Source organism: Burkholderia sp. SR8 (assembly GCF_052851275.1).
This window is the reverse complement of the sequence record NZ_JAULUC010000024.1, coordinates 1-56,757: the sequence shown is the minus strand read 5'-3', so window position 1 is coordinate 56,757 and position 56,757 is coordinate 1. Positions and strand designations below refer to the sequence as shown.

General features: G+C 66.0%; 55 protein-coding genes, 1 tRNA gene and 1 riboswitch (1 of these 57 only partly in view). Of the genes, 50 read left to right on the top strand and 6 right to left on the bottom strand.

Going from position 1 to position 56,757, the window contains the following annotated elements; genetic code table 11:
- The 6 genes from Q3A80_RS25315 to ugpQ form a co-directional block, all read left to right on the top strand.
- On the top strand, positions 1-384 hold the 3' end of the coding sequence (locus Q3A80_RS25315; protein ID WP_446331594.1) for a deoxyguanosinetriphosphate triphosphohydrolase. Its footprint begins 825 nt before the window's first position; 384 of the gene's 1,209 nt are visible here — the last part of the coding sequence; its start codon lies beyond the left edge, outside the window; it ends in the stop codon at positions 382-384.
- A 90-nt stretch (positions 385-474) separates the two neighbouring features.
- A complete protein-coding gene (ugpB, locus tag Q3A80_RS25310) occupies positions 475-1,809 on the top strand; it encodes a sn-glycerol-3-phosphate ABC transporter substrate-binding protein UgpB (RefSeq protein WP_446331593.1) in 1,335 nt (444 codons plus the stop codon).
- Between the two features lie 98 nt (positions 1,810-1,907).
- A complete protein-coding gene (gene ugpA, locus Q3A80_RS25305; RefSeq protein WP_446331592.1) occupies positions 1,908-2,792 on the top strand; it encodes a sn-glycerol-3-phosphate ABC transporter permease UgpA in 885 nt (294 codons plus the stop codon).
- Complete coding sequence (ugpE, locus tag Q3A80_RS25300; protein WP_446331591.1) at positions 2,789-3,634, top strand: sn-glycerol-3-phosphate ABC transporter permease UgpE; 846 nt, start codon at positions 2,789-2,791, stop codon at positions 3,632-3,634. The genes ugpA and ugpE overlap by 4 nt, the downstream gene beginning before the upstream one ends.
- Positions 3,635-3,664: 30 nt before the next feature.
- Positions 3,665-4,750, top strand: coding sequence for a sn-glycerol-3-phosphate import ATP-binding protein UgpC (locus tag Q3A80_RS25295; protein ID WP_446331590.1), 1,086 nt, complete (start codon positions 3,665-3,667; stop codon positions 4,748-4,750).
- 28 nt (positions 4,751-4,778) lie between these two features.
- The gene (ugpQ, locus tag Q3A80_RS25290) at positions 4,779-5,546 is read left to right on the top strand and encodes a glycerophosphodiester phosphodiesterase (RefSeq protein WP_446331589.1); all 768 of its coding nucleotides are present in this window, start codon (positions 4,779-4,781) and stop codon (positions 5,544-5,546) included.
- A 176-nt stretch (positions 5,547-5,722) separates the two neighbouring features.
- Here ugpQ and Q3A80_RS25285 read toward each other — a convergent pair whose 3' ends face one another.
- Positions 5,723-6,454: an OmpW/AlkL family protein gene (locus Q3A80_RS25285; RefSeq protein WP_446331588.1), complete on the bottom strand. Its 732-nt coding sequence runs from the start codon at positions 6,452-6,454 to the stop codon at positions 5,723-5,725.
- A gap of 193 nt (positions 6,455-6,647) precedes the next feature.
- Between Q3A80_RS25285 and Q3A80_RS25280 the strand changes: the two genes are divergently transcribed.
- From Q3A80_RS25280 to thpR, 5 genes are all read left to right on the top strand, one after another.
- Positions 6,648-7,361, top strand: a complete 714-nt coding sequence (locus Q3A80_RS25280) for a transposase (protein ID WP_006752972.1) — start codon at positions 6,648-6,650, stop codon at positions 7,359-7,361.
- Between the two features lie 290 nt (positions 7,362-7,651).
- Positions 7,652-12,355 carry a glutamate synthase-related protein gene (locus tag Q3A80_RS25275; protein WP_446331587.1) on the top strand — a complete coding sequence of 1,568 codons (4,704 nt, stop codon included), beginning with the start codon at positions 7,652-7,654 and terminating at the stop codon, positions 12,353-12,355.
- 85 nt (positions 12,356-12,440) lie between these two features.
- Positions 12,441-13,907 carry a glutamate synthase subunit beta gene (locus Q3A80_RS25270; RefSeq protein WP_446331586.1) on the top strand — a complete coding sequence of 489 codons (1,467 nt, stop codon included), beginning with the start codon at positions 12,441-12,443 and terminating at the stop codon, positions 13,905-13,907.
- A gap of 285 nt (positions 13,908-14,192) precedes the next feature.
- Positions 14,193-15,707, top strand: a complete 1,515-nt coding sequence (locus Q3A80_RS25265) for an alanine/glycine:cation symporter family protein (RefSeq protein ID WP_446331585.1) — start codon at positions 14,193-14,195, stop codon at positions 15,705-15,707.
- Positions 15,704-16,267, top strand: a complete 564-nt coding sequence (gene thpR / locus Q3A80_RS25260; RefSeq protein WP_446331584.1) for an RNA 2',3'-cyclic phosphodiesterase — start codon at positions 15,704-15,706, stop codon at positions 16,265-16,267. The genes Q3A80_RS25265 and thpR overlap by 4 nt, the downstream gene beginning before the upstream one ends.
- A 51-nt stretch (positions 16,268-16,318) precedes the next feature.
- Here thpR and Q3A80_RS25255 read toward each other — a convergent pair whose 3' ends face one another.
- Positions 16,319-18,088 (bottom strand): ABC transporter ATP-binding protein/permease, encoded by a 1,770-nt coding sequence (locus Q3A80_RS25255; RefSeq protein ID WP_446331583.1) that lies wholly within the window; start codon positions 18,086-18,088, stop codon positions 16,319-16,321.
- 267 nt (positions 18,089-18,355) lie between these two features.
- Positions 18,356-18,479: riboswitch (TPP riboswitch) on the top strand.
- A gap of 234 nt (positions 18,480-18,713) precedes the next feature.
- On the opposite strand from Q3A80_RS25255, the gene Q3A80_RS25250 reads away from it, so the two are divergent.
- From Q3A80_RS25250 to tatC, 29 genes are all read left to right on the top strand, one after another.
- Positions 18,714-19,865, top strand: a complete 1,152-nt coding sequence (locus tag Q3A80_RS25250) for an FAD-dependent oxidoreductase (RefSeq protein ID WP_446331582.1) — start codon at positions 18,714-18,716, stop codon at positions 19,863-19,865.
- Positions 19,866-19,898: 33 nt separating this feature from the next.
- Entirely contained in the window at positions 19,899-20,096 is a 198-nt protein-coding gene (thiS, locus tag Q3A80_RS25245) for a sulfur carrier protein ThiS (protein WP_027783340.1), read from the top strand.
- A gap of 38 nt (positions 20,097-20,134) precedes the next feature.
- Positions 20,135-20,950, top strand: a complete 816-nt coding sequence (locus Q3A80_RS25240; protein WP_446331581.1) for a thiazole synthase — start codon at positions 20,135-20,137, stop codon at positions 20,948-20,950.
- A complete protein-coding gene (thiE, locus tag Q3A80_RS25235) occupies positions 20,947-22,083 on the top strand; it encodes a thiamine phosphate synthase (RefSeq protein WP_446331580.1) in 1,137 nt (378 codons plus the stop codon). Before Q3A80_RS25240 ends, thiE begins: the two co-directional genes overlap by 4 nt.
- 84 nt (positions 22,084-22,167) lie before the next feature.
- Positions 22,168-22,989 carry an ABC transporter ATP-binding protein gene (locus Q3A80_RS25230; protein WP_446331579.1) on the top strand — a complete coding sequence of 274 codons (822 nt, stop codon included), beginning with the start codon at positions 22,168-22,170 and terminating at the stop codon, positions 22,987-22,989.
- The gene (mlaE, locus tag Q3A80_RS25225; protein ID WP_446331578.1) at positions 22,986-23,753 is read left to right on the top strand and encodes a lipid asymmetry maintenance ABC transporter permease subunit MlaE; all 768 of its coding nucleotides are present in this window, start codon (positions 22,986-22,988) and stop codon (positions 23,751-23,753) included. The genes Q3A80_RS25230 and mlaE overlap by 4 nt, the downstream gene beginning before the upstream one ends.
- A 24-nt stretch (positions 23,754-23,777) precedes the next feature.
- Positions 23,778-24,353, top strand: a complete 576-nt coding sequence (gene mlaD / locus Q3A80_RS25220; protein ID WP_446331577.1) for an outer membrane lipid asymmetry maintenance protein MlaD — start codon at positions 23,778-23,780, stop codon at positions 24,351-24,353.
- Positions 24,354-24,385: 32 nt separating this feature from the next.
- Complete coding sequence (locus Q3A80_RS25215) at positions 24,386-25,348, top strand: MlaA family lipoprotein (protein WP_446331576.1); 963 nt, start codon at positions 24,386-24,388, stop codon at positions 25,346-25,348.
- A 110-nt stretch (positions 25,349-25,458) separates the two neighbouring features.
- Positions 25,459-26,088 (top strand): MlaC/ttg2D family ABC transporter substrate-binding protein, encoded by a 630-nt coding sequence (locus Q3A80_RS25210; RefSeq protein ID WP_446331575.1) that lies wholly within the window; start codon positions 25,459-25,461, stop codon positions 26,086-26,088.
- A complete protein-coding gene (locus Q3A80_RS25205) occupies positions 26,085-26,360 on the top strand; it encodes an STAS domain-containing protein (RefSeq protein ID WP_446331574.1) in 276 nt (91 codons plus the stop codon). The genes Q3A80_RS25210 and Q3A80_RS25205 overlap by 4 nt, the downstream gene beginning before the upstream one ends.
- Positions 26,361-26,552: 192 nt before the next feature.
- Positions 26,553-27,479, top strand: coding sequence for an ABC transporter ATP-binding protein (locus Q3A80_RS25200; protein ID WP_446331573.1), 927 nt, complete (start codon positions 26,553-26,555; stop codon positions 27,477-27,479).
- Positions 27,476-28,231, top strand: coding sequence for an ABC transporter permease (locus Q3A80_RS25195; RefSeq protein WP_446331572.1), 756 nt, complete (start codon positions 27,476-27,478; stop codon positions 28,229-28,231). Before Q3A80_RS25200 ends, Q3A80_RS25195 begins: the two co-directional genes overlap by 4 nt.
- A 50-nt stretch (positions 28,232-28,281) precedes the next feature.
- Positions 28,282-28,521 (top strand): BolA family protein, encoded by a 240-nt coding sequence (locus tag Q3A80_RS25190; protein ID WP_006477131.1) that lies wholly within the window; start codon positions 28,282-28,284, stop codon positions 28,519-28,521.
- A gap of 14 nt (positions 28,522-28,535) precedes the next feature.
- Positions 28,536-29,885: a UDP-N-acetylglucosamine 1-carboxyvinyltransferase gene (murA, locus tag Q3A80_RS25185; RefSeq protein ID WP_446331571.1), complete on the top strand. Its 1,350-nt coding sequence runs from the start codon at positions 28,536-28,538 to the stop codon at positions 29,883-29,885.
- Entirely contained in the window at positions 29,882-30,535 is a 654-nt protein-coding gene (hisG, locus tag Q3A80_RS25180) for an ATP phosphoribosyltransferase (RefSeq protein ID WP_006751807.1), read from the top strand. Before murA ends, hisG begins: the two co-directional genes overlap by 4 nt.
- Positions 30,536-30,559: 24 nt before the next feature.
- Complete coding sequence (hisD, locus tag Q3A80_RS25175; RefSeq protein ID WP_446331570.1) at positions 30,560-31,876, top strand: histidinol dehydrogenase; 1,317 nt, start codon at positions 30,560-30,562, stop codon at positions 31,874-31,876.
- A 119-nt stretch (positions 31,877-31,995) separates the two neighbouring features.
- Complete coding sequence (gene hisC, locus Q3A80_RS25170) at positions 31,996-33,069, top strand: histidinol-phosphate transaminase (RefSeq protein WP_446331569.1); 1,074 nt, start codon at positions 31,996-31,998, stop codon at positions 33,067-33,069.
- 65 nt (positions 33,070-33,134) lie between these two features.
- Positions 33,135-33,722, top strand: coding sequence for an imidazoleglycerol-phosphate dehydratase HisB (hisB, locus tag Q3A80_RS25165; protein ID WP_006751804.1), 588 nt, complete (start codon positions 33,135-33,137; stop codon positions 33,720-33,722).
- A 60-nt stretch (positions 33,723-33,782) separates the two neighbouring features.
- Complete coding sequence (locus Q3A80_RS25160) at positions 33,783-34,403, top strand: YchE family NAAT transporter (protein WP_322026676.1); 621 nt, start codon at positions 33,783-33,785, stop codon at positions 34,401-34,403.
- On the top strand, positions 34,400-35,041 hold the full coding sequence (gene hisH / locus Q3A80_RS25155; RefSeq protein ID WP_446331568.1) for an imidazole glycerol phosphate synthase subunit HisH: 642 nt from the start codon (positions 34,400-34,402) through the stop codon (positions 35,039-35,041). The genes Q3A80_RS25160 and hisH overlap by 4 nt, the downstream gene beginning before the upstream one ends.
- A gap of 164 nt (positions 35,042-35,205) precedes the next feature.
- Positions 35,206-35,961, top strand: a complete 756-nt coding sequence (hisA, locus tag Q3A80_RS25150) for a 1-(5-phosphoribosyl)-5-[(5-phosphoribosylamino)methylideneamino]imidazole-4-carboxamide isomerase (RefSeq protein ID WP_446331567.1) — start codon at positions 35,206-35,208, stop codon at positions 35,959-35,961.
- A gap of 108 nt (positions 35,962-36,069) precedes the next feature.
- Complete coding sequence (gene hisF, locus Q3A80_RS25145; RefSeq protein WP_446331566.1) at positions 36,070-36,843, top strand: imidazole glycerol phosphate synthase subunit HisF; 774 nt, start codon at positions 36,070-36,072, stop codon at positions 36,841-36,843.
- A complete protein-coding gene (hisI, locus tag Q3A80_RS25140; RefSeq protein WP_446331565.1) occupies positions 36,843-37,259 on the top strand; it encodes a phosphoribosyl-AMP cyclohydrolase in 417 nt (138 codons plus the stop codon). Before hisF ends, hisI begins: the two co-directional genes overlap by 1 nt.
- Complete coding sequence (locus Q3A80_RS25135) at positions 37,256-37,621, top strand: phosphoribosyl-ATP diphosphatase (protein ID WP_044845953.1); 366 nt, start codon at positions 37,256-37,258, stop codon at positions 37,619-37,621. Before hisI ends, Q3A80_RS25135 begins: the two co-directional genes overlap by 4 nt.
- Before the next feature lie 71 nt (positions 37,622-37,692).
- Positions 37,693-38,085 carry a DUF4870 family protein gene (locus Q3A80_RS25130; protein ID WP_040143134.1) on the top strand — a complete coding sequence of 131 codons (393 nt, stop codon included), beginning with the start codon at positions 37,693-37,695 and terminating at the stop codon, positions 38,083-38,085.
- A gap of 28 nt (positions 38,086-38,113) precedes the next feature.
- On the top strand, positions 38,114-38,479 hold the full coding sequence (locus Q3A80_RS25125) for a histidine triad nucleotide-binding protein (RefSeq protein ID WP_121859086.1): 366 nt from the start codon (positions 38,114-38,116) through the stop codon (positions 38,477-38,479).
- A 93-nt stretch (positions 38,480-38,572) separates the two neighbouring features.
- The gene (tatA, locus tag Q3A80_RS25120) at positions 38,573-38,803 is read left to right on the top strand and encodes a Sec-independent protein translocase subunit TatA (RefSeq protein ID WP_040143138.1); all 231 of its coding nucleotides are present in this window, start codon (positions 38,573-38,575) and stop codon (positions 38,801-38,803) included.
- A 26-nt stretch (positions 38,804-38,829) separates the two neighbouring features.
- Complete coding sequence (gene tatB / locus Q3A80_RS25115) at positions 38,830-39,363, top strand: Sec-independent protein translocase protein TatB (protein ID WP_446331564.1); 534 nt, start codon at positions 38,830-38,832, stop codon at positions 39,361-39,363.
- A gap of 41 nt (positions 39,364-39,404) precedes the next feature.
- Complete coding sequence (tatC, locus tag Q3A80_RS25110; protein ID WP_446331563.1) at positions 39,405-40,190, top strand: twin-arginine translocase subunit TatC; 786 nt, start codon at positions 39,405-39,407, stop codon at positions 40,188-40,190.
- A 220-nt stretch (positions 40,191-40,410) separates the two neighbouring features.
- Here the strand turns inward: tatC and Q3A80_RS25105 are convergent, their stop codons facing one another.
- Positions 40,411-41,616 (bottom strand): Do family serine endopeptidase, encoded by a 1,206-nt coding sequence (locus Q3A80_RS25105; protein ID WP_057924757.1) that lies wholly within the window; start codon positions 41,614-41,616, stop codon positions 40,411-40,413.
- A gap of 21 nt (positions 41,617-41,637) precedes the next feature.
- On the opposite strand from Q3A80_RS25105, the gene Q3A80_RS25100 reads away from it, so the two are divergent.
- From Q3A80_RS25100 to Q3A80_RS25070, 7 genes are all read left to right on the top strand, one after another.
- Complete coding sequence (locus tag Q3A80_RS25100; protein ID WP_446331562.1) at positions 41,638-42,384, top strand: Nif3-like dinuclear metal center hexameric protein; 747 nt, start codon at positions 41,638-41,640, stop codon at positions 42,382-42,384.
- A gap of 218 nt (positions 42,385-42,602) precedes the next feature.
- On the top strand, positions 42,603-43,223 hold the full coding sequence (petA, locus tag Q3A80_RS25095; protein WP_009691892.1) for a ubiquinol-cytochrome c reductase iron-sulfur subunit: 621 nt from the start codon (positions 42,603-42,605) through the stop codon (positions 43,221-43,223).
- Positions 43,223-44,605: a cytochrome b gene (locus Q3A80_RS25090; protein WP_446331561.1), complete on the top strand. Its 1,383-nt coding sequence runs from the start codon at positions 43,223-43,225 to the stop codon at positions 44,603-44,605. Before petA ends, Q3A80_RS25090 begins: the two co-directional genes overlap by 1 nt.
- Positions 44,606-44,626: 21 nt before the next feature.
- A complete protein-coding gene (locus tag Q3A80_RS25085) occupies positions 44,627-45,385 on the top strand; it encodes a cytochrome c1 (RefSeq protein WP_446331560.1) in 759 nt (252 codons plus the stop codon).
- Positions 45,386-45,479: 94 nt separating this feature from the next.
- A complete protein-coding gene (locus Q3A80_RS25080; RefSeq protein ID WP_006400565.1) occupies positions 45,480-46,091 on the top strand; it encodes a glutathione S-transferase N-terminal domain-containing protein in 612 nt (203 codons plus the stop codon).
- A gap of 71 nt (positions 46,092-46,162) precedes the next feature.
- On the top strand, positions 46,163-46,684 hold the full coding sequence (locus Q3A80_RS25075) for a ClpXP protease specificity-enhancing factor (protein WP_446331559.1): 522 nt from the start codon (positions 46,163-46,165) through the stop codon (positions 46,682-46,684).
- 19 nt (positions 46,685-46,703) lie between these two features.
- Positions 46,704-46,779: transfer RNA gene (locus Q3A80_RS25070), tRNA-Thr, on the top strand.
- A 109-nt stretch (positions 46,780-46,888) separates the two neighbouring features.
- On the opposite strand, the gene Q3A80_RS25065 is transcribed toward Q3A80_RS25070, so the two are convergent.
- Together Q3A80_RS25065 and Q3A80_RS25060 are read right to left on the bottom strand one after the other, a co-directional pair.
- Entirely contained in the window at positions 46,889-47,479 is a 591-nt protein-coding gene (locus Q3A80_RS25065; RefSeq protein WP_034193993.1) for a DUF4276 family protein, read from the bottom strand.
- Positions 47,476-48,681, bottom strand: coding sequence for an AAA family ATPase (locus Q3A80_RS25060; RefSeq protein ID WP_446331558.1), 1,206 nt, complete (start codon positions 48,679-48,681; stop codon positions 47,476-47,478). The genes Q3A80_RS25065 and Q3A80_RS25060 overlap by 4 nt, the downstream gene beginning before the upstream one ends.
- Before the next feature lie 558 nt (positions 48,682-49,239).
- Here Q3A80_RS25060 and Q3A80_RS25055 point away from each other — a divergent pair.
- Positions 49,240-49,443 carry a hypothetical protein gene (locus Q3A80_RS25055; RefSeq protein ID WP_446331557.1) on the top strand — a complete coding sequence of 68 codons (204 nt, stop codon included), beginning with the start codon at positions 49,240-49,242 and terminating at the stop codon, positions 49,441-49,443.
- Positions 49,444-49,531: 88 nt separating this feature from the next.
- Here Q3A80_RS25055 and Q3A80_RS25050 read toward each other — a convergent pair whose 3' ends face one another.
- Entirely contained in the window at positions 49,532-50,332 is an 801-nt protein-coding gene (locus Q3A80_RS25050; RefSeq protein WP_014722334.1) for a transporter substrate-binding domain-containing protein, read from the bottom strand.
- A 360-nt stretch (positions 50,333-50,692) separates the two neighbouring features.
- On the opposite strand from Q3A80_RS25050, the gene tssI reads away from it, so the two are divergent.
- Together tssI and Q3A80_RS25040 are read left to right on the top strand one after the other, a co-directional pair.
- Complete coding sequence (gene tssI / locus Q3A80_RS25045) at positions 50,693-53,887, top strand: type VI secretion system tip protein TssI/VgrG (RefSeq protein ID WP_446331556.1); 3,195 nt, start codon at positions 50,693-50,695, stop codon at positions 53,885-53,887.
- Positions 53,888-53,940: 53 nt separating this feature from the next.
- A partial coding sequence (locus Q3A80_RS25040) for a DUF6531 domain-containing protein (protein ID WP_446331555.1) occupies positions 53,941-56,757 on the top strand: 2,817 nt, incomplete at its 3' end.

Sequence of the window (56,757 nt, the reverse complement as noted above, 5' to 3'; positions counted from 1 at the left end):
ATCAACACGCTGATCGTCGACCTGATCGACGAGACCACGCGCAATCTCGCGCGCGTCGCGCCCGCCTCGCTCGACGACGTGCGCGCCGCGCCGCCGCTCGTCGCGCACAGCGAGGCGGTCGCCGCGCAGGCGGCCGCGCTCAAGCGTTTCCTGTTCAAGAACCTGTATCGCCACTACAAGGTGATGCGCATGGCGAACAAGGCGCAGCGCGTCGTCACGGGGCTGTTCGACGCGTTCATCGACGATCCGCGCCTGCTGCCGCCGCCGTACCAGTCGGACGACGAAGCGCAGCAGCCGCGCCTCGTCGCGCACTACATCGCCGGCATGACGGACCGCTTCGCGCTGAAGGAATATCAGCGGCTGTTCGTCATCAACGACAACTGACTGTCACAAACGATCACTAGACTTCGCCGGTTCAATGGCGACGGGAATGTTGCACACGCTGTTGGTAACGTTTTCACAGGAGAGAGGTCGATGAAGAAGAAGCCCGCGGGGACCACGGTTCGCTCGATCGCGCTTGCCGGCGCGTTGATGTTCGGTGTGCAGCATGCGGCGTTCGCCGTGACGGAAATCCAGTTCTGGCACGCGATGGAGTCGGCGCTCGGCGAGCGCGTGAACGAGATCGCCGCGCAGTTCAACGCGTCGCAGAGCGACTACAAGATCGTGCCGGTCTTCAAGGGCACCTACGACCAGGCGCTCGCGGCGGGCATCGCCGCCTATCGCAGCGGCAACGCGCCGGCGATCCTCCAGGTCTACGAAGTCGGCACCGCGACGATGATGCAGGCGAAGAAGGCCGTCGTGCCGGTCTACGACGTGTTCAAGCAGGCCGGCGTGCCGCTCGACGAAAAGGCGTTCGTGCCCACCATCGCGAGCTACTACAGCGACGCGAAGACGGGTCACCTCGTGTCGATGCCGTTCAACAGCTCGACGCCGGTGCTGTACTACAACAAGGACGCGTTCAAGAAGGCCGGCCTCGATCCGAACCAGCCGCCGAAGACGTGGGCCGACGTGCAGGCCGACGCGGAGAAGCTGCGCAAGTCCGGGATGGCGTGCGGCTTCACGACCGGCTGGCAGGGCTGGATCCAGCTCGAGAACTACAGTGCGTGGCATGCGCTGCCGTTCGCGAGCCGCAACAACGGCTTCGACGGCACCGACGCGGTGCTCGAGTTCAACAAGCCGCAGCAGATCGCCCATATCGCGTTCCTGCAGCAGATGGCGAAGGACGGCACGTTCACGTACGCGGGCCGCAAGGACGAAGCGTCGGCGAAGTTCTACAGCGGCGACTGCGGGATCCTGACGACGTCGTCGGGCGCGCTCGCGAACGTGCAGAAGTTCGCGAAGTTCAGCTACGGCACCGGCATGATGCCGTACGACGCGAACGTGAAGGGCGCGCCGCAGAACGCGATCATCGGCGGCGCGAGCCTGTGGGTGCTGGCCGGCAAGGATCCGGCGACCTACAAGGGCGTCGCGAAATTCCTCGCGTTCCTCGCGTCGCCGCCGATCGCCGCGAAGTGGCACCAGGAAACCGGCTACCTGCCGGTCACGACGGCCGCGTACGACCTCACGCGCCAGCAGGGCTTCTATGCGAAGAACCCGAGCGCGGAGACCGCGATCAAGCAGATGATGAACAAGCCGCCGCTGCCTTACACGAAGGGGCTGCGTCTGGGCAACATGCCGCAGATCCGCACGGTCGTCGACGAGGAGCTCGAGCAGGTCTGGGCGCAGAAGAAGTCGCCGAAGGATGCGCTCGATTCGGCCGCGTCGCGCGGCGACGAGCTGTTGCGCCGCTTCGAGAAGTCGGGCGGCTGAGCCCGCATCGCGTTCGTGCCGCCGGCCGCCGCGTCGCGCATGCGCGCGTGCGGGCCGGCGGCGCGGTTCCCTTTCCGTTTCGCCTCCGGACACCCGCGATGCAATCCCGTTCCCGTTTCGGCGCGAGCCTGCTGCCGTACCTGCTGATCGCGCCGCAGCTCGCGATCACCGCCGTGTTCTTCCTGTGGCCGGCCGGCGTCGCGCTGTGGCAGTCGACGCAGATGCAGGACGCGTTCGGCACGTCGAGCGAATTCGTTGGCCTCGCGAACTTCACGCACCTGTTCGCCGATCCGCTGTATCTCGACTCGTTCCGCACGACGCTGGTGTTCAGCTCGCTCGTGACGGTGAGCGGGCTCGTCGTGTCGCTGCTGCTCGCCGCGTGCGCCGACCGCGTGATCCGCGGCGCGCGCGTGTACCGCACGCTGCTGATCTGGCCGTACGCGGTCGCGCCGACGATCGCGGCCGTGCTGTGGGCGTTCCTGTTCAACCCGAGCATCGGCCTCGTCACCTATGCGCTCGCGAAGGGCGGCATCGTGTGGAACCACGCGCTGAACGGCGGCCAGGCGATGTTCCTCGTCGTGCTCGCGTCGGTGTGGAAGCAGGTGAGCTACAACTTCCTGTTCTTCTACGCGGGGCTGCAGGCGATCCCGCGCTCGCTGATCGAGGCGGCGGCGATCGACGGCGCCGGCCCGGTGCGGCGTTTCTTCAACATCGTGCTGCCGCTGCTGTCGCCGACGAGCTTCTTCCTGCTGGTCGTGAACCTCGTGTACGCGTTCTTCGACACGTTCCCGGTGATCGATGCGGCCACCGCGGGCGGTCCCGCGCAAAGCACGAAGACGCTGATCTACAAGATCTTCACGGAAGGCTTCCAGGGGCTCGACATCGGCAGCTCGGGCGCGCAGTCGGTCGTGCTGATGATCATCGTCGTCGGGCTCACGGTGATCCAGTTCCGCTTCGTCGAACGCAGGGTGCAATACGCATGATCGAAAATCGCAAGGGCTTCGACCTGTTCTGCCACGCGGTGCTGATCGCGGGCATCGTGCTGATCGTGTTCCCCGTGTACGTCGCGTTCTGCGCGGCGACGATGAACGCGCAGGAAGTGTTCACGATCCCGCTGTCGCTCGTGCCGAGCACGCATCTGCTCGAGAACATCGCGTACATCTGGGGGCACGGCAGCGGCGGCACGACGGCGCCGTTCGGCCGGCTGCTCGTCAACAGCTTCGTGATGGCGCTCGGGATCGCGGTCGGCAAGATCGCGGTGTCGATCCTGTCCGCGTACGCGATCGTCTATTTCCGCTTCCCGTTCCGCAACACGGCGTTCTGGCTGATCTTCATCACGCTGATGCTGCCCGTCGAGGTGCGGATCTTCCCGACCGTGCAGGTCGTGTCGACGCTGCACATGACGAACACCTACGCGGGGCTCACGCTGCCGCTGATCGCATCGGCGACCGCGACGTTCCTGTTCCGCCAGTTCTTCATGACGCTGCCCGACGAGCTGATGGACGCCGCGCGCATCGACGGCGCGGGGCCGCTGCGCTTTTTCCGGGACGTCGTGCTGCCGCTGTCGAAGACGAGCATCGCGGCGCTGTTCGTGATCACGTTCATCTACGGCTGGAACCAGTATCTGTGGCCGATCCTGATCACGACGGAGGCGTCGCTGTCGACGGCGGTGGTCGGCATCAAGACGATGATCGCGAGCGGCGACGCCGCGACCGAATGGCAGTACGTGATGGCGGCGACGCTGCTGGCGATGATTCCGCCGCTCGTCGTCGTGCTGGCGATGCAGCGCTGGTTCGTGCGCGGCCTCGTCGATTCCGAAAAATAACCCCCACCGCAACCGGGAGAAGGACCAAGTATGGCTGCGCTGAGCTTGAAGGGCGTCAGGAAATCCTACGACGGCAAGCAGCATGTGCTGCACGGCATCGACGTGGAGATCGCCGACGGCGAATTCATCGTGCTGGTCGGCCCGTCGGGCTGCGGCAAGTCGACGCTGCTGCGAATGATCGCGGGGCTCGAGACGGTGACGGACGGCGAGATCGCGATCGGCGAGCGCGTGGTGAACACGCTGGAGCCGAAAGATCGCGACATCGCGATGGTGTTCCAGAACTATGCGCTGTACCCGCACATGACGGTCGCGCAGAACATGGGCTACGGGCTGAAGATCCGCGGCATCGAGCGTGCGGCGATCGACGCGCGGGTGGCCGCGGCCGCGAAGATCCTCGAACTCGAGCCGCTGCTCGCGCGGCGCCCGCGCGAGCTGTCGGGCGGCCAGCGCCAGCGCGTCGCGATGGGCCGCGCAATCGTGCGCGAGCCGTCGGTGTTCCTGTTCGACGAGCCGCTGTCGAACCTCGATGCGAAGCTGCGCGTGCAGATGCGGCTCGAGATCCAGCGGCTGCATGCGCGGCTCGCGACGACGAGCGTGTACGTGACGCACGACCAGATCGAGGCGATGACGCTCGCGCAGCGCGTGATCGTGATGAACCGCGGCTACGCCGAGCAGATCGGTGCGCCGGTCGACGTGTACGAGAAGCCGGCGACGGTGTTCGTCGCGGGCTTCATCGGCTCGCCGGCGATGAACCTGATGCACGGACGGCTGTCGGAGGACGGCACGACGTTCACGGTCGCGGGCGGCGGCCCGGCGCTGCCGGTCGCCGGCGCGCCGGGCATCGGCAGCACGATCGCGACCGGCCGCGACTGGGTGCTCGGCGTGCGGCCGGAGCACATGACGCCGCAGCCGGGCGTCGCGCACGCGACGCTGCCGGTCGACTCGTGCGAACTGCTCGGTGCGGACAACCTCGCGCACGGCCGCTGGGGCAATCACGACGTCGCAGTGCGGCTGCCGCATGCGGATCGTCCGGCGCGCGGCACGGCCCTGGGCGCCGCGCTGCCTGCGCACCGGCTGCACTTCTTCGATCCCGAGACCGGCAAGCGTGCCGGCTGAACCTGACGAACGCGTGACGAGGCTCACGATGACAACCCGCTCCGACTGGCCCTATCCGCGCGTCGTCGCCCATCGCGGCGGCGGCACGCTCGCGCCGGAAAACACGCTCGCCGCACTCGACGAAGGCGCGCGGCGCGGTCACCGGATGGTCGAATTCGACGCGAAGCTGTCCGCCGACGATGTGACCTTCCTGCTGCACGACGACACGGTCGACCGCACGTCGAACGGCAGCGGCGCGGCCGCGGGCATGCGTTATGCGGCGCTGGCCGCGCTCGACGCGGGCGCGTGGTTCGACGCGCGCTTCGCGGGCGAGCGGATGCCGACGTTCGAGGCGGCGGCCGCGCGCTGTATCGCGCACGGGCTCGCCGCGAACGTCGAGATCAAGCCGTGCCCGGGCCGCGAACGCGACACCGGCCGCCGGGTGGCTGCCGACGCGGCCGCGTACTGGCACGGCGCGGCCGTGCCGCCGCTGCTGTCGTCGTTCTCGTTCGACGCGCTTGAACAGGCGCGCGCCGTCGCGCCCGCGTTGCCGCGCGGGATGCTGTACGACGCGATTCCGGATGACTGGCACGCGCAGGTCGGCGCGCTCGATTGCGTGTCGCTGCACGCCAACCACAACGCACTCGACGAACCGCTCGTGCGCGCGATCAAGGCCGCCGGGCTGCGCATCCTGGTGTACACGGTGAACGACCTCGCGCGGGCACGCGAACTCGCGCGCTGGGGCGTCGATGCCGTCTGCACGGACCGCATCGACCTGATCGCACACGATGCGCTGGACGACATCGACGTCGTCTGACGGCCATGGCCGGGCTGGCCTCCGGTGAAACCCTTGCGCGGAACGTGCCTGATGCGAAAAAACGACGCCCCGACGGGATTCCCGCCGGGGCGTTTTGCATCGTGGAGACGTTACGCCAGGAAAAATCCGCTACAAATTGCAGCAGGATTAACCATTCCCCAAATATTCGACTACGCTTAGAAGCGGTAGCCGACGTTGAGGTACGTGACGATCGGGTTGAGCGAGATATGGGCTTTCGACGTCTCGGTCAGCGTGCCGACCGGCGTGCGGCGGGCCGTCGTGAAGGTCGCGGTGACGCTGACCGGGATGTACGACAGCGACAGGCCCGCGAACCAGTGTTTCGTGAAGTTGTACGTGAAGCCGGCGTTGAAGACGGGCGCCCACTGGTTGCTGGTGGTCGCGCTGGTCGGGCCGCCGAGCACGCCGTTTTCGAACGCGCCGTTGGTGATCTTCGCGCCGGTGAACCAGACATACGTGGCGCCGATGCCGACATACGGACGGAACTTCGCGTTGGCGTCGTTGAAGTGGTAGCGAAGCAGCAGGGCTGGGCTCCACTGGTACGCACGGCCGAGTACGCCGAACTTTTCGAACTGACCCTTGCCGGTAATGTCGAACTTCGGCGGGATCCCCATGACGAGCTCGGTGGAGATGTGGTCGGTGACGAAGTAACCCGCTGCGAGCCCCAGCGTATCGGCGTCGTTGATGCCGGCGCCGGTGTTGGGAATCGACTGATTGATGGGCGTGCCGCCTACGCCGTAGACGAACAGCGGATCGCTGCTGTCCTGCGGCGAAAGGTGCAGCCAGCCGGTGCTGACGTAGAAATCACCTGCAGATTGTGCGTGTGCCGTACCGCCCGCAACTGCGAATGCGAGCGCTGCGGCCCCCGTAATGGCCAGTTTTCGTTTCATTGTGTCTCCTCCGATCAAAGGCGTGCTCATTATGACGACTGCGTTTAAAACCAAACAAGCTCGCAAGTTAGAGCTTTCTCCCTAGGATTCGCACGACCGTACGCTTCCGCGCCCCGCAGGGACAGGCATTCTACGCAGATGCGTAATTTCGGACCTCCGGGTATTTCCTAACGCGTTCAAACGGACATTCAGCATGGCACGGTTAGCACGACTCTACGTTCCCGACCAGCCGCAGCACGTGATACTGCGCGGCCTGGATCAGCAACCCGCGTTCGTCGACGACCAGGACTACGAGCTTTTCATCGATTGTCTGAAGGCCGCGGCACGCGATCACCACCTGTCGGTGCATGCCTATGTGCTGCTCCCGCGGCAGGTGCAACTTCTCGTGACGCCGAGCGACGAGGCGAGCCTGCCGAAGGCGATGCAGGCGGTCGGCCGGCGCTACGTCGCCCATTTCAACCGGCGGTACTCGCGCCGCGGCACGCTGTGGGAAGGCCGCTATCGCGCGACGGTCATCGAAGGCGAGCGCTACTTCCTGCTCGCGAGCCGCGTGGTCGAGATGAGCCCGGTGCGCGCGCAGCTGGTCGCGACGCCCGACGCCTATCGTTGGTCGAGCTACCGGCACCACGTCGGGCTCACCGTCGACAGTCTGATCACCGACCATCCGCTCTACTGGGCGCTCGGCAACACGCCGTTCGACCGTCAGCGCGCGTACAAGGAGCTGTGCGAGCAGCCGCTCGACGAGCGGCAGGCCGATCAACTCCAGCAGGCGACGCTGAAGGGATGGGTACTCGGCGGCGAGAACTACCGCGAGTGGGCGGCGCGCACCGCGAATCGCCGCGTGTCGCCGCTGCCGCGCGGACGCCCCAGAAAGGTGCGTGAAAACACGCCGCCGATCCAGCAGTAAAGCGGGAGAAGCGGACCACGAGGCGGCGCTGCGGGCGCCGCTTCTTTTTGCACCAAAACGATACGGCCCCAATAAAACAGCACCAGATCGAGGCATGCGTTTAATTGGGGTTCAATCAAGCGGTTTTTGTTGCTATTCCTTTGATTCGTCGCGTATATTCCGAATTCCGGTGGCCCCGGGCGAAGTTCGCCCATCCACTGTCGGCCGTGCCGTCTCCCGTCGGGAGCGGGAACGACGGCAACAAAAAAATGGTTCAACGGCCCTCGAGGCCCCTTTACGACGGTGTCCCCATGAACGACCACCAGCAGCCGCTCGCCGCGGTGCCCGCCGCACAAGGTCTGTACGACCCGCAAAACGAACACGACGCCTGTGGCGTCGGCTTCGTCGCTCACATCAAGGGCAAGAAGAGCCACGAGATCATTCAGCAGGGTCTGAAGATCCTCGAGAACCTCGATCACCGCGGCGCGGTCGGTGCCGATCCGCTGATGGGCGACGGCGCGGGCATCCTGATCCAGATTCCGGACGCGTTCTATCGCGAGGAAATGTCGAAGCAGGGCGTGACGCTGCCGCCGGCCGGAGAATATGGGGTCGGGATGATCTTCCTGCCGAAGGAAAACGCATCGCGTCTCGCGTGCGAGCAGGAGCTCGAGCGGACGGTGCGCGCCGAAGGCCAGGTCGTGCTCGGCTGGCGCGACGTGCCGGTCGACCATGCGATGCCGATCTCGCCGACGGTCAAGGCGAGCGAGCCGCTGATCCGCCAGATCTTCATCGGCCGCGGCAAGGACATCATGGTGACCGACGCGCTCGAGCGGAAGCTGTACGTGATCCGCAAGACCGCGAGCCACCGCATCCAGGCGCTGAAGCTCAAGCACGGCAAGGAATACTTCGTGCCGTCGATGTCGGCGCGCACGGTCGTCTACAAGGGGCTGCTGCTCGCGGGCCAGGTCGGCGTGTACTACCGCGACCTGCAGGACGAGCGCGTCGTGTCTGCGCTCGCGCTCGTGCACCAGCGCTTCTCGACCAACACGTTCCCGGCGTGGGAACTGGCTCACCCGTACCGGATGATCGCGCACAACGGCGAGATCAACACCGTGAAGGGCAACGTGAACTGGCTGAACGCGCGTACCGGCGCGATCGCGTCGCACGTGCTCGCCGACGACCTGCCGAAGCTGTGGCCGCTGATCTACCCGGGCCAGTCGGACACCGCATCGTTCGACAACTGTCTCGAACTGCTGGTGATGGCCGGCTACCCGCTCGTGCACGCGGTGATGATGATGATCCCGGAAGCGTGGGAACAGCACACGCTGATGGACGAGAACCGCCGCGCGTTCTACGAGTACCACGCCGCGATGATGGAGCCGTGGGACGGCCCCGCCGCGATCGCGTTCACCGACGGCCGCCAGATCGGCGCGACGCTCGACCGTAACGGCCTGCGTCCGGCGCGCTACATCGTCACGGACGACGACCTCGTCATCATGGCGTCGGAAGCCGGCACGCTGCCGATCCCCGAATCGAAGATCGTCAAGAAGTGGCGCCTGCAGCCGGGCAAGATGTTCCTGATCGACATGGAGCACGGCCGCATCATCGACGACAAGGAGCTCAAGGACAACCTCGCGAACGCGAAGCCGTACAAGAGCTGGATCGACGCCGTGCGCATCAAGCTCGACGAGATCGAGCCGAAGGCCGAGGAAGTCGCGGCCGGCCGCACGCAGGGCGCCGCGCTGCTCGACCGCCAGCAGGCGTTCGGCTATACGCAGGAAGACCTGAAGTTCCTGATGGCGCCGATGGCGCAGCAGGGCGAGGAAGCCGTCGGCTCGATGGGCAACGACTCGCCGCTCGCGGTGATGTCGAACAAGAACAAGACGCTCTATCACTACTTCAAGCAGCTGTTCGCGCAGGTCACGAACCCGCCGATCGACCCGATCCGCGAGAACATGGTGATGTCGCTCGTGTCGTTCATCGGCCCGAAGCCGAACCTGCTCGACACCAACAACATCAACCCGCCGATGCGTCTCGAAGTGTCGCAGCCGGTGCTCGACTTCAAGGACATCGCGAAGATCCGCGCGATCGACCAGTACACGGGCGGCAAGTTCAGCGCGTACGAACTGAACATCTGCTATCCGGTCGCATGGGGCAAGGAAGGCATCGAGGCGCGCCTCGCGTCGCTGTGCGCGGAAGCCGTCGACGCGGTGAAGTCGGGCTACAACATCCTGATCGTGTCGGACCGCAAGACGGACGCCGAGCACGTCGCGATCCCGGCGCTGCTCGCCACGTCGGCGATCCACACGCACCTCGTCCAGCAAGGGCTGCGCACGAGCACGGGCCTCGTCGTCGAGACGGGCTCCGCACGTGAGACGCACCACTTCGCACTGCTCGCGGGCTACGGCGCGGAAGCCGTGCACCCGTACCTCGCGATGGAAACGCTCGCGCAGATGGCCGAGGGGCTGCCGGGCGACCTGTCGCCGGAGAAGGCCGTCTACAACTTCACGAAGGCGGTCGGCAAGGGCCTGCAGAAGGTGATGTCGAAGATGGGCATCTCGACGTACATGTCGTACACGGGCGCGCAGATCTTCGAAGCGCTCGGCCTGTCGAGCGACCTCGTCGAGAAGTACTTCAAGGGCACGGCATCGAAGGTCGGCGGCATCGGCCTGTTCGAGGTCGCGGAAGAAGCGATCCGCCTGCACCGCGATGCATTCGGCGACAACCCGGTCCTGCGCGACATGCTCGACGCGGGCGGCGAGTACGCGTATCGCGTGCGCGGCGAAGACCACATGTGGACGCCGGACTCGATCGCGAAGCTCCAGCACGCGACGCGCAGCAACTCGTACCAGACGTACAAGGAATACGCGCACCTGATCAACGACCAGACCAAGCGTCACATGACGTTCCGCGGCCTGTTCGAGTTCAAGGTCGAGCCGACCAAGGCGATCCCGATCGAAAACGTCGAGCCGGCGAAGGAAATCGTGAAGCGCTTCGCGACCGGCGCGATGTCGCTCGGTTCGATCAGCACCGAAGCGCACGCGACGCTCGCGATCGCGATGAACCGGATCGGCGGCAAGTCGAACACCGGCGAAGGCGGCGAGGACGAGAAGCGCTACCGCAACGAACTGCGCGGCATTCCGATCAAGGCGGGCGAGACGCTGAAGTCGGTGATCGGCGACGAGATCGTCAGCGACATTCCGCTGAAGGACGGCGATTCGCTGCGCTCGAAGATCAAGCAGGTCGCGTCGGGCCGCTTCGGCGTCACCGCCGAGTACCTGGCATCGGCCGACCAGATCCAGATCAAGATGGCGCAGGGCGCGAAGCCGGGCGAAGGCGGCCAGCTGCCGGGCCACAAGGTGTCCGAATACATCGGCAAGCTGCGTTACTCGGTGCCGGGCGTCGGCCTGATCTCGCCGCCGCCGCACCACGACATCTACTCGATCGAGGATCTGGCGCAACTGATCCACGACCTGAAGAACGTGAACCCGAGCTCGAGCATCTCGGTGAAGCTGGTGTCGGAAGTCGGTGTCGGCACGGTCGCGGCTGGTGTCGCGAAGGCGAAGGCCGATCACGTCGTGATCGCCGGCCACGACGGCGGCACGGGCGCATCGCCGCTGTCGTCGGTCAAGCATGCGGGCACGCCGTGGGAACTCGGCCTCGCCGAAACGCAGCAGACGCTGGTGCTGAACCGCCTGCGCGGCCGGATCCGCGTGCAGGCCGACGGCCAGATGAAGACGGGCCGCGACGTCGTGATCGGCGCGCTGCTCGGCGCGGACGAATTCGGCTTCGCGACGGCGCCGCTCGTCGTCGAAGGCTGCATCATGATGCGCAAGTGCCACCTGAACACGTGCCCGGTCGGCGTCGCGACGCAGGATCCGGTGCTGCGTGCGAAGTTCAAGGGCCAGCCCGAGCACGTCGTGAACTACTTCTTCTTCGTCGCCGAAGAAGTGCGCGAGATCATGGCGCAGCTCGGCGTCGCGAAGTTCGACGACCTGATCGGCCGTGCCGACCTGCTCGACACGCGCAAGGGCATCGAGCACTGGAAGGCGAAGGGCCTCGACTTCTCGCGCGTGTTCTACCAGCCGGAAGAATGCGAGGACGTCGCGCCGCGTCACGTCGACGTGCAGGATCACGGCCTCGAGCGCGCGCTCGACCACGTGCTGATCGAGAAGGCGAAGGCCGCGATCGAGAACGGCGAGCATGTGTCGTTCATCCAGCCGGTGCGCAACGTGAACCGGACGGTCGGCGCGATGCTGTCGGGCGTGATCGCCAAGAAGCACGGCCACGACGGCCTGGCGGACGACGCGGTGCACATCCAGCTGAAGGGCACGGCCGGCCAGAGCTTCGGCGCGTTCCTCGCGAAGGGCGTGACGCTCGACCTCGTCGGCGACGGCAACGACTACGTCGGCAAGGGCCTGTCGGGCGGCCGGATCATCATCCGTCCGACCAACGACTTCCGCGGCAAGTCCGAGGAAAACATCATCTGCGGCAACACGGTGATGTACGGCGCGATCGAAGGCGAAGCCTTCTTCCGCGGGGTCGCGGGCGAGCGCTTCTGCGTGCGCAACTCGGGCGCGACGGCGGTCGTCGAAGGCACGGGCGACCACGGCTGCGAATACATGACGGGCGGCACGGTCGTCGTGCTCGGCGAAACCGGGCGCAACTTCGCGGCCGGCATGTCGGGCGGTCTCGCGTACATCTACGATCCGGAAGGCACGTTCGCAGCCAAGTGCAACAAGTCGATGGTCGCGCTCGAGCCGGTGCTGCAGCAGGCCGAGCAGGAGCGCACGGTCGACCGCGCACTCTGGCACGAGGGCACGACGGACGAAGCGCTGCTCAAGGGGCTCGTCGAGCGTCATTTCCAGTTCACGGGTTCGCCGCGCGCGAAGTCGCTGCTGGAAAACTGGGACGCGGCGCGCCGCCAGTTCGTGAAGGTGTTCCCGCACGAATACAAGCGCGCGCTGGGCGAGATCGGTGCGAAGAAGGCGGCGAAGGAAGTGCTGGCCGCCTGAGCGACGAACGACATAGCGACTGCCGCGCGCGCATGATTGCCGCGCGCGGCTCCCCCACCCGATACACCGAACAGAAGAGCACCTTATGGGCAAGGCAACCGGTTTTCTGGAGTTCGAACGCCGCCACGAGGCGTACGAAGCACCGCTCACGCGCGTGAAGCACTACAAGGAATTCGTCGCGGCGCTGACCGACGCGGACGCGAAGGTCCAGGGCGCGCGCTGCATGGATTGCGGCATCCCGTTCTGCAACAACGGCTGCCCGGTCAACAACATCATCCCGGACTTCAACGATCTCGTTTACCGCCAGGACTGGCAGCAGGCGATCGAAGTCCTGCACTCGACCAACAACTTCCCCGAGTTCACGGGCCGCATCTGCCCGGCGCCGTGCGAGGCGGCGTGCACGCTGGGGATCAACAACGATCCGGTCGGCATCAAGTCGATCGAGCACGCGATCATCGACAAGGCGTGGGCCGAGGGCTGGGTGAAGCCGCTGCCGGCCGCGCACAAGACGGGCAAGAAGGTCGCCATCGTCGGTTCGGGCCCCGCGGGTCTCGCCGCCGCGCAGCAGCTTGCGCGCGCCGGCCACGACGTGACGGTGTTCGAGAAGAACGATCGCGTCGGCGGCCTGCTGCGTTACGGGATCCCCGACTTCAAGCTCGAGAAGTGGCTGATCGATCGCCGGATGCGCCAGATGGAGGCGGAAGGCGTGACGTTCCGCACGAGCGTGTTCATCGGCAAGGATCCGCTGCCCGAATCGATCGGCAACCTCGCGAAGGAAACCATTTCGCCGGAGAAGCTGAAGGAAGAATTCGACGCGGTCGTGATCGCGGGCGGTTCGGAAACGCCGCGCGACCTGCCGGTGCCGGGCCGCGAGCTCGCCGGCGTCCATTTCGCGATGGACTTCCTGCCGCAGCAGAACCGCGTGAACGCGGGCGACAAGCTCACCGACCAGCTGCTCGCGAAGGGCAAGCACGTGATCGTGATCGGCGGCGGCGATACGGGTTCGGACTGCGTCGGCACGTCGAACCGTCACGGCGCGAAGCAGGTCACGCAGTTCGAGCTGCTGCCGCAGCCGCCGGAAGAGGAAAACAAGCCGCTCGTGTGGCCGTACTGGCCGATCAAGCTGCGCACGTCGTCGTCGCACGAGGAAGGCTGCGAGCGCGACTGGGCGGTCGCGACGAAGCGTCTCGAAGGCAAGAACGGCAAGGTCGAGAAGCTGATCGCGGTGCGCGTCGAGTGGAAGGACGGCAAGATGCAGGAAGTGCCGGGCTCCGAGTTCGAGATGAAGGCCGACCTCGTGCTGCTCGCGATGGGCTTCACGCAGCCGGCGGCGCCGGTGCTCGACGCGTTCGGCGTCGCGAAGGACGCGCGCGGCAATGCGCGTGCGGCGACCGAAGGCGAGCGCTCGTACTACACGTCGGTCGACAAGGTGTTCGCGGCAGGCGACATGCGTCGCGGCCAGTCGCTCGTCGTGTGGGCGATCCGCGAAGGCCGCCAGTGCGCGCGCTCGGTCGATGCGTACCTGATGGGGCATTCGGAACTGCCGCGCTGACCTGAAGCGCGCAAGCGGGTTTCGATGGAAGCCGGGCGTCCGAGAGGGCGCCCGGTTTTTTTTCGGGCCAGCAGTCTCCGGCCTGCGGCGGGGCATCCGGCTGTTGCGACGCAGCCCCCATTTTCCCGAAGCGTCGCCTAACCTGATCGCATCGGGTATTGATTTTCTGCGATTCCGCTTCCTTTCGTTTTGTAATGATTCGTGAAAACTGTCATATCATGTCGCCCCTCCGGCCGCATTCGCTCGGCGGCCGGATATGACTGACCGCATTTACAAGGACTCTGAATGGAAGCATTCGTGCAAGGGCTGATCGACGCCGTCAACGGCGTGCTGTGGAACTACGTGCTGATCGCGCTGCTGCTCGGCGCCGGCGCGTGGTTCACGTTGCGGTTCCGGATGATCCAGCTGAAGGCGCTGTTCCTCAGCATGAAGCTGGTCGGCAGCAAGGGCGAGCCGGGCAGCATCTCGTCGTTCCAGGCGTTCGCGACCGGGCTCGCGAGCCGCGTCGGCACCGGCAACATCGCCGGCGTCGCGGTCGCGCTGACGGTCGGCGGCCCGGGCGCGATCTTCTGGATGTGGATGACGGCGCTCGTCGGGATGTCGTCCGCGTTCGTCGAGGCGACGCTCGCGCAGATCTTCAAGGTGTCGCACGCGGACGGCAGCTATCGCGGCGGCCCCGCGTACTACATCCAGACGGGCCTGCGCTCGCGCGGCTTCGGCGTGCTGTTCTCGCTGTCGCTGATCCTCGCGTTCGGCTTCGTGTTCAACGCGGTGCAGGCCAACGCGATCGCCGATGCGTTCCATACGTCGTTCGGCTGGAGCCGCGCGACGGTCGGCGTGGGCCTCGTGCTGCTCACCGCGCCGCTGATCTTCGGCGGGATTCGCCGCATCGCGTCGGTCGCGCAGGTGATCGTGCCGGTGATGGCGATCGGCTATCTCGCGCTGGCCGTCTACGCGGTCGCGACGCACGTCGCGCTCGTGCCGGATGTGCTCGCACTGATCGTGAAGAGCGCGTTCGGGCTCGAGCAGGCGGCCGGCGGCCTGACCGGCTATGCGCTCAGCCAGGCAGTCGCGATGGGCGTGAAGCGCGGGCTGTTCTCGAACGAGGCCGGCATGGGCAGCGCGCCGAACGCGGCCGCGACCGCGAGCGTCCGGCATCCGGTCGTGCAGGGGCTGATCCAGATGCTCGGCGTGTTCGTCGACACGATCGTGATCTGCAGCGCGACCGCGTTCGTGATCCTGCTGTCGGGCCAGTACGAGCTCGGCACCGGCATGGAGGGCGCGGCGCTCACGCAGCGCGCGATCGCGAGCCACGTCGGCGGCTGGGGCGGCATCTACATGGCCGTCGCGATCTTCTTCTTCGCGTACTCGTCGGTGATCGGCAACTACGCGTATGCGGAGGGCAACGTCGAGTTCATCACGAAGCGGCGCGGCGTGCTGCCGCTGTTTCGCGTCGCGGTGCTCGGGATGGTGATGTTCGGCAGCGTCGGGCAATTGCCGCTCGTGTGGGCGATGGCCGATACGAGCATGGGGCTGATGGCGATCATCAACCTGGTCGCGATCCTTGCGCTCGGCAAGTATGCGCATGCCGCGTGGCGCGACTATCGCGAGCAGCGCGCGCAGGGCATCGCCGAGCCGGTGTTCACGCGCAACACGATTCCCGAGCTCGCCGGCGTGCTGGCGGGCGACGTGTGGGGCGAGCACGGCCCGCTGCCGCAGCGCCGGGCTTCGGCCGAAGCGGCGGCAGCGACGGTGGCAGAAACGGTGCCGGAAGCGCGCGTGGCGGTGCGCGAGTCATGAACGCCGACCGGCTGCGTGCGTTCGTCGCGCTGATGCCCGATCCGGCATCGCGCGACGCGCTGCACGCATTGCCGGTCACCCGCGGCGCGCGGCGCACGCTGCCCGCGCAACTGCACGTGACGCTCGCGTTCATCGGCGCGATCGAACGCGCACGATGCGACGCGCTGACCGCGCGCCTGCCGGCGCTCGCGGCCGCGCATGCGCTGCCGTTGCAGCCGGTCGAGCGGATCGCGTGGTGGCCGAGTCTGCCGCGCGCGAGGCTGATCGTCGCGGAACTGGCGGCCGATCCGGCCTGTGCGGCGCTGAATGCGGACTTGGCGGCGTTGCTGCGCGAGCTCGGCGTGCCGGCCGACCGCCGGCCGTTCCGGCCGCACGTGACGCTCGCGCGGCTGCCGCGCGATGCGGACGGTCAGCCGGCCCACGGCGGCGCGACCGGCCGGCCGGTCGCGCTGCGCTTCGACGCGCTGACGCTGTTCGAAAGCCGGCTGTCGCACGAAGGTGTGTCGCACGTGCCGATCGTATCGGTGCCGATTGCGCCGGCGGCACGGGAACGCGGATAGGAAACGGAGAGAAAGCCGGCGCAGCATGCGCCGGCTTTTTGTTTGCCGCCGTTACGCGGCGACCTTGTCGTCGTCGTTCACGCGCTCGACGTTGATCGTGCCGACGTGGAACGCGGCGAGCGATTCGCGGTGCGCGATGCTGACGATCGCGGCCTTCGGCAGCCGCTCGGCGAACAGGTGATAGAGCCGCGCTTCGTTGTCGGCGTCGAGCGCGCTCGTCGCTTCGTCGAGGAACAGGAAGTCCGGCTTGTGCAGCAGCACGCGCGCGCCGGCGAGACGCTGCTGTTCGCCCGGCGACAGCACGCGCGTCCAGTGGCCGGTCTCGTCGAGGCGCTCGACGTAGTCTTCGAGACGGCACGCGCGCAGCGCGTCGCGGCACGCGTCGTCGGTGAACGCATCGGGCGCGGCCGGATAGGTGAGCGCGGCCTTCAGCGTGCCGATCGGCAGATAGCTGGTTTGCGGCACGAACATCATCCGCGCGCCGACGGGCGCGTCGATCGCACCGTCGCCGAACGGCCAGAGGCCCGCGAGCGCGCGCATGAACGTGCTCTTGCCGGAGCCCGACTTGCCGATCACGAGCCAGCGCGAGCCCGGCTCGATCGTCACGCTGCCGATGTTCGCCAGCGCGTTGCCGTTCGGCAGCGCGAGCTTCAGCGACGACGTCGACAGCTTCGCCGCATCGACGTAGTGCAGGTTGATGCCGCCGTGCTCGGTCGCGGGCGACAGGCTTTCCTTCAGGTGCGACGTGCCCATCACGCGCTTGAATTCACGCAGACGGTTGACGGTCGCGCGCCATTCGACGAGGGTCGAGTAACTGTTGATGAACCACGAGAACGAATCGCTGACGGTGCCGAACGCGGACGAGATCTGCATCAGCACGCCGAACGAGAACGCGCCCGCGAAGTAGCGCGGCGCCGCGACGACGAGCGGGAAGATGATCGCAATCTGCCCGTAGAAGCTCAGCACGAACGTGAGACGCTTCGTGTACTTCATCACGCGCCACCAGTTGTCGCGGATGCGCATGAACAGCGTCTGCGCGTTGGCCGTCTCGGTTTTCTCGCCGTCGTAGAACGCGATCTGCTCGGCGTTCTCGCGCACGCGGATCAGGCCGAAACGGAAGTCGGCCTCGACGCGCTGCTGCTGGTAGTTGATCGACACGAGCGGGTGGCCGACCTTCTGGATGATCAGCGAGCCGACCACCGCGTACAGCGCGGCCGCCCACACCATGTAGCCGGGAATCGTGATCGGCGTCGCGCCGAGCGAGAACGTCAGCGCGCCCGCGAGCGACCACAGGATCGTGATGAACGACACGAGCGTGACGACCGTCGACAGCAGATCGAGCGACAGCGCGAGCGTCGTCGTCGCGAACGACTGGAGGTCGTCGGTGATCCGCTGGTCGGGGTTGTCGGCCAGGCGGTCGCGTTCGATCCGGTAGAACGCGCGATCGCCGAGCCACTGGCCGAGAAAGCGGTCGGTGAGCCACTGGCGCCAGCGGAACCCGAGCATCTGGCGCAGGTAGCGGCCATACACGGCGAGGATGATGAAGCCGAACGCGAGCGCGGAGAACTGCATCAGCAGGTTCGGGAAGTCGTGGACGTTCTTCGACTGCAACGCGTTGTAGAACGCCGCGTTCCACTTGTTCAGCTTCACGTTGATCCAGACCACGCAGAGGTTCATCGCGATGATCGCTAGCAGCAGCCCCCACGCGACTTTCCATTCGGACGACACCCAGTAGGGTTTGATGAGGCTCCATGCGGATACCGGGCGCTCGTCCTGCGGCGCGGCGGAGGCGGAGCGGACGGGATCGATCGATTGGGTCATGTGCTTCCTGATGAGTAGCCGGCGCGGGCCGGGCGAAGCCGGGCGCGCGCCGCGATACGGCATGCCGGCACGGGGTGCCGACCGACGGCGGGCGTCCGGATGGTGGCCCGCGCGTCTTAAACGGCACTTAAGACCGGCGGTGACGCGGCAACCGGCCGCTCGCGCGGCCGGCCTGCGGGCATTGTGCCAGAGCGGCGCGGCACGACGGCGAATTTGCCGCATGGGGGACAGTTTGCGGCGCTTTCCGCTTTTATGGTCTAATGGCCGACGACGAAACAGGGGTGCTTCGAGCGCGGCCGACGGGTAGTTCCCGGCAACGCGGCGAGGCTGAGAAAGACCCTTCGCACCCGATCCGGGTAATACCGGCGAGGGAAGTTTCTGATCCCGCCGGGCCGCGCTGGCTGCCATCCCACATGGTCAGCGCCCGAGTCCCGCCCGGCCGGCCTTTGCTGCCGGTTTCGTCCTTTTGGGTACGCGCTTCGCGCGTTACGGAAGGAATGATGACCGCTCAATCTTCAGTCTTTTGCGCTGTTCCCGATTCGCCGTCGTGTGCGTCCGCACGGGGCGGTGCGCGTGCGCCGACGTTCGTCGTGCATGCCCGCGCGATGAGCGGGGAGGGCGCGCGATGAACGTCCCCGCTTCGAGCGTCCATGGTTCCCGGCCGGATTTCGCGGTACTCGGCGGCGGCCTCGTCGGCCGCCTGATCGCATGGCGGCTCGCGGGCGACGGGCATCGCGTCGCGCTGTACGAGCGCGGCGGCCCGGACGGCGAGCAGTCGGCTGCATGGATCGCCGCCGCGATGCTCGCGCCGCTCGCCGAAGCGGCGAGCGCCGAACTGCTGATCACGGAGCTCGGCGCCGCGTCGCTCGCGCGCTGGCCGCAATGGCTCGCCGAGTTGCCCGAACCGGTGTTCTTCCAGCATCACGGCACGCTCGTCGTCTGGCATCACGCGGATCGCGCGGAGGCGCCGCTGTTCGAGCGGCGCGTGCGCGCGAACGCGCCGGCCGAGCTGTTCGACGGCGGTTTCGTCGCGCTGGCCGGCGCGCAGGTCGACGCGGCGGAGCCCGCGCTCGCCGGGCGCTTCGCGCGCGGGCTGATGCTGCCGCGCGAAGGACAGCTCGACAACCGGCAGGCGCTGCACGCGCTCGCGGCGGGCCTCGCGCAACGCGGCGTCGAGCTGCACTGGCACGCGACGATCGACGACGCGAACCGGCCCGACGCGCATTTCACGATCGACTGCCGCGGGCTCGGCGCCAAATCCGCGCTGCCGGCGCTGCGCGGCATCCGCGGCGAGGTTGCGCGCGTGCGGGCGCCCGGCATCGGCCTCACGCGGCCCGTGCGACTGCTGCATCCGCGCTATCCGCTGTACATCGCGCCGAAGCAGGACGACCTGTACGTGATCGGCGCGACCGAGGTCGAGGGCGAGGACATGTCGCCCGTCAGCGTGCGCTCCGCGCTCGAACTGCTGAGCGCGGCGTTCTCCGTGCATCCGGCCTTCGGCGAGGCGCGCATCCTCGAACTCAACGCGCAGTGCCGCCCGACGCTGCCCGATCACCGCCCGGCGGTGATCTGGGACGGCGCGACGACGCTGGCCGTCAACGGCCTGTACCGGCACGGCTTCATGATCGCGCCGGAAGTCGCGCATGCGGCGGCCGGCTTCGCGCAAGCCGCGCTCGGCGGCGCGTTCGCCGATGCCGACGCGTTCGACGCGTGGCGCGACGCCGCGCGCTGGCCGACGCTCCTTCATCACCGCGACGACGCGCGCCAGCCGGCCTGAGCGCGCACCGCCGACCGAATTCGATCAAGCCCCATGGACATCCAGATCAACCAACAGACGCTGACGCTGCCCGACGGCGCGACGGTGGCCGACGCGCTCGCCGCGTACGGCGCGCGGCCGCCGTACGCGGTCGCGCTGAACGGCAATTTCGTCGCGCGCACGCAGCATGCGGCGCGCGCGCTTGCGGCGGGCGACAAGCTCGACGTGGTGCACCCCGTCGCGGGCGGCTGAGCGCCGCCGGTCCGCCCACGCTCTTCCAGGAAAACGACATGACGTCCCTCACTTCCGCCGACGCGCTCACGCTCTACGGCGAAACCTTCGCAAGCCGCGTGCTGCTCGGCACGTCGCGCTATCCGTCGCTGCAGTCGCTGTCCGATTCGATCGCCGCGTCGCGTCCCGGGATGGTGACGGTCGCGCTACGCCGCCAGATGACCGGCGGCACCGCCGAAGCCGGCTTCTTCGACCTGCTCAAGCGCCACGCGGTGCCGCTGCTGCCGAACACGGCGGGCTGCCAGACCGTCGCCGAAGCGGTGACGACCGCGCACATGGCGCGCGAGGTGTTCGACACCGACTGGATCAAGCTCGAGCTGATCGGCGACGACTACACGCTGCAGCCCGACCCGGTCGGCCTGATCGAGGCCGCCGCGCAACTGGTCAAGGACGGCTTCAAGGTGCTGCCGTACTGCACCGAGGATCTCGTGATCGGCCGGCGCCTGCTCGATGCCGGCTGCGAGGCGCTGATGCCGTGGGGCGCGCCGATCGGCACCGGCAAGGGCGTCGTGAACCCGTACGGGCTGCGCGTGCTGCGCGAGCGGCTGCCGGACGTGCCGCTGATCGTCGATGCCGGGCTCGGCGTGCCGTCGCACGCATGCCAGGTGATGGAATGGGGCTTCGACGGCGTGCTGCTGAACACGGCCGTGTCGCAGGCCACGCACCCGGAAATCATGGCGCGGGCGTTCGCGCAGGGCGTCGAGGCCGGCCGTGCGGCCTACCTCGCCGGGCCGATGGATGCGCGCGAGACCGCGCACGCGAGCACGCCGGTCGTCGGGATGCCGTTCTGGCATCAGGACGGGGGCGGCGCATGAGCGCGCGCTTCGCCGACGCGTTCTGGCCGCCGGCCGACGAGCTGGCCGAAGCGGCCGAACGGATTCGCGCACGCCTCGGCGACTGGCCAACCGCCCCGACGCCGTGGCGGCTCTGCGTGGCGGCGCCCGACGTGCCGGCCGACGGCGACGTGCTGATCGTCTCGGCCGGCGACCGTGCCGCGCAGGCGCGTGCGTCCGCCGTGTCGCGCCCTGCATCGCCGGACGCCGTCGCGATCGAATTCGACGAGCGCGGCGCGACATTGCATGCCGCAGGCGTGCGCCACGCGCTGCAAGCCGCGCATCCGCTCGCCGACGACTGGATCGCGGCGCTGGCCGCGTTCCTCGACTGCGGTTTCGCGCCGGTCGACGCGCTCGTGCTCGCGCTCGCGTGGCGCGACGGCGACGAAACCCGCGATGCGGACGTGGACGCCGACGCGTGGCCGGTCGATGCCGCGCGGTTCCCGCGCGTTGCCGGCCTCGCCGCCGCGCCCGAGCCCGCATTCCCGCCGTGCCCGGCGCAGCTCGGCCTTTATCCGGTCGTTCCCGACGCCGAATGGGTCGAGCGCGTGCTCGGCTGCGGCGTGCGCACCGTGCAGCTGCGCGTGAAAGGCGCGAGCCCCGACGCGCTGCGCGAGGAAATCGCACGGGCGGTCGCGGCCGGTCGCCGCTATCCCGATGCGCGCGTGTTCGTCAACGATCACTGGCAGATCGCGGTAGAAGAGGGGGCGTACGGCGTACATCTGGGTCAGGAAGACCTGGAGACGGCCGATCTCGCGGCGATCGCGCGCGCCGGCCTGCGGCTCGGGCTGTCGAGCCACGGCTATTACGAGATGCTGCGGGCGTTGCACGAGCGTCCGAGCTATCTGGCGCTCGGCCCGGTCTACGCGACCGCGACCAAGTCCGTCGCCGCCCCGCCGCAGGGCCTCGCACGGATTACGCGCTATGCGCGCTTCGCCTGCGCGCGGGCGCCGCTCGTCGCGATCGGCGGCGTGGGGCTCGACGCGCTGCCGGCCGTCCTGGCGACGGGCGTCGGCAGCGTCGCGGTGGTCAGTGCGGTCACCGGCGCCAGCGATTATCGGGCGGCGATTGTTGCGTTGCAGCAATGTTTTGCCCGACAATTTGACAATCATTGACCGCAGGGCCCGGAACGGCTTCACGACATCATTCCAATGCAGGCCCTATAATTCGGCGTTCTGCGTAAAAGGACTGTCAGCTCCGTGAGCCCCACTCCTACCGACACACTGCTGGAACTTCGCGACGTCGACTTCGGCTATGGCGAGCGCCTCGTCCTGTCGAACCTGAACTTGCGCTTCGGGCGCGGCCAGGTCGTCGCCGTCATGGGCGGGTCGGGCTGCGGCAAGACGACCGTGCTGCGCCTGATCGGCGGCCTCGTGCGCGCGAACCGCGGCCAGGTGCTGTTCGACGGCGCCGACGTCGGCGCGCAGACGCGCGACGGCCTGTACGCGCTGCGCCGCAAGATGGGCATGCTGTTCCAGTTCGGCGCGCTCTTCACCGACATGTCGGTGTTCGAGAACGTCGCGTTCGCGCTGCGCGAACACACCGACCTGCCCGACGACCTGATCCGCGACCTCGTGCTGATGAAGCTGAACGCGGTCGGCCTGCGCGGCGCGCGCGATCTGATGCCGTCCGAGGTATCGGGCGGGATGGCGCGCCGCATCGCGCTCGCGCGTGCGATCGCGCTCGATCCGCAGCTCATCATGTACGACGAGCCGTTCGCGGGCCTCGATCCGATCTCGCTCGGCATTACCGCGAACCTGATCCGCACGCTGAACCAGGCGCTCGGCGCGACGTCGATCCTCGTCACGCACGACGTGCCGGAATCGTTCGCGATCGCCGATTACGTGTATTTTCTGGCCAATGGCGGCGTGCTCGCGCAGGGGACGCCCGACGAGCTGCGCGCATCGACCGATCCGAGCGTGCGCCAGTTCATCGACGGCGCGCCGGACGGCCCGTACAAATTTCATTACACGAGCCCGCCGCTGGCGGCGGATTTCGGGCTCGGCGGAGGGCGCGCATGATCAGCGCGATCGGACGTTACGTCATCGGCGGCCTCGAGCGCGCGGGCTACGGCACGCGGCTGTTCGTGCGCCTCGTGCTGGAATTCTTCCCGCTGCTGCGCCGGCCGCGGCTCGTCACGAAGCAGATCCACTTCCTCGGCAATTATTCGTTCGTGATCGTTGCCGTGTCGGGGCTGTTCGTCGGTTTCGTGCTCGGGCTGCAGGGCTATTACACGCTGAACCGCTATGGGTCCGAGCAGGCGCTCGGCCTGCTGGTCGCGCTGTCGCTGGTGCGCGAACTCGGCCCGGTCGTCACCGCGCTGCTGTTCGCGGGCCGCGCTGGCACGTCGCTGACGGCCGAGATCGGCCTGATGAAGGCCGGCGAGCAGCTCACCGCGCTCGAGATGATGGCCGTCGACCCGATCAAGACGGTGATCGCACCGCGCCTGTGGGCCGGCATCATCGCGATGCCGCTGCTCGCGGCGATCTTCAACGCGGTCGGCGTGCTCGGCGGCTATTTCGTCGGCGTCGTGCTGATCGGCGTCGATCCGGGCGCGTTCTGGTCGCAGATGCAAAGCGGGGTCCAGGTATGGGCCGACGTCGGCAACGGCGTGATCAAGAGCATCGTGTTCGGGTTCGCCGTGACCTTCATTGCACTGTTTCAAGGGTATGAAGCGAAGCCCACGCCAGAAGGCGTGTCGCGCGCGACGACCAAGACGGTCGTGTTCGCGTCGCTCGCCGTACTCGGCCTCGATTTCCTGCTGACCGCGCTGATGTTCAGCTAAGCCTCAGCCAAGCCAAATTTTGGGATGACGATGAAAAAGACTGCTCTCGACTTCTGGGTCGGCCTGTTCGTGGTGGTGGGCTTCCTTGCGGTGCTGTTCCTGGCGCTCAAGGTCGGCAACATGAGCTCGCTGTCGTTTCAGCCGACCTACTCGGTGAGGATGAAATTCGACAACATCGGCGGACTGAAGCCGCGCGCGGCCGTGAAGAGCGCGGGCGTCGTGGTCGGCCGCGTGAAATCGATCGGCTTCGATACCAACACCTATCAGGCGGTCGTGACGATCGACGTCGACGGCCAATATCAGTTTCCGAAGGATTCGTCCGCGAAGATCCTGACGTCGGGCCTGCTCGGCGAGCAGTACATCGGCCTCGATCCGGGCGGCGACACCGAAATGCTGAAGGCCGGCGATACGATCACGATGACGCAGTCGGCCATCGTGCTCGAGAACCTGATCGGCCAGTTCCTGTACAGCAAGGCAGCCGACGCGGGCGGCGCGAAGCCGGCGGCCGGCGCATCGGCACCGGCGGTACCGGCGGTGCCGGCCGCGCCCGCACCGGTGGCGGTGCCGGCGTCCGCGGTGTCCGGTTCGGCCAGCCAATAACCACACGAGAGAATGACAAGAGGGTAAAGACCATGCAGACGATCCGCATCAGGCACGCCGCGCTCGCCATGGCGGCAGTCGCCGCGTTGAGCGGTTGCGCGACCGTGCAGACGCCGACCAAGGGCGATCCGCTCGAAGGCTTCAACCGGACGATGTACAAGTTCAACGACACGGTCGACACGTACGCGCTGAAGCCGGTCGCGAAGGGTTACCAGTACGTGGTGCCGCAGCCCGTGCGCGACAGCGTGACGAACTTCTTCTCGAACATCGGCGACGTCTACATCGCGGCGAACAACATCGTGCAGCTGCGGATCGCGGACGGCGTCGGCGACATCATGCGCGTCGTGATCAACACGGTGTTCGGCGTCGGCGGCCTGTTCGACGTCGCGACGATCGCGAAACTGCCGAAGCACACGGCCGACTTCGGGATCACGATGGGCCGCTACGGGATGCCGTCGGGGCCGTATCTCGTGCTGCCGCTGCTCGGGCCGAGCACGCTGCGCGACACCGCCGGTCTCGGCGTCGACTACGTCGGCAATCCGCTCACTTACGTGAAGCCGGACGGCCTCAGCTGGGGCCTGTTCGGCGTGAACCTCGTGAACACGCGTGCGAACCTGCTCGGCGCCGGCGACGTGCTGGATGCCGCGGCGCTCGACAAGTACTCGTTCGTGCGCAACGCATACCTGCAGCGCCGGCAGATGCTGATCGACAACGCGCGCGGCGAAGCGTCGACGACGTCGAGCAACGACGCGCTGCCGAAGTACGACCTGCCGGACGACGGCGCGGCACCGGCGGCGGCCGGCGCGGCCGGTACGGCGGGCGCAGCGGCGGTCGGCGGCGCGACGGCGCCGGCCGGCGCGTCGGGCGCGGCCGTTGCTGCGCCGGCATCGGGCGCCGAGGCACCGAACCCGGCGAGCGCGACGAACGTGCCGGCGATGCAGATGACGCCGCCTGCACCGGGCGGCCTGCGCTTCCCGAGCATCAAGCTGCACTGACGAACTTACATTCGTTACAGCCGGAAACGATTCAGTCGGTAGCGTACGCGAACTTGCGCGTAAGCTACCGGCTCCAACCTTCGCATCGACTCTTCATGCAGGTCACTATGATGAAAAAACTGTTCCTGATCCCGGTATTCGCGGCGCTGTTCTCGTTCGGCAGCGCAGCTCACGCGCAAGTCGACCAGTCGAACCCGCAGGCGCTGATCAAGACGGCGACGCAGCAGGTGCTCGACGAGGTCAAGCAGCAGACGATCAAGCAGGGCGACACCAACCGCATCATCTCGATCGTCAACAAGGACATCCTGCCGTACACGGATTTCCGCCGCACGACGCAGCTCGCGATGGGCCGCAACTGGCGCACGGCCACGGCCGAGCAGCAACAGCAGGTTCAGGAGCAGTTCAAGCTGCTGCTGATCCGCACGTATTCGGGCGCACTCGCGCAACTGAAGCCGGACCAGCAGATCCAGTACCCGCCGTTCCGCGCCGATCCGGCCGACACCGACGTCGTCGTGAAGACGGTCGCGATGAACAACGGCCAGCCGGTCCAGATCGACTACCGCCTGTACAAGACGGCCAACGGCTGGAAGGTGTATGACCTGAACGTGCTGGGCGCGTGGCTGATCCAGACGTACCAGCAGCAGTTCAACGAGAAGATCCAGCAAAGCGGTGTGGACGGCCTGATCAAGTTCCTGACGCAGCGCAATCAGGAGCTTGCCGCGGGCAAGCAGGCGTCGTGAGCGGCTTCGCAGCCGCCTCCTCGCTGACCGTCGCGAGCGCGAAGTCCGCGCTCGCGGACGGTCTCGCGCGCATCGCAGCGGGCGCGACCGCCGTCGACTGCGCGGCGCTCACGCAGTTCGACTCGTCCGCGCTCGCCGTGCTGCTCGCATGGCAACGCGCCGCCAAGACGCGCGGCGCAACCCTCGCCATCCTCAATCTCCCTCCGAAGCTCGCCAGCCTCGCACGCGCGTACGGCGTCGACGCCCTCGTCGAAGGCACCGGGCGACATTGACGCTGTCCGACCGAAGCCTGCCGCGCCAGCCGGCGCGCGCACGCTTCAGGCCGCGCGCCCGCGGCGCCGGCTCCACCAGCCGGTTTGCCCTATAATCAAGCGTTTTGCGGGGCTGCCAATCGGCGTCCGGCCCCCATTTTCATTCGCAGCAAGCACAGAATAGGCGTCGCGGCCGTTGCGCCGCGCACAGTCATGTCAGCCATAGAAATCCGTCACGTCAAGAAGCGCTACAAATCGCTTCAGGCGCTCAAGGGCGTCAGCCTGTCGGTCGAGGAAGGCGAGTTTTTCGGTCTGCTCGGCCCCAACGGCGCAGGCAAGACCACGCTCATCAGTATCCTCGCCGGGCTCGCCCGGGCCGATGAAGGCAGTATCGCGGTGCGCGGCCACGACGTCGTCAAGGACTTCCGCGGCGCGCGCCGCGCGCTCGGCGTCGTGCCGCAGGAGCTCGTGTTCGACCCGTTCTTCACCGTCCGCGAGACGCTGCGGATCCAGTCCGGCTATTTCGGGCTGCGCCGCAACGACGACTGGATCGACGAAGTGATGGCCAATCTCGACCTCACCGAGAAGGCTGACGCGAACATGCGCGCGCTGTCGGGCGGGATGAAGCGCCGCGTGCTGGTCGCGCAGGCACTCGTGCACCGGCCGCCCGTGATCGTGCTCGACGAGCCGACCGCCGGCGTCGACGTCGAATTGCGCCAGACGCTGTGGAAATTCATCTCGCGGCTGAACCGCGAGGGCCACACGATCGTCCTGACCACCCATTACCTCGAGGAAGCCGAGTCGCTGTGCGACCGCATCGCGATGCTGCGTCGCGGTGAAGTCGTCGCGCTCGACCGCACCGACGCGCTGCTGCGCCGCTTCGCGGGGCTGCAGCTGTACCTGCGGCTCGCGACGGGCGCGCTGCCGGCCGAGCTGCGCGGGCTGGAAACGGACCCGGCTGCGCGTGCGCCGGGCGAGCACCTGCTGCGCCTCGCAAACTACGACGACGTCGAGCGCATCCTTGCGCAGTGCCGCGCGGCGGGCTGCACGTTCGACGAGATCGAGGTCCGCAAGGCGGATCTGGAGGATGTGTTCGTCCAGGTGATGAACGGAGCTGAAGTCGTCGAGGGACTGGCATGAGCGGTTTTCAAACGCTGTTCTACAAGGAACTGCTGCGTTTCTGGAAGGTGTCGTTCCAGACGGTGTGCGCGCCGATCGTCACGGCGCTGCTGTACCTGACGATCTTCGGCCATGCGCTGTCGGGCCGCGTCGAGGTATATCCGGGCGTCGAGTACGTGAGCTTCCTCGTGCCGGGCCTCGTGATGATGAGCGTGCTGCAGAACGCGTTCGCGAACAGCTCGTCGTCGCTGATCCAGTCGAAGATCACCGGCAACCTCGTGTTCGTGCTGCTGCCGCCGCTGTCCTACCGGGACATCTTCGGCGCGTACGTGCTCGCGTCCGTCGTGCGCGGGCTCGCGGTCGGCGCCGGCGTCTTCGTCGTCACGATCTGGTTTATCCCGATGCATTTCGCGGCGCCGTTGTTCATCATCGCGTTCGCGCTGCTCGGCTCGGCGATCCTCGGCACGCTCGGGCTGATCGCCGGGATCTGGGCCGAGAAGTTCGACCAGCTCGCCGCATTCCAGAACTTCCTGATCATGCCGCTGACGTTCCTGTCCGGCGTGTTCTATTCGACGCACTCGCTGCCGCCCGTGTGGCGCGAGATCTCGCGTCTCAACCCGTTTTTCTACATGATCGACGGCTTCCGTTACGGGTTCTTCGGCGCGTCCGACATCAACCCGTTCGCGAGCCTCGCGATCGTCACCGGTTTCTTCGTGCTGCTCGCGGTGTTCGCGATGCGGCTGCTCGCGACCGGCTACAAACTGCGTCATTGATATCGACGGCAGCGGCCGCCGCGGGCGGCGCGCGCCGACAGGAGCCCCTCATGTTGCCGACTCCCGAACAGGTCAAGCAATACATCGCCGGCGGTCTCGCCTGCACTCATCTGGAAGTCGAAGGCGACGGCCAGCATTTCTTCGCGACGATCGTGTCGGCGGCCTTCGAAGGCAAGCGGCCGATCCAGCGGCACCAGCTCGTCTATGCGGCGCTCGGCGATCGCATGAAGCAGGAAATCCACGCGCTCAGCATGAAGACGCTGACGCCCGCCGAATGGCAGAACGCATAAACCGGAACCACTGAGTGCAAGTCACCGTCAACGAGCGCGACGCCGTCCAGAGCGTCGCCACGGCACACCCGGCCGCCAACGGGGAATCGCAGGGACAGGGGATGGACAAGCTGGTGATTGAGGGTGGTCGCCGGCTGTCGGGCGAGATCGTCGTGTCGGGCGCGAAGAACGCCGCGCTGCCGATCCTGTGCGCGGGCCTGCTCAGCGCCGAGCCGGTCGAGCTCGACAACGTGCCGAACCTGAAGGATGTGCGCACCACGCTGAAGGTGCTGAACCAGATGGGCGTGAAGAGCGAAGCGGACGGCTGCCGCGTGCAGCTCGACGCATCGCGCGTCGACAACCTCGTCGCGCCGTACGAGCTCGTGAAGACGATGCGCGCGTCGATCCTCGTGCTCGGGCCGCTGCTCGCGCGCTTCGGCGAGGCGAAGGTGTCGCTGCCGGGCGGCTGCGCGATCGGCGCGCGTCCGGTCGACCAGCACATCAAGGGCCTGCAGGCGATGGGCGCCGAGATCAGCATCGAGCACGGCTTCATCGAAGCGCGCGCGAAGCGGCTGAAGGGCGCGCGCATCGTGACCGACATGATCACCGTGACGGGCACGGAAAACCTGCTGATGGCGGCGACGCTGGCTGACGGCGAGACGGTGATCGAGAACGCGGCGCGCGAGCCGGAAGTGAGCGATCTCGCACACTTGCTGGTCGCGATGGGCGCGAAAATCGACGGCATCGGCACCGACCGCCTCGTGATCCAGGGCGTCGAGCGGCTGCACGGCGCACGCCATTCGGTGATTCCGGACCGCATCGAGGCCGGCACGTTCCTGTGCGCGGTCGCGGCGGCGGGCGGCGACGTGCTGCTGACGGGCGTGCGCCCGCACATCCTCGACGCGGTGATCGACAAGCTGCGCGAGGCGGGCGTGTCGATCGAGGAAGGCGACAGCTGGCTGCGCGTGAAGATGGACCGCCGCCCGCAGGCGGTGACGATCCGCACGTCGGAATACCCGGCGTTCCCGACCGACATGCAGGCGCAGTTCATGGCCCTCAATTCGGTCGCGACGGGCACCGCGCAGGTCGTCGAGACCATTTTCGAGAACCGCTTCATGCACGTGCAGGAACTGAACCGGCTGGGTGCGAACATCACGATCGACGGCAACACCGCGCTCGTGACGGGCGTCGACAAGCTGTCCGGCGCGAACGTGATGGCGACCGACCTGCGCGCGTCGGCGAGCCTCGTGATCGCCGGGCTGCGCGCCGAAGGCGAAACGCTCGTCGACCGCATCTATCACCTCGATCGCGGCTACGACCGCATGGAAACCAAACTGACCGCCGTCGGCGCGAACGTGCGCCGCCTCTCCGGGAGCCAAGCATGACCGCGCCGCTGACCCTCGCCCTGTCGAAGGGCCGGATTTTCGAGGAAACCCTGCCGCTGCTGGCGGCCGCCGGCGTACAGGTCGCCGAGGATCCGGAAACGTCGCGCAAGCTGATCCTGCCGACGACCGATCCGAACCTGCGCGTGATCATCGTGCGCGCGAGCGACGTGCCGACCTACGTCGAATACGGCGCAGCCGACTTCGGTGTGGCCGGCAAGGACGTGCTGGTCGAGCACGGCGGCTCGGGCCTGTACCAGCCGATCGATCTGAACATCGCACGCTGCCGGATGTCGGTGGCCGTGCCGGCCGGTTTCGACTACGCGAACGCGGTGCGCCAGGGCGCGCGCCTGCGGGTCGCGACCAAGTACGTCGAAACGGCACGCGAACACTTCGCCGCGAAGGGCGTGCACGTCGACCTGATCAAGCTGTACGGCTCGATGGAGCTGGCGCCGCTCGTCGGGCTGGCCGACGCGATCGTCGACCTCGTCAGCTCGGGCGGCACGCTGAAGGCGAACAATCTGGTCGAGGTCGAGGAGATCATGGCGATCTCGTCGCGCCTCGTCGTGAACCAGGCTGCGCTGAAGTTGAAGCGCGCCGCGCTCAAACCGATTCTCGACGCGTTCGAACGCGCGTCGCAGAATGGCAATTGAGCGCATCACCGTAACGGAATTCCCATGGCCATCACCATCCGCAAACTCGATTCGACGAGCGACGGTTTCGACGCCGCGCTGCGTGCGGTGCTCGCGTTCGAGGCGAGCGAGGACGCAGCGATCGAGCAGTCGGTCGCGAAGATTCTCGCCGACGTGAAGTCGCGCGGCGACGCCGCGGTGCTCGAGTACACGAACCGCTTCGACCGGCTGGACGCGCACAGCGTCGCCGCGCTGGAGCTGCCGCAGGACGCGCTGCAGACGGCGCTCGACGGCCTCGCGCCGAAGGCGCGCGCGGCACTGGAAGCCGCTGCCGCGCGTGTGCGGGCGTACCACGAGAAGCAGAAGATCGAGTGCGGCACGCATAGCTGGCAGTACACGGAAAGCGACGGCACGGTGCTCGGCCAGAAGGTCACGCCGCTCGACCGCGTCGGCCTGTACGTGCCGGGCGGCAAGGCCGCGTATCCGTCGTCGGTGCTGATGAACGCGATTCCCGCGCGGGTCGCGGGCGTCGGCGAAATCGTGATGGTGGTTCCGACCCCGGACGGCGTGAAGAACGATCTCGTGCTCGCCGCGGCGCTGCTCGGCGGCGTCGATCGCGTGTTCACGATCGGCGGCGCGCAGGCGGTCGGCGCGCTCGCGTACGGCACCGAGACGGTGCCGGCCGTCGACAAGATCTGCGGGCCCGGCAACGCGTACGTCGCGTCGGCGAAACGCCGCGTGTTCGGCACGGTCGGCATCGACATGATCGCCGGTCCGTCGGAGATCCTCGTGCTGTGCGACGGCACGACCGATCCGAGCTGGGTCGCGATGGACCTGTTCTCGCAGGCCGAACACGACGAGCTCGCGCAGTCGATCCTGCTGTGCCCGGACGCCGCGTTCCTCGAGCGCGTCGAGAAGGCGATCGACGAACTGCTGCCGACGATGCCGCGTCAGGACGTGATCCGCGCGTCGCTCGAAGGCCGCGGCGCGCTGATCAAGGTGCGCGACATGGCCGAAGCGTGCCGGATCGCGAACGACATCGCGCCCGAGCACCTTGAAATCTCCGCGCTGGAGCCGCAGCAATGGGGCCAGCAGATCCGCCACGCGGGCGCGATCTTCCTCGGCCGCTACACGAGCGAAAGCCTCGGCGACTACTGCGCGGGACCGAACCACGTGCTGCCGACGTCGCGCACCGCGCGCTTCTCGTCGCCGCTCGGCGTGTACGACTTCATCAAGCGCTCGAGCCTGATCGAAGTCAGCGCCGAAGGCGCGCAGACGCTCGGCGAGATCGCGTCCGAGCTCGCGTACGGCGAAGGGCTGCAGGCGCACGCGCGCAGCGCCGAACTGCGGATGAAGGGATGACGCGCGCCGGGGCCGATGCCGACGCATCGGCGCCGCTCGACGAGGAGACCCCGCGCGGGGCGGCAGCCGCCGCCTTGCCGACCATTTGACGCCGGTGCGACGCACGCCGGCTTGAGACCATGACGACGCCACAAGACATCATCCGCCGCGACGTGCTCGCGATGACGAGCTACCCGGTGCCCGACGCGAGCGGCTTCGTGAAGCTCGACGCGATGGAGAACCCGTATTCGCTGCCCGCGCCGCTCGCGGCGGCGCTCGGCGAGCGCCTCGCGCAGGTCGCGCTGAACCGCTACCCGGCGCCGCGTCCGGGCGCGCTGCTCGACAAGCTGCGCCGCACGATGGGCGTGCCGGCCGCGTGCGACGTGCTGCTCGGCAACGGCTCGGACGAAATCATCAGCATGATGTCGATGGCGTGCGCGAAACCGGGCGCGAAGGTGCTCGCGCCGGTGCCGGGCTTCGTGATGTACGAACTGTCGGCGAAATTCGCGCAACTCGAATTCGTCGGCGTGCCGCTGAAGGCGGACCTGACGCTCGACACCGACGCGACGATCGCGGCGATCGCCGAGCACCGGCCCGCGCTCGTCTATCTCGCGTATCCGAACAACCCGACCGGCACGCTGTACGACGAAGCCGACGTCGAGCAGATCATCGCGGCCGCGCAGCACAGCCTGATCGTGATCGACGAGGCGTACCAGCCGTTCGCGGAGCGCTCGTGGCTGCCGCGCGCGGCCGAGTTCGACAACGTCGTCGTGATGCGCACCGTATCGAAGCTCGGCCTTGCGGGCATCCGCCTCGGCTATCTGGCCGGGCTGCCCGCGTGGCTGACCGAATTCGACAAGGTGCGCCCGCCGTACAACATCAACGTGCTGACCCAGGCGACCGCCGATTTCCTGCTCGACCACCTCGACGTGCTCGACGCGCAGGCGGCCGAACTGCGGGCGGAACGCACGCGTCTCGCGCAGGCCGTGGCCGCGCTGCCAGGCGCGACGGTGTTCCCGAGCGCCGGCAATTTCCTGCTGGTGCGCGTGCCGGACGCGGCGGCCGTGTTCGATGCATTGCTCACCGAGCGGGTGCTGGTCAAAAACGTGAGTAAAATGCATCCGTTGCTGGCCGAATGCGTGCGGCTGACCGTCGGTTCTCCCGACGAAAACGCGCGCCTGCTGGCTGCCTTGAAACTCGCGCTGCCCGGTTGAGCCGAAGGCGCGGCGGCGCGCGACGATCAGTCCCCATTTACATCAGACTCAATCAAGGAATTGCCATGCGTGTGGCGGAAGTCGTTCGCAATACCAGCGAAACGCAGATCCGTGTGAAGCTCGATCTCGACGGTACGGGCCGGCAGAAGCTGGCCACCGGCGTGCCGTTTCTCGACCATATGCTCGACCAGATCGCGCGGCATGGTCTGATCGATCTCGAGGTCGAAGCGCATGGCGATACGCATATCGACGACCATCATACGGTCGAGGACGTCGGCATCACGCTCGGGCAGGCCGTCGCGAAGGCGATCGGCGACAAGAAGGGCATCCGCCGCTACGGCCATTCGTACGTGCCGCTCGACGAGGCGCTGTCGCGCGTCGTGATCGACTTCTCGGGCCGCCCGGGTCTCGAATTCCACGTGCCGTTCACGCGTGCGCGGATCGGCACGTTCGACGTCGACCTGTCGATCGAATTCTTCCGCGGGTTCGTGAACCACGCGGGCGTCACGCTGCATATCGACAACCTGCGCGGGATCAACGCGCACCACCAGCTCGAAACGGTGTTCAAGGCGTTCGGCCGGGCACTGCGCGCGGCGGTGGAGCTCGACGAGCGCGCGGCGGGGCAGATTCCGTCGACGAAGGGCAGCCTCTGAGTTCAGAACGGACGACGCCAATAACGACCTGACGGCTTCGGCGCGGCGCGCCGGCTCGCGATGGATCTGCTCAAATCGTTCATTTCGCTGCTGGCGCTGATCAACCCGGTCGGCGCGGTGCCGTTCTTCCTGAGCCTGACCGCGCAGCAGACGGACGACGAGCGGCGCCGCACGATCCGGATCGCGTCGGTGTCGGTGTTCTGCGTGATGACGGTGACGACGCTGCTCGGGCAGCAGATCATCAACTTCTTCGGCATTTCGGTCGGCTCGCTCGAAGTCGGCGGCGGGATCATCATGTTGCTGATGGCGATCAACATGCTGAACGCGCAGATCGGCAACACGCGATCGACGCCGGAGGAGCGCCACGAGGCCGAGCTGAAGGACAACATCGCGGTCGTGCCGCTGGCGATTCCGCTGCTCACGGGCCCAGGCTCGATCAGCACGGTGATCATCTACGCGGCGAACTCGCATCACTGGTATGAGCGAGCCGGGCTCGTCGCGATCGGCGCGGTCCTGGCTCTGCTGTGTTTCTTCGCGATGCGGCTTGCCGAGCCGATCGCGAACTGGATCGGCCGCACCGGCATCAACATCGCCACGCGGCTGATGGGTTTGATGCTGTCGGCGCTGGCGGTGGAATTCATCGTCAATGGACTGAGGGCGCTACTGCCTGCACTGAGATGAAAACTTCGATTGCGATTGTGGATTATGGGATGGGCAACCTGCGCTCGGTCGCGCAGGCGCTCAAGAAGGCCGAACCGGCCGCCGACGTGGCGATCGTCGACACGCCGGCCGCGATTCGCGCGGCCGACCGCGTCGTGCTGCCCGGCCAGGGCGCGATGCCCGACTGCATGCGCTGCCTCGGCGAATCGGGGCTGCAGGAAGCGGTGCTCGACGCGTCGCGCACGAAACCGCTGCTCGGCGTATGCGTCGGCGAGCAGATGCTGTTCGACTGGAGCGCGGAAGGCGACACGAAGGGCCTCGGCCTGCTGCCCGGCAAGGTCGTGCGCTTCGAGCTCGACGGCCAGCTGCAGGACGACGGCTCGCGCTTCAAGGTGCCGCAGATGGGCTGGAACCGCGTGCGCCAGGCGCAGCCGCACCCGCTGTGGGACGGCGTGCCCGACGACGCGTATTTCTACTTCGTGCACAGCTATTACGTGAGCCCGGAGAACCCGGCGCACACGGTCGGCGAAACGGCCTACGGCGCGCCGTTCACGTCCGCGGTCGCGCGGGACAACATCTTCGCGACCCAATTCCACCCGGAGAAAAGCGCCGAGGTCGGGTTGCGTCTGTATCGCAACTTCGTACACTGGAAGCCGTAAAACGTGGTGCGCGAGCCACAGTCGACCTGGCCGGACGGCCTGCCGCGCGGGGCTTGCACGCTTAAACGCCGAACGAGTTGTACTAAACTAGCGAGACGGCGCGGCACCGGTTTGGCCGGTACGCGCCTGATTCTTTTCATTTTCCACGACGACACCCGATTGCTATGCTGCTGATTCCGGCCATCGATCTCAAAGACGGTCAGTGTGTGCGCCTCAAACAGGGCGATATGGACCAGGCCACGATTTTCTCCGAGGACCCGGCGGCGATGGCCCGCAAGTGGGTCGATCTCGGCGCCCGGCGGCTGCATCTGGTCGACCTGAACGGCGCGTTCGCCGGCAAGCCGAAGAATCTCGAGGCGATCGAAGCGATCCTCGACGAAGTCGGCGACGAAATCCCGGTGCAGCTCGGCGGCGGCATCCGCAGCCTCGAGACGATCGAGAAGTATCTCGACGCCGGGCTGTCCTACGTGATCATCGGCACCGCCGCCGTGAAGAATCCGGGCTTCCTGCAGGACGCGTGCACTGCGTTCGCGGGCAGCATCATCGTCGGGCTGGACGCGAAGGACGGCAAGGTCGCGACCGACGGCTGGAGCAAGCTGACCGGCCACGAGGTGATCGATCTCGCGCGCAAGTTCGAGGACTACGGCGTCGAATCGATCGTCTACACGGACATCGGCCGTGACGGGATGCTGCAGGGCATCAACATCGACGCGACGGTCAAGCTCGCGCAGGCGGTCGGCATTCCGGTGATCGCAAGCGGCGGCCTGTCGAACCTCACCGACATCGAGCAGCTCTGCGAAGTGGAAGAGCATGGCGTCGAAGGCGTGATCTGCGGCCGTGCGATCTACTCCGGCGATCTCGATTTCGCGGCCGCGCAGAAGCGCGCGGACGAACTGAACGGCGAACTCGACGACGCCTGAGCGCGGCGGCGTCTTCCTCGCCGGGGCTGCCCACGGGCGGCCCCGACCGGACGCCTCGCGCGAGGCGTTCGCAACCGGCCGTCCCACCGCGGCCTATGGCGCAACATCATGGCTCTAGCTAAACGCATCATCCCCTGCCTGGACGTGACCGCCGGGCGTGTCGTCAAGGGCGTCAACTTCGTCGAACTGCGCGATGCCGGCGACCCCGTCGAGATCGCCCGCCGCTACGACGACCAGGGCGCCGACGAACTGACGTTCCTCGACATCACCGCGACCTCCGACCAGCGCGACCTGATCCTGCCGATCATCGAAGCCGTCGCATCGCAGGTCTTCATTCCGCTGACCGTCGGCGGCGGCGTGCGCGCCGTCGAGGACGTGCGGCGCCTGCTGAACGCGGGCGCGGACAAGGTCAGCATGAACTCGTCGGCGGTCGCGAACCCGCAGCTCGTGCGCGACGCGGCCGACAAGTACGGCTCGCAGTGCATCGTCGTCGCGATCGACGCGAAGCGCGTGTCCGCCGACGGCGAACCGCCGCGCTGGGAAGTCTTCACGCACGGCGGCCGCAAGGGCACGGGCCTCGACGCGATCGAATGGGCGCGCAAGATGGCCGAGCTCGGCGCGGGCGAGATTCTGCTCACGAGCATGGACCGCGACGGCACGAAGTCGGGCTTCGACCTCGCGCTCACGCGCGGCGTGTCGGACGCGGTGCCGGTGCCGGTGATCGCGTCGGGCGGCGTCGGCTGCCTGCAGGATCTCGCGGACGGCATCAAGGACGGCCGCGCCGACGCGGTGCTGGCCGCGAGCATCTTCCACTACGGCGAGCACACGATCGGCGAGGCGAAGCGCTTCATGTCCGACCAGGGCATCGCGGTGAGGCTGTGATGAATACCGAAACGAATTCCCTGCCGGCGTGGCTCGACAAGGTCCGCTGGGACGATAACGGCCTCGTGCCGGTGATCGCGCAGGAAGCGTCGACGAACGACGTGCTGATGTTCGCGTGGATGAACCGCGAGGCGCTGGCGAAGACGATCGAGACGCAGCGCGCGGTCTATTACTCGCGCTCGCGCAAGCGCCTGTGGTTCAAGGGCGAGGAGTCGGGCCACGTGCAGCACGTGCACGAGGTGCGGCTCGACTGCGACGAGGACGTCGTGCTGCTGAAGGTCGAGCAGGTGTCGGGCATCGCATGCCACACCGGCCGGCATTCGTGCTTCTTCCAGAAATTCGAAGGCAACGTGGACAGCGGCGACTGGGTCGCGGTCGATCCGGTGCTGAAAGATCCCGAACACATCTACAAATGACGCAATCGACCGAAGACACGCTGCTGCGCCTCGCGGCCGTGATCGATAGCCGCAAGGGCGGCGACCCCGAACAATCGTACGTCTCGCGCCTGTTCCACAAGGGCGACGACGCGGTGCTGAAGAAGATCGGCGAAGAGGCGACGGAAGTCGTGCTGGCCGCGAAGGACGTGCGCCAGGGCGGCGCGCCGACGGCGCTGGTCGGCGAAGTCGCCGACCTGTGGTTCCACTGCCTCGTGATGCTGTCGCATTTCGACCTGAGCCCGGCCGACGTGATCGCCGAGCTCGAGCGCCGCGAAGGGCTGTCGGGGATCGAGGAAAAGGCGCTGCGCAAGCGTCGCGAGCGCGAGGAAAACGGCGGCTGACATGCATCGGCCCGCCGCGGTGGCAACAGTGCGGTAAGCTGTAAGAATTGTCATCCAACGGGGGTAGCATCATGACCGATACGCCGAGCCAGTTTCCGACGCCGTCGGTGCCGGGCGCAGCAGACGCCGAGCGACTGAACGGTCTGCGCACGCTGACGCACGTGCTGTACGGCCTCTATGCGATTCATTGGCTGACGGGCGGTGTCACCGGCATCATCGCGATCATCATCAACTACGTGAAGCGCGGCGACGTGGCCGGCACGCCGTACGCCGACCATTTCGAGTGGCAGATCCGCACCTTCTGGCGCGCGCTGATCGCTTACGTGATCGGCTTCGCGCTGATGTTCGTGGTGGTGGGATTCGCGATCATGTTTGTCACGTGGATCTGGACGCTGTACCGTATCATCAAGGGTTGGCTGTACCTGAACGACAACAAGACGCTCGATCCGCAGGCCTGGTTCTGACGGCGCGCGGGCGTTTCGCAGGAGCAACATGAGTCACGATCCGAATTGCCTGTTCTGCAAGATCGCGGCGGGCGAGATCCCGAGCACGAAGGTGCACGAGGACGACGAATTCGTCGCGTTCCGCGACATCCGCCCGGCGGCCGAGACGCACGTGCTCGTGATTCCGCGCCGGCACGTGCCGACGCTGTCGGCGGCGAGCGACGCCGATGCGCCGATGCTCGGCCGGCTGATGCTGCTCGTCGCGCGTCTGGCCGATCAACTCGGCGTCGCGTACACGGGCGGCGAAACCGGTTTTCGCACGGTGATCAACACGGGCCCCGGCGGCGGGCAGGAGGTCTACCACCTGCACGCGCACATCCTGGCCGGCCCGCGCCCGTGGCAGCGGATGGGTTGACGCAGCGGGGCGTTTCCCCGCATCGATAGTCGAAGCCGGCGTGCCGCCGGCGATTTGCGCCGCGACGCGGCGTGGTTGAGGAGAGGTTTCATCATGGGTGGATTGAGCATTTGGCACTGGCTGATCGTGCTGCTGATCGTCGCGCTGGTTTTCGGTACGAAGAAGCTGCGCAACATCGGCAACGACCTCGGCAGCGCAGTGAAGGGTTTCAAGGACGGCATGAAGGAAGGCGACACGCCGGCCGACGCGCAGCAACTGCCGCGCTCGGGCTCGGTCGACGTCAACGCGAAGGAAACGACGCGTTCCGACTCGAACAAGGCGTAACGCCGGCACGCTGACAGGCATTCGCGATGCTGGATCTCGGTCTTTCGAAGATGGCGCTGATCGGCGTCGTCGCGCTCGTGGTGCTCGGCCCCGAGCGCCTGCCGCGCGTCGCGCGTACGGCAGGCGCGCTGTTCGGCCGCGCGCAGCGGTACATCAACGACGTGAAGGCCGAGGTCTCGCGCGAAATCGAACTCGACGCGCTGCGGACGATGAAGACCGATTTCGAAGCGGCCGCGCGCAATGTCGAAACGACGATTCACGACAACCTGCGCGAGCACGAGAAGGAACTGAACGACACGTGGAATTCCGCGGTCGGCGGTCTCCACGAGGGCTCGGTCGATGCCGGCACGTACGGCAACGACACGCCCGCGGCGCCGTCGTGGCGCAGCGGCAGCACGGCCGCGCTCGCACGCAAGCGTCGCAACTGGCGTGTGAAGCAGGCGGCGACGCCTGTCTGGTACAAGCGCGCGACCACCCGCCGCACGCACGTGCAGTCGGGCGCCGCGCGTGTCGCGCGCCACCAGCCGGCCAGCCTGCGCCGGCCGACGCGCTTCTTCTGAGCCGAGCGCATGCTCGCTCGTCAATCCTACCGAGGGCCGGTGTGAGCGACCCCCAGCAGAATCCGGGCGACGCCCCGGAAGAAACCTTCATTTCCCATCTCGTCGAGCTTCGCGATCGCATCATTCGCGCGGGGCTGGCCGTGATCGTCGTGTTCCTCGGGCTCGTGTACTGGGCGCCCGACATCTTCCGGCTGCTCGCGCGGCCGCTGATGGAAAACCTGCCGAAGGGCGGCAGGATGATCGTCACCGACGTCACCGGCTCGTTCTTCGTGCCGATGAAGGTCACGATGCTCGTCGCGCTCGTGATCGCGCTGCCGATCGTGCTGTACCAGATCTGGGCTTTCGTTGCGCCGGGGCTGTACCAGCACGAGAAGAAGCTCGTCGCGCCGCTCGTCGGCAGCAGCTATTTCCTGTTCCTGTGCGGGATGGCGTTCGCGTACTTCCTCGTGTTCCCGACCATCTTCCGCGTGATGGCGCACTACAACGCGCCGCTCGGCGCGGAGATGTCGACCGACATCGACAACTACCTGAGCTTCGTGCTCGGGATGTTCATCGCGTTCGGCGTCACGTTCGAGGTGCCGATCATCGTCGTGCTGCTCGTCCGGATGGGCGTGCTGTCGCTGAAGAAGCTGAAGGAGATGCGCCCGTACGTGATCGTCGGCGCGTTCATCGTCGCGGCGGTCGTCACGCCGCCGGACGTGTTCTCGCAGCTGATGCTCGCGCTGCCGCTCGTCGTGCTGTTCGAAGTCGGGCTGCTCGCTGCGCGATTCTTCGTGCCGAAGCCGGCCGAAGAACCCGAGGCAGAGAACAACGGCGCCGCCAGTTGACTCACGTGTGGCGCGCGGCGGCCCGCATGAGGGGCGCGCGCGGGATGCGGCTCCTCGGCAACATCAACGCGGGCCGGGTGAACGGAACGCGCAGACGGTGACGGAGAACGCAGCTTCACCGTGAAGCAGCGGCGATACAACGCAAAAGGGCAGCTCGACATCGAGCTGCCCTTTTTGCTTGCCGGCGGCGCTGGCGGCGCACGGCGCCTGCCGCCCGGTGTCATTCGGAGTCGCTGTCCTGCTCGTCGAGCGTCTGCTTCGGCGGCGGCGGCCGCTTGCCGATCACGACGTTCACGTCGAACTCCTTGCCCTTGCGCACGACGTGCACCTTGGTCGGCGTGCCCGGCTTGATCTGCGCGACGGTGTTCAGCAGCTTCGTCGTGTCGGTGATTTCGTCGCCGTTCACGCTGACCAGGATGTCGCCGGGCTTGATCCCGGCCTTGTCGGCCGGGCCGCCCTGCAGCACGCCGGCGACGATCGCGCCCGACTTCTGCTGGAGCCCGAACGACTCGGCGATCTCCGGCGTGACGTCCTGCGGCTCGACGCCGATCCAGCCGCGCGTGACCGAGCCCGTCGTGATGATGCTTTCGAGCACGGTGCGCGCGGTCGACACGGGAATCGCGAAGCCGATCCCGAGCGAGCCGCCCGAGCGCGAGTAGATCGCCGTGTTGATGCCGAGCAGGTTGCCGTTCACGTCGACGAGCGCACCGCCCGAGTTGCCGGGGTTGATCGGCGCGTCGGTCTGGATGAAGTTCTCGAACGTGTTGATGCCGAGGTGATTGCGGCCGAGCGCGCTGATGATGCCCATCGTGACCGTCTGGCCGACGCCGAACGGGTTGCCGATCGCGAGCACGACGTCGCCGACGCGCGACTGGTCCGAACGGCCGAGCGTGATCGTCGGCAGGTTCGTCATGTTGATCTTCAGCACGGCCAGATCGGTTTCCGGGTCGCTGCCGATCACCTTCGCGGTGGCCGTGCGGCCGTCGGCGAGCGCGACTTCGATCTGGTCGGCGCCGTCGACGACGTGCTGGTTCGTTAGAATGTAACCTTCCGGGCTCACGATAACGCCGGAGCCGAGGTTGGCGGCCGGTTCGTCCTGCTGCTTGCGGGCGTTGCGGTCGCCGAAGAAATAGCGGAACAGCGGATCCTTCGCACGCGGATCGGGCGGCAGCGAGCCGTCCTTGCTGGAGAATACGTTGACGACGGCGGGCATCGCCTTTTGCGCGGCTTCGGCGTACGACGTGGTCGCCGGTGCCCCGCCGATGCCCGGCGCGACTTCCCGCAGCGCGACGATCGGCGTGGCGAGCTGCTTGCCGAGCTGTCCTTGCCGTTGCAGCCATTGCGGCTTGAGCGTCACGACGATGAACATCAGCGCGAGCAGCACCGTTACCGCCTGCGCGAAGAACAGCCAGAAGCGTCTAAGCATCTGAATGGATTAGAGGTTTATATGGATCGGATCGAACTCGAATTGTACTTGAACAATACCCTTGAAACCGCGCGCTTCAAGGACTATTGCCCGAACGGCCTGCAGGTCGAGGGGCGCCGCAAGATCGAGAAGATCGCCACCGGCGTGACGGCGTCGGTCGCATTGCTCGAAGCCGCGCTCGAGTGGGGGGCGGATGCGGTGCTCGTTCATCACGGCTACTTCTGGCGCAACGAGGCGCCGCAGATCACCGGCCGCAAGTACCAGCGCCTGAAGCTGCTGCTCGCGAACGACCTGAACCTGTTCGCGTTCCACCTGCCGCTCGACGCGCATCCCGAGTTCGGCAACAACGCGCAGCTCGGCGAGAAGCTCGGGCTGATCGGCGAACAGCGTTTTGGCGACGGCGACCTCGGCTGGATGGCCACGCTGCCGATGCCCGTCTCGCTCGAGCACTTCGTCGCGAAAGTCGAAAACACCTTGGGCCGCACGCCGCTCGTGCTCGGCGATCCGGACATGCAGCTGCGCCGCATCGCGTGGTGCACGGGCGCCGCGCAGAGCTATTTCGATGCGGCGATCGATGCCGGCGCCGACGTGTTCCTCACGGGCGAGGTGTCGGAATCCGTCACGCACGCGTCGGCCGAGAGCGGCGTCGCGTTCGTTGCGGCAGGGCACCATGCGACCGAACGTTACGGAATCCAGGCGCTTGGCCGCCACTTGTCCGAAGAATTCGATATCGAACACCTTTTTATCGATATTCATAATCCGGTCTGAGGGCCGGATTTGCGGCGGCGCATCGAAATTTCGCAATGTAGCGGGTACTTAAAAGCGCAATGATTTAATCGCTCCGATAGTGGGGGGAAACCCTTAACTATCAACTACTTCGAAGGGATTTTCATCTCCGGGCCTTGTAAATGGCGGCTCCATTCGAGCAAACTAGCGGCGGAATGAAAAGTCGTGACGGAAAATCCAACTCAGAAGTGGGGCGTGTGATGCGAGACAAGGAAGAGAAACGCGTCGACAGCGGCCGCCGTACCTGGCTGATTGCGACATCCGTAGCAGGTGGCGTGGGAGGCGTAGCCACCGTCATACCTTTCGCGGCGTCGCTTGCGCCGTCAGCGAAAGCGAAAGCGGCCGGCGCACCGGTCGAGGTCGACATCAGCGGCCTGAAGCCCGGCGAGATGGTCACCGTGCCGTGGCGCGGCAAGCCGGTCTGGATCCTGAACCGCACCGACGACATGCTGGCCGACGTCGTCAAGGCCGACAAGGAAGTGGCCGATCCGACCACGAAATCCCCGTATTCGATGCCGTTGCCCGCGTATTGCGCGAACGAATATCGCTCGCGGGCCGATCGCAAGAACATTCTCGTCGTGATGGCCGTGTGCACGCACCTCGGCTGCACGCCTAGCCAACGCTTCACGCCGGGTCCGCAGCCGAACCTGCCGGACGACTGGCCGGGCGGTTTTCTGTGCCCGTGCCACGGTTCGACCTACGACCTCGCCGGCCGCGTGTTCAAGAACAAGCCGGCGCCTCAGAATCTCGACATCCCGCCCTACATGTTCACGTCGGCGACGACCCTCGTGATCGGCAAGGACGAGAAAGGAGAAGCGTGATGGCAGCCGACAACAAGGAAGTCTCCACGACAGGTGTGACCGGCTGGATCGATCAGCGCTTCCCGCTCACGTCCACCTGGAAGAAGCACGTTTCCGAGTACTACGCGCCGAAGAACTTCAACTTCTGGTACTTCTTCGGCTCCCTCGCGCTGCTGGTGCTCGTCAACCAGATCGTCACGGGCATCTTCCTGACGATGAACTACAAGCCCGACTCCGTGCTCGCGTTCGCGTCGGTCGAGTACATCATGCGCGAGGTGCCGTGGGGCTGGCTGATCCGCTACATGCACTCGACCGGTGCATCGATGTTCTTCGTCGTCGTGTACCTGCACATGTTCCGCGGGTTGATGTACGGGTCGTACCGCAAGCCGCGCGAACTCGTATGGATCTTCGGCTGTGCGATCTTCCTGTGCCTGATGGCCGAGGCGTTCTTCGGCTACCTGCTGCCGTGGGGCCAGATGTCGTTCTGGGGCGCGCAGGTGATCGTGAACCTGTTCTCGGCGATCCCGTTCGTCGGTCCGGACCTGTCGTTGTGGATCCGCGGCGACTACGTCGTGTCCGACGTCACGCTGAACCGCTTCTTCGCGTTCCACGTGATCGCGATTCCGCTGGTGCTGGTCGGCCTCGTCGTCGCGCACCTGGTCGCGCTGCACGAAGTGGGCTCCAATAACCCGGACGGCATCGAGATCAAGGCGAAGAAGGACGCGAACGGCATTCCGCTCGACGGCATCCCGTTCCATCCGTACTACTCGGTGCACGATTTCTTCGGCGTCTGCGTGTTCCTGATGGTGTTCGCAGTGATCGTGTTCTTCGCGCCGGAGATGGGCGGCTACTTCCTGGAGTCGAACAACTTCGTGCCGGCGAACCCGCTGCAGACCCCGCCGGAGATCGCACCGGTGTGGTACTTCACCGCGTTCTACGCGATGCTTCGGGCCACCACCGATCCGTTCAAGATCGTGCTGATGATCGTGATCGCGCTGCTCGGCGTGCTCGCGCTGATCCGTGCGCGCGGCAAGTGGAAGGTCGGCCTGCCGGTGCTGGCTGCGGCGATCGTCGTGTTCATGTTCCTGACGGAATCGAAGTTCTGGGGCGTCGTCGTGATGGGTTCGGCGGTGATCACGCTGTTCTTCCTGCCGTGGCTCGACCGCAGCCCGGTGAAGTCGATCCGCTACCGGCCGCTGTTCCACAAGGTGTTCCTCGGGATCTTCGTCGCGGCATTCCTGACCCTCGCGTTCCTCGGCACGCGGCCGCCGTCGCCGGCCGCGACGCTGATCGCGCAGGGTTGCGCGCTGATCTACTTCGCGTTCTTCCTCGGCATGCCCGTCTGGACGCCGCTTGGCACGTTCAAGCAGCCGCCGGAGCGGGTGCGCTTCAAGCCCCATTAACGTGAGCGAGGAGAGGACGACATGAAGAAACTGCTTTCGACGCTCGCGCTGATCGGGGCGACGGCCGTGGCGCTGCTGGCGGCGCCGGCCGCACGCGCGGAAGGTAATTTTCCGCTCGACCGGGCGCCCGATAACACGGAAAATCTCGTTTCGCTTCAGCACGGCGCGCAATTGTTTGTAAACTATTGCCTGAACTGCCACAGCGCGAACCTGATGCGCTACAACCGTCTGACGGATCTGGGCATATCCCAGAAGGAGATCGAAAAGAATCTCCTGTTCACGACCGACAAGGTCGGGAACACGATGTCCGTCGCGATGCGGCCCGAAGACGCGAAGAACTGGCTCGGCACCACGCCGCCCGACCTGTCGGTCGAGGAGCGGGCGCGCGGCCGCGACTGGCTGTACACGTATCTGCGCAGTTTCTACCGCGACGATACGCGGCCGACCGGCTGGAACAACGCGGTGTTCGAGAACGTCGGCATGCCCCACGTATTGTGGCAACTGCAGGGGCAGCGCACGGCCAAATTCGAAGACAAGACGGACGAGGAGACGGGCGAGAAGGTCCACACGCTCGTCGGCTTCCAGCAGGTCACGCCGGGCACGTTGTCGTCGCCCGACTACGATGCTGCGGTGGCCGACCTGGTGGCCTATATGACATGGATGTCCGAGCCGGCCCAGCAGACCCGCAAGCGCCTCGGCGTGTGGGTGCTGGTCTTTCTCGGTGTCCTGACTTTCCTGTCCTGGCGGCTCAATGCCGCGTACTGGAAAGATATCAAGTAAACACGCCTGACCGGCGTGGGGCCGGCGCAAGGCACAACCCGTGAAAGGGGTTGCGCCGCGTGCCGGCCCTCGGCTTTTTTGAGGAAACGCAAATATGATGGTTCTGTATTCCGGCACAACTTGCCCGTTCTCCCAGCGTTGCCGGCTGGTGCTGTTCGAGAAGGGCATGGACTTCGAGATCCGCGACGTCGACCTGTTCAACAAGCCGGAAGACATCTCGGTGATGAACCCGTACGGTCAGGTGCCGATTCTGGTCGAGCGCGACCTGATCCTGTACGAATCGAACATCATCAACGAATACATCGACGAGCGCTTCCCGCATCCGCAACTGATGCCGGCCGATCCGGTGCAGCGCGCGCGTGCGCGCCTGTTCCTGCTCAATTTCGAGAAGGAACTGTTCGTTCACGTCAGCACGCTCGAGAACGAGAAGGGCAAGGCAGCGGAGAAGAACCACGAGAAGGCGCGCCTCGCGATTCGCGATCGCCTGACGCAGCTCGCGCCGATCTTCGTGAAGAACAAGTACATGCTCGGCGAGGAGTTCTCGATGCTCGACGTCGCGATCGCGCCGCTGCTGTGGCGTCTGGATCACTACGGCATCGAGCTGTCGAAGAACGCTGCGCCGCTGATGAAGTACGCCGAGCGGATCTTCAGCCGTCCGGCGTATATCGAAGCACTGACGCCGTCCGAAAAGGTCATGCGTCGCTGATGGTGCAATGAGTGCATGACGGAGCGGGCGGCGCGGCGTGCCGCGTGCCCGCTCCGGGTTCGAGGATTGTGATGCAAGAGATTTCAACGAAGCCTTATCTGCTGCGCGCGCTGTACGAGTGGTGCACCGATAACGGTTACACGCCGCATATCGCGGTGAGGGTCGACAACTCGACGCGCGTGCCGCGTCAGTTCGTGCGTGACGGCGAGATCGTGCTCAACATCAGCTTCGAGGCCACGAGCCAGCTGCAGATGGGTAACGAGTGGATCGAGTTCACCGCCCGGTTCTCCGGGAAGGCGCACAAGATCGAGATTCCGGTGGCCAACGTGCTCGCGATCTACGCGCGCGAGAACGGGCAGGGGATGGCGTTCCAGGTCGATGCGGTCGCGGGCGAGGGTGCGGATTCGGGTGCATTCGAAGACGATGCCGCGCAGGCGGACGATGCGTCGCGTGACGAGTCGCCGGCCGTGTTGACGCCTGTCGCCGATGGCGGTGCGAACGAGGAGCCGTCCGAAGGCGCCGACGAACCGCCGAAAACCGACGGCGACGGCTCGAAAGGCGGCAGCAGACCTCGCCTCAAGATCGTGAAATGAGGTAGAATCTCGCGCTTACGCCGGCTTAGCTCATCTGGTAGAGCAGTTGATTTGTAATCATCAGGTGGCGGGTTCGAGTCCTGCAGCCGGCACCATATCCAGCAAGGGGTTACGCGATGTTTGCGTAGCCCCTTCGCGTTTCCAATACCTCAGCGCGTCTTCAATCCGCGTCGGTGCGGTTTTTGTGCTTGGCTACGCAACGCGCTAGGCGGCTCGGCCAAGGTTTGCATCCCACTCGCTACAGAGTTTGCGGAAGGAGCGACACCGATCAAACGTCTGTTGCAAATCCATAAGCGCGGCGAACGCTGGCTGGTCAGTGACGGGGCCGTATGAGCCTTTGGTCATCCTAGTCCTAAGCCATCCTTTAGCGTCACGCGGGGATTCTGCATCGACAGTCAGATCAGCCGGTGCGACCGTGAGGCTGCGTTGACCGTTGAGCGATGCTGCGGCGCCGATGAACCACGCCTCAAACTCCCGCTTTGCGATCACAACGGAGACCCGGTGTTCGTCGATTTCGCGCGCACGGGCCAGCAAGGCTGTCGCCAACTCGACAGGACAATCATCGTCTGCATCGAGGAGGATCAATATCCAGCCGTCGTCCCCGCATTGCATTCGGGCGAGCTTAAGGTAGCGCGCGAACTCATCTTGCGAATTGATGAATCGATCGCGAGGTACCCTGTTCGGTCGCTCAATCTCGATATAGTCTTCTGTCGGGCGCCATTCTAGCAACCGACGCAGCAGCACGGGCAACGCACTTACCTCGCCGTAGCCTTCAACGATGGACGCAATTTTCATATTGCCCCCGGCCCGAACAGTGACGGCTGCCGTAGCTCCAATTGCTTGATCCGTTCCGGGTCCGGCTGAATCTGGCCGAGTTTGAGCAGTTCCCCGGCCGAGAACAAGTGCTGTCGGATGGCTTCTCGCGAAGCGTTGTCGATCTCATCGACTTTCGTGTCACCGGCCTGCGAGACGACCGCGAGGATCTGGTTGTCACGAACGCTCGGATCGTCGAGCAGATCCGGACTGTGACTGGTCACTATGATTTGTGTTTCCGCTGATGCTCTGTTTAGAGCTTCGCGCAGTGCGGCACTTGCCGCGGGGTGCAAAGCGGTCTCCGGCTCCTCGATTCCAATAAGCGTGGGGGCGAAGTCGCGATTGCCTTGAAACAGGGCGGTCAAAACGCCTACTGCCCTGAGTGTTCCGTCGGACATGTTCTGGGCCGCGAAGCGCCACGGATCGCGCGAGCCGCGGACGTCTTGGCGAAACTCGAGGGTCTCCATCGGTCCAACAGGAATACGTCGTACTGCGTGAACCGTGGGTACAACAGTCTGGAGGTACTCTTCAACGATGCCGAGTGCGCCGGGATTCACCTTTTCGAGGTGGCCAATAACACTTGCGATGTTCTCTCCCTCGGGCTTGAGCAAGCGACCTTCTTGAGCCTTTTGCAGCTCACGCATCAACTTAGGATTAAGGTTGTAAAAGCCCATGCACGTGAGCGCGTCGAATATTGGCCGAAACGCGCTTAGGCCGGATAGTGCGACCAATGCAAGGCGGTCACTGGTCAGGGCCGGAATGGTGGCTTCGCTGCTTTGGACAACCTTACCGCGCTCAATGCGGTAGTACGGGCCTTTGCCCAGTCCGCCGCCGAGGCTGCATTCTTCCGCCAATACCTCGAACCCGCGGTTTTTGACCGCGCCGATGTTGAACGCGTAGTGTGCCGGCGTACCATCTACGCGAAATTCAATCCGAATGCCGAAATGGGTCGGGTGTCCGCCAGACCGGCGCCGTACTTCGGCCCATCCCCCCCGGACATTGAGCGCCTGCTCCAGCGAGCTAGTGAGAGCGTCTGTCACGAGGTGCAGAGAGTCGACGAAGTTGCTTTTGCCGGCACCATTCGCACCGACGAGATATGTCAGTGGCCCGAGACGTACGTCGCATTCGCCGATGCTGCGATAGTTTCGCAGGACGACACGCGAAATGAAGGGCAGGTTGGTCATCGACAGAATCTTCCAAGGGTGGGGTGCTAAATCTTACCAGTCGGCACGTGCCCGCCAGTCGGCAGTGTGATGTGGCTGATGCGTTTCCAATCGTCGCCAGAACCTTGTCTGATAAGGCGCAGAAGCGCGCGGTAATCTGCGGTTTTGGAAACGCGTAATCATGCTAAGTTGCTGTAATAATTGAATAATTCAAGTGCTTTGTAATCATCAGGTGGCGGGTTCGAGTCCTGCAGCCATCCGAAAAGGGGTTACGGAATTTTCCGTAACCCCTTTTTCGTTCATGCGGCCGCACGCAGCGCCGTGGCGTACGCCATCGTTGTCCCCCTTTTCCTGTCACGCCCGCGTCACGCGGCACCCCTAACGTTGCACATTCCCGTCGCGGCAGCCTCTTCGCGATCGGGGCGTGCGTGACCGCATGCGACGCCGTGCCCGTGTCGCGCAGCGGTCAGCCGGGATCTCGCTCCCGCCAACGTATCGGCTTATGCCTCGCACCATTCCATTCGAAAACAAGATCGACGCCGATCGAACCGGATCGCGGACGATCAGGAGACAGGGACCATGTTGAGTCCGCATGAATTTTCCATGCTGCTGCGCATCGCGCGTGCGCCGGACAGTGTCGACCTCGCGAACCCGGCATTCGCCGTGCTTGTCGAAAAGCGGCTCGTCGACGATATGCAGGTACGCGTGAACGCGGTCGCCGCGCGCCCGGCGCTGACGCCGATCGGCCAGATGCTGCTGGCCCGCTTCGGCGAGGCGGCCTGATCGAAGCGGACAGCGAAGACAGCGGGAGAGAAGCGTCACGCCTTCGCCGCAGCGAAGAACGTGACGCAGTGAAAGCGCGGCGAACCGCCTATTGCGCGACCGGCACGGTCACGTCGCTGCCGAACCAGTGCATCGAGATCTTCTTCAGCGTGCCTTCCTTGCGCAGCGAATCGAGCGCATCGTTGATCGCCTTCTCGAACTTCGGATTGCCCTTGCGGAACGGGATCGCCATCTCCTGCTTGCCGCCGTTCAGCACCGCGCCCGAGCGCAGCGGCAGGTTCGACGTCTTGATCATGTACGGCAGCATCAGCCGGTCGTCGAGCGTCGCTTCGATCCGGCCCGCGGCGAGATCACGCAGCTTTTCCGGCGCACCCGGATACGTCTGCACCTCGATGCCCGGCACGCTGCGCGCCATCTGGTCGTAGTTGGTGCCGAGCGTCACGCCGAGCTTCTTGCCCTTGAAGTCCTCGAGCGACTTGAAGTTGCGCGTGTCGTCCTTGCGCTGAATCAGCTGCGCGGCGGAGTACGTGTAAGGCTCGCTGAAGTCGAGCGCTTCCTTGCGCTGCGGCGTGATCGTCACCTGGTTCACGATCACGTCGAACTTGCCGGCCTGCAGCCCAGCGATGATGCCGCTCCATTCGGTCGGGACGAACTGCGTCTTCACGCCAAGCTTGCCGGCAACCGCATTCGCGACGTCGACATCGAAGCCTTCGAGCTGGCCCGACGTGCCGCGCGAGTTGAACGGCGGATACGTGCCTTCCAGGCCGACGCGCAGCACGCCGGCTTTCTTCACCGAGTCGAGCAAGTCTTCCGCGTGCGCGGCGACGGCCGTGAAACCGAGGGCCGACGCGAGCAGCAGGCCCGACAGCAGGAACTTCGAACGTTTCATCGCAGATCTCCAGTTGTTCAGTGTGGTAATTGGGCGCCGGGCATCGAGCATGCCCGGGCTGGGCCGGAATGCGGGCACGTAGACACTACTCGCAACCGCGCCGCGCCGAAAGTCGAATTGGCCCTGATTGCAATCGATTCCACGTGGCGGCGGCCGGGTAACGCAGCGTGACGACGCGGCGTACCGGCGGCGAACGCTCGCTCGAAAGTCAGCGCGGCATGTTCCGAATACGCTTAAAAAATACTCTTTTAAATCAGGGCATTTTTCCCATTCGCGCAGTCATTTGTCTGTAAAATCGCGCGAGCGAAATCGCTCAACGCGCCATCCGAGGGCGCGTCAAAAGAAGAAAAGGCCGTTGCCATGAACATGCAGAACACTGTTGCCGCGTTGCGCGGCGGGTTGCTTCAGCAGGACCGGCTGCTGAAGCTCGATACTCCGTTGGGTGCGAACGTGCTCACCGTGCAGCGGGCGGTCGGCCGCTCGCGCATCGGGCGCGCATACGAATTCACGCTGGACGTGCTGTCGACCGACGGCGATGTGGAACTCAAAAAGCTGATCGCGCAGCCGGTCACGTTGTGGATTCAGCAAGGCGATCGCAGCTACCGGCCGGTGAACGGCTACGTGCACACCGCACGCCGCCTCGGCGCCGACGGCGGGCTCACGACCTATCAGCTGACGTTCGCCGATTTCACCCATTTCCTGAAGTTTCGTCGCGACCAGCGCATCTGGAACGACACGACGGTCGACCAGATCATCAGCGATGTGCTGAACCAGCATCCACAGGCGCGCGGTCATTTCCGCTTCGCGCTGGCGACGCCGCTGCCGAGCCGCTCGTACACGCGCCAGCACGACACCGACTGGCATTTCGTGCACCGGCTGATGGAGGGGGAAGGCCTTTACACCACGTGGCAGCAGGCCGACGACGGCAAGTCGCATACGCTCGTGATCACCGACAACCTGCAGGCGTTCGTGCCGCTGTCGCCCGAGACCGTGCGCTTCTATCGCGGCGGTGCGGCGAGCGAAGCCGACGCGTTCACGCAATGGTCGGGCACGCGCACGCTGCAGAGCGTGACGCGCACGACACGCACGTTCGACTACAAGAATCCGTCGCAGCCGTCGAACCCGAAGGGCACGACGCTGCCGACGATGGCCGGTCAGGGCGAATTGCCCGATCAGCTCGAAGTCTACGAGTACACCGGCGCGTACACGTATCTGGACCAGACGCGCGGCGACCATCTGACGAAGCTCCGGATGGAGCAGTGGGAGTCGGAGGCGAAGCGCTTCCATGGCGCGGGCGGCGTGCGTGCGATCGATGCAGGGCGGCGCTTCACGCTGTCGGATCATCCCGAGCACGATCGCGATCCGGCCGACCAGCGCGAATTCGCGGCGATCGGCGTCGAATGGTGGATCGAGAACAACCTGCCCGTTGCGAGCAGCAGCGCGGACTTTCCGTACAGCCTGCGCGAAGCGTTGACGCAAGCGCAGGAGGGCTACGGTGCGGCCCCCGCGTTTCGCGTGCCGCACGACGACGGCTCGGTCGGCTTCTATCTTGTCGAAGTCGAAGCACAGCGCGTGAGCGTGCCGTATCGCAGCCCGTTCGAACACGAGAAGCCGAAGATGCATCTCGAGACGGCGATCGTCGTCGGGCCGCAGGGCGAGGAAGTCTATACGGACGAGCTGAACCGGATCCGCGTGCAGTTCGTGTGGGATCGCCTGAACCCCGGCAACGAGAATGCATCGTGCTGGGTGCGTGTGGTGCAGTCCGATACCGGCGGCGGCTACGGCGGCGTGCACGTGCCGCGCATCGGCGAGGAAGTGCTGATCGACTATGTGGGCGGCGATTGCGACCGGCCGCTGGCAGTCGGGCGCGTGTACAACGGTGCGAACCAGCCGCAATGGCATAGCAACGGGATCCTGTCCGGGTATCGGTCGAAGGAATATTCGGGCAGCGGCTACAACCATCTGGTGATGGACGACGCGACCGGGCAGAACCGCGTGCAGCTGCTGAGCAGCAGCGCGAACAGCCTGCTGCATCTCGGCTATCTGATCGACCAGAACGGCAATTCGCGCGGCTCGTATCTGGGCAGCGGCTTCGACCTGCGCTCGGACGCATACGGCGCGGTGCGCGCGAGCCAGGGCCTGTACGTCACCACTCATCCGAAGGCGCCGAACAGCCAGCCGCTCGACGTGAAGGAAGCGCAGCAGCAGCTCGTGAACGGCGAGAGCCTGGTGGAAGCGCTGTCGGGCGTGAGCGAGCAGCATCAGGCGGAAAGTCTGAAGGACGCACACGACACGATGCGCGCGTTCACCGACGCGACGCAGGACAGTGTGTCGGGCAACGCGTCGGGCGGACGTACGGCAGGCGGCGGCACGGGCAGCGCGAATGCGTTCAAGGAGCCGGTGATGCTGTTCGGCAGCCCGTCGGGGATCGCGATGTCGACGCAGCAGTCGCTGCATATGGTCGCGAACGATCACGTGAACGTGGCGAGCGGACAGAGCGTGCATGTCGCGGCGGGCAAGTCGCTGATCGGCAGCATCGGGCAGAAGCTGAGCCTGTTCGTGCAGAACGCGGGGATGAAGCTGTTCGCGGGCAAGGGCAAGGTCGAGATCCAGGCGCAGTCGGACAACGTCGAGGTGACCGCGCAGAAGGCGGTGAAGGTTGTGTCTGCAACCGACAGGATCGAAATCGCGGCTGATCAGGGGATTCTGCTGACGAGCGGCGGCGGGTATATCCGCATCAAGGACGGCAACATCGAGATTCATACGCCGGGCGCGGTCGACGTAAAGGGTGCGTCGCACACGTTCGCGGGGCCGGCGAGCATGGGGTATCCGTTGCCGAGCCCGCGGCCGGACCAGCCGGGGCAGCTCGAGCTGTTTCACAAGTACGTGAACGGCGAGGCGGTGAAAGGCGGCCTGTTCACGGTGAAGGACGTGAACGGCGCCGTGCTGAAGAAGGGCGCACTCGACAACAGCGGTTATACGGTTGTGAGCGGCTTGCCGCCGGGGGCGGTGCGCGTCGAATTCGGGAAAGACCCGCGCGAGTCGGATCAGCCGGCGAACTATTTCAAGCAGGCGCAGTGGCCGGCAGAGCCCGTGCAACCGTCGCCCGAGGCCGCGCAGGCAGCGGCGAGCGGACAGCTCGCGAGCCAGCTGCAGGGAATGGCGCCGGCCGCGACGGCAGCGGCGATGGGGCTTGCGGGCGGCGGCGGCGCGGGTGCTGCGCTTGGCGGACTCGCGAGTTCCGCGTTGCCGGCTGCGGCGAGCGCGTTGGGCGGAGCCGGCGTGGCGTCGGCGATGCAGACGGCCTCGAGCCTGAGCGGTGCGGCGAAGCAGGTGGCCGGGATGGTCCAGGCCGCACGTCAGGGCGGGCTTGCCGCGCTGGCCGCGCCTGCGGCGAATGCGGCGTCCGGGGCGTTGCAAGGTGCATTGCCGGGTGCTTTGCCGGGCGTCGCCGGGATCGCGGGCAAGGGCGCCACGACCGTTGCGTCCGTCGCGCGCGGCGCGACAGGCATGAAACTGCCGACGAGCGGGTTTGGCGGACCGCTGAAATCCTGAGAGAGCACGGCTTGTCAGCCGTCTTGAGAAAAACGAATTGAACGAACAACGACATGGCACAACAACTTCCACCGGGCGCTGAGAAGGAACAGGCCGTTTCCTGGCTCAGCGATGTTTCCCCCAAGGATGTCGCCGCGGTCGGCAACCGCTTCGACGCGTGGTTGCGACGGATCAGCGGCAACCACATCACGTTCGAGGACGTGAAGACGTTTGCCGGTGCGGTGCCGATCATCGGCAACATCATGGCGATGGTCGACGCGCTGGGCGATATCGCCGAAATCATCGAGAAGCGCGGCGGCCAGGTGCTGGACTACATGAGCCTTGCGATCAACCTGCTCGGCATCATTCCGATCCCGCCGACGCTCGCGCCGTTCCGGATGTCGGCGCGCCCGCTGCTCGCGCTCGTCCGTCACGAATTGCTGGCAACCCGCAGCAATCTCGGCGCGGCGATCATCTCCGTGCTGGTCACGCATATCAACGCGACCTGCGCGACCGAGATCGAGGATTTTCTCAACAAGCTGAAGGCCGGCCTCGTCGAACTGCTCAATGGATGCGCATCGACGTGCCAAGAGATCATGCTCGCGCTGGCAACTGGCATGGACAAGGCGCTGCATGGGCAGCTCTTCGACGCCAACGCGAACCTGAAGCGGCAGCAGGAACTCGCAAAGAAGATGGCGGACGACCGGCCGTGGTACAGCCCGAGTCGCGTCGGCGACGGCATCCAGTTCGCGTACGAGGGCACCAAGGCACTCGGGAAGAAGGTGGCGAACAAGACGGCGGGCACGGCGGCGAAGCTCGCGCCGGATGCGTGGCTCGAGCCGTTTCGCGGCACGGTGACTTTCCTTCGGGCCGAAGCGCCGAAGATCGCCGCGTCGATTCGATCGCTTGCCGGCAGCGAGGAAGGCAAGATGATGTGGCTGGTCTTGCAGCTGATCGAAGCCGTCGGTCGCGTGAAGGCGCGCTCAAAGCTTCATGAACAGAGTGCGGACGTCAAGGCAAGCGGGAAGAGCCAGGCAAAGAAGACGCGCGAGCAGGAGGGGCTGGAAAAAACCAACGGACAAGCGCCGGCCGAAGGACCGGGGAAGAGCGCGTGCAAGGCATGCGGGCTCGGGGCATCGCCGGCTTCGATCGATTTCGCGTTCGGTGACGAAACGTTCTCCCACGTGGATTTCGACCTGCCGGGCGCCATGCCGCTCGTGTGGGAACGCACCTATCGCTCCCGGTTGTCGGCCTATGACAATGGCGAGTTGGGCGCGCGATGGATTACGCCCTATACGACGCGAATCGACATCAAGAACGGTCAATGGATCTATCGCGATGCGGAAGGGCGCAGCATCGAGTATCGGGCACTCGCGGCCGGCGCGGTGCATGATGATCTGTCCGAGAACCTGACGCTGTCGCGGCTCGACGATACGTGGGTGACGATCGCATACGGCCATGACATGCTGCACGCGTACGAGCGCCGTGGCGACGCGTTCCGGCTTGCGATGCAGAAGGACCGTGCCGGCAATACGGTCACGCTCGACTACGACGCGCTTGATCGCCTTGCACGCGTGATCGATGCGAGCGGCAATGTGCTCGCGTTCGAGCACGACAGATATGGCCGTATCGTGCAGATCGAGCACGTGCTCAAGGACGGCGCGCGTCGCACAGTGGCGAGCTACGAATACGATGTGCACGGGGATCTCGTGCGTGCGACTGATCGTCATGGCAACGCACGCACGTATCAGTATCGCCGTCACCTGGTCACGCGCTATACAGATCGCACGGGTCGCGGGATGACGCTCGAATGGGACGGCGCGGATGCGGAAGACAACGCCGACGCGAAATGCATCCGCGAATACGCGGACGACGGCAGTCTCGATCTCCGGCTCGCATGGAATCCGAACATCCGTCTGACGTACGTGACCGACGCGCTCGGCCAGATGACCCGGTACTACTTCAACATCCACGGTTACGTGTATCGGATCGTGTATCCGGACGGCAATCAGGAGTGGTTCCGCCGCGATGCCCACCACAATCTGGTGTTGCATATCCGACAGGATGGCAGCATCGAACGGCGCGAATACGACGCCCGCGGCAATCTGGTTCAGCACGAGCGGGCGGACGGCAGCGTCGTCGAGATGGCGTACGACGACAAGGATCAGATGATCCGGCTCGTCGATCCGAACGGACATGTGTGGCAGCGCAAGTACGACGATGCCGGAAACGTCGTCGAGGAAATCGATCCGCTCGAACACTCGACGAAGTATGAATACAACGACAAGGGTTTGCCGACGCAGATCACCGATGCGAAGGGAGGCTCGAAGACGCTCGAGTACAACGATGCCGGGCAGATGACGAGCTATACGGACTGCTCCGGAAAGAAGACGGAGTGGTGGTACGACGATATCGGGCGTGTGATCGAGACGAAGGATGCGGCCGGTGGCGTGGTTGCCTATCGTTACGGCCCGAACGGACAACCGACGGAAGTTCGTTCGCCAGCCGGTGTCGAGCAGGTCCAATACGACGCCGAAGGCCGCTTGTTGCGGCATACCGATCAGCTCAATCGTTCCACGCGATATGGCTATGATGCGGCCGGACGCATCGCGAGCCGCGCAGATGCGCTCGGGCAGACGGTTGCGTATCGCTATGACCGTCTCGGTCGCTTGAGCGCGCTGACCGATGCGAACTTCGCGACGTATCAGTTCCACTACGATCCGGCCGGCCGCCTGATCGAAGAAGTCGGTTTCGACGGCAAGTCGACGCGCTATCAGTACGATCCTGAGAGCGGCAGCCTCGTTTCGATCGATGAAGCGGGTTGCGTGACTTCGGTCGACGTCGATTCGAATGGCCGTTTGCTGAAGCGCGTCGCGGGACAAAGCGAGGAA

Bases quoted from the DNA above. Each gene is read 5' to 3' on its own strand.
- ugpB (WP_446331593.1), top strand. From the start codon at position 475: ATGAAGAAGAAGCCCGCGGGGACCACGGTTCGCTCGATCGCGCTTGCC.
- ugpA (WP_446331592.1), top strand. From the start codon at position 1,908: ATGCAATCCCGTTCCCGTTTCGGCGCGAGCCTGCTGCCGTACCTGCTG.
- ugpE (WP_446331591.1), top strand. From the start codon at position 2,789: ATGATCGAAAATCGCAAGGGCTTCGACCTGTTCTGCCACGCGGTGCTG.
- Q3A80_RS25295 (WP_446331590.1), top strand. From the start codon at position 3,665: ATGGCTGCGCTGAGCTTGAAGGGCGTCAGGAAATCCTACGACGGCAAG.
- ugpQ (WP_446331589.1), top strand. From the start codon at position 4,779: ATGACAACCCGCTCCGACTGGCCCTATCCGCGCGTCGTCGCCCATCGC.
- Q3A80_RS25285 (WP_446331588.1), bottom strand. From the start codon at position 6,454: ATGAAACGAAAACTGGCCATTACGGGGGCCGCAGCGCTCGCATTCGCA.
- Q3A80_RS25280 (WP_006752972.1), top strand. From the start codon at position 6,648: ATGGCACGGTTAGCACGACTCTACGTTCCCGACCAGCCGCAGCACGTG.
- Q3A80_RS25275 (WP_446331587.1), top strand. From the start codon at position 7,652: ATGAACGACCACCAGCAGCCGCTCGCCGCGGTGCCCGCCGCACAAGGT.
- Q3A80_RS25270 (WP_446331586.1), top strand. From the start codon at position 12,441: ATGGGCAAGGCAACCGGTTTTCTGGAGTTCGAACGCCGCCACGAGGCG.
- Q3A80_RS25265 (WP_446331585.1), top strand. From the start codon at position 14,193: ATGGAAGCATTCGTGCAAGGGCTGATCGACGCCGTCAACGGCGTGCTG.
- thpR (WP_446331584.1), top strand. From the start codon at position 15,704: ATGAACGCCGACCGGCTGCGTGCGTTCGTCGCGCTGATGCCCGATCCG.
- Q3A80_RS25255 (WP_446331583.1), bottom strand. From the start codon at position 18,088: ATGACCCAATCGATCGATCCCGTCCGCTCCGCCTCCGCCGCGCCGCAG.
- Q3A80_RS25250 (WP_446331582.1), top strand. From the start codon at position 18,714: ATGAACGTCCCCGCTTCGAGCGTCCATGGTTCCCGGCCGGATTTCGCG.
- thiS (WP_027783340.1), top strand. From the start codon at position 19,899: ATGGACATCCAGATCAACCAACAGACGCTGACGCTGCCCGACGGCGCG.
- Q3A80_RS25240 (WP_446331581.1), top strand. From the start codon at position 20,135: ATGACGTCCCTCACTTCCGCCGACGCGCTCACGCTCTACGGCGAAACC.
- thiE (WP_446331580.1), top strand. From the start codon at position 20,947: ATGAGCGCGCGCTTCGCCGACGCGTTCTGGCCGCCGGCCGACGAGCTG.
- mlaE (WP_446331578.1), top strand. From the start codon at position 22,986: ATGATCAGCGCGATCGGACGTTACGTCATCGGCGGCCTCGAGCGCGCG.
- mlaD (WP_446331577.1), top strand. From the start codon at position 23,778: ATGACGATGAAAAAGACTGCTCTCGACTTCTGGGTCGGCCTGTTCGTG.
- Q3A80_RS25215 (WP_446331576.1), top strand. From the start codon at position 24,386: ATGCAGACGATCCGCATCAGGCACGCCGCGCTCGCCATGGCGGCAGTC.
- Q3A80_RS25210 (WP_446331575.1), top strand. From the start codon at position 25,459: ATGAAAAAACTGTTCCTGATCCCGGTATTCGCGGCGCTGTTCTCGTTC.
- Q3A80_RS25200 (WP_446331573.1), top strand. From the start codon at position 26,553: ATGTCAGCCATAGAAATCCGTCACGTCAAGAAGCGCTACAAATCGCTT.
- Q3A80_RS25195 (WP_446331572.1), top strand. From the start codon at position 27,476: ATGAGCGGTTTTCAAACGCTGTTCTACAAGGAACTGCTGCGTTTCTGG.
- Q3A80_RS25190 (WP_006477131.1), top strand. From the start codon at position 28,282: ATGTTGCCGACTCCCGAACAGGTCAAGCAATACATCGCCGGCGGTCTC.
- hisG (WP_006751807.1), top strand. From the start codon at position 29,882: ATGACCGCGCCGCTGACCCTCGCCCTGTCGAAGGGCCGGATTTTCGAG.
- hisD (WP_446331570.1), top strand. From the start codon at position 30,560: ATGGCCATCACCATCCGCAAACTCGATTCGACGAGCGACGGTTTCGAC.
- hisC (WP_446331569.1), top strand. From the start codon at position 31,996: ATGACGACGCCACAAGACATCATCCGCCGCGACGTGCTCGCGATGACG.
- hisB (WP_006751804.1), top strand. From the start codon at position 33,135: ATGCGTGTGGCGGAAGTCGTTCGCAATACCAGCGAAACGCAGATCCGT.
- Q3A80_RS25160 (WP_322026676.1), top strand. From the start codon at position 33,783: ATGGATCTGCTCAAATCGTTCATTTCGCTGCTGGCGCTGATCAACCCG.
- hisH (WP_446331568.1), top strand. From the start codon at position 34,400: ATGAAAACTTCGATTGCGATTGTGGATTATGGGATGGGCAACCTGCGC.
- hisA (WP_446331567.1), top strand. From the start codon at position 35,206: ATGCTGCTGATTCCGGCCATCGATCTCAAAGACGGTCAGTGTGTGCGC.
- hisF (WP_446331566.1), top strand. From the start codon at position 36,070: ATGGCTCTAGCTAAACGCATCATCCCCTGCCTGGACGTGACCGCCGGG.
- hisI (WP_446331565.1), top strand. From the start codon at position 36,843: ATGAATACCGAAACGAATTCCCTGCCGGCGTGGCTCGACAAGGTCCGC.
- Q3A80_RS25135 (WP_044845953.1), top strand. From the start codon at position 37,256: ATGACGCAATCGACCGAAGACACGCTGCTGCGCCTCGCGGCCGTGATC.
- Q3A80_RS25130 (WP_040143134.1), top strand. From the start codon at position 37,693: ATGACCGATACGCCGAGCCAGTTTCCGACGCCGTCGGTGCCGGGCGCA.
- Q3A80_RS25125 (WP_121859086.1), top strand. From the start codon at position 38,114: ATGAGTCACGATCCGAATTGCCTGTTCTGCAAGATCGCGGCGGGCGAG.
- tatA (WP_040143138.1), top strand. From the start codon at position 38,573: ATGGGTGGATTGAGCATTTGGCACTGGCTGATCGTGCTGCTGATCGTC.
- tatB (WP_446331564.1), top strand. From the start codon at position 38,830: ATGCTGGATCTCGGTCTTTCGAAGATGGCGCTGATCGGCGTCGTCGCG.
- Q3A80_RS25105 (WP_057924757.1), bottom strand. From the start codon at position 41,616: ATGCTTAGACGCTTCTGGCTGTTCTTCGCGCAGGCGGTAACGGTGCTG.
- Q3A80_RS25100 (WP_446331562.1), top strand. From the start codon at position 41,638: ATGGATCGGATCGAACTCGAATTGTACTTGAACAATACCCTTGAAACC.
- petA (WP_009691892.1), top strand. From the start codon at position 42,603: ATGCGAGACAAGGAAGAGAAACGCGTCGACAGCGGCCGCCGTACCTGG.
- Q3A80_RS25090 (WP_446331561.1), top strand. From the start codon at position 43,223: ATGGCAGCCGACAACAAGGAAGTCTCCACGACAGGTGTGACCGGCTGG.
- Q3A80_RS25085 (WP_446331560.1), top strand. From the start codon at position 44,627: ATGAAGAAACTGCTTTCGACGCTCGCGCTGATCGGGGCGACGGCCGTG.
- Q3A80_RS25080 (WP_006400565.1), top strand. From the start codon at position 45,480: ATGATGGTTCTGTATTCCGGCACAACTTGCCCGTTCTCCCAGCGTTGC.
- Q3A80_RS25075 (WP_446331559.1), top strand. From the start codon at position 46,163: ATGCAAGAGATTTCAACGAAGCCTTATCTGCTGCGCGCGCTGTACGAG.
- Q3A80_RS25065 (WP_034193993.1), bottom strand. From the start codon at position 47,479: ATGAAAATTGCGTCCATCGTTGAAGGCTACGGCGAGGTAAGTGCGTTG.
- Q3A80_RS25060 (WP_446331558.1), bottom strand. From the start codon at position 48,681: ATGACCAACCTGCCCTTCATTTCGCGTGTCGTCCTGCGAAACTATCGC.
- Q3A80_RS25055 (WP_446331557.1), top strand. From the start codon at position 49,240: ATGTTGAGTCCGCATGAATTTTCCATGCTGCTGCGCATCGCGCGTGCG.
- Q3A80_RS25050 (WP_014722334.1), bottom strand. From the start codon at position 50,332: ATGAAACGTTCGAAGTTCCTGCTGTCGGGCCTGCTGCTCGCGTCGGCC.
- tssI (WP_446331556.1), top strand. From the start codon at position 50,693: ATGAACATGCAGAACACTGTTGCCGCGTTGCGCGGCGGGTTGCTTCAG.